60 protein-coding genes (2 of these 60 only partly in view) are annotated in these 56088 nt (G+C 69.9%); 35 read left to right on the forward strand and 25 right to left on the reverse strand.

Annotated elements, in window-relative coordinates; genetic code table 11:
- Positions 1-141, forward strand: partial view of an MOSC domain-containing protein gene (locus tag ABD235_RS01075; protein WP_344167847.1) — the 3' end only. Its footprint begins 519 nt before the window's first position; the window shows 141 of its 660 coding nt (coding positions 520-660); the start codon falls outside the window, past its left edge; its stop codon occupies positions 139-141.
- Between the two features lie 35 nt (positions 142-176).
- The gene (locus ABD235_RS01080; protein ID WP_344167850.1) at positions 177-1358 is read left to right on the forward strand and encodes an MFS transporter; all 1182 of its coding nucleotides are present in this window, start codon (positions 177-179) and stop codon (positions 1356-1358) included.
- A 66-nt stretch (positions 1359-1424) separates the two neighbouring features.
- Here the strand turns inward: ABD235_RS01080 and ABD235_RS01085 are convergent, their stop codons facing one another.
- Genes ABD235_RS01085 through kduI form a run of 3 tightly spaced genes read right to left on the reverse strand, consistent with a single transcriptional unit; the run spans position 1425 to position 3814 of the window.
- The gene (locus ABD235_RS01085) at positions 1425-2180 is read right to left on the reverse strand and encodes an IclR family transcriptional regulator (RefSeq protein ID WP_344167853.1); all 756 of its coding nucleotides are present in this window, start codon (positions 2178-2180) and stop codon (positions 1425-1427) included.
- A gap of 51 nt (positions 2181-2231) precedes the next feature.
- Positions 2232-2987 carry an SDR family oxidoreductase gene (locus ABD235_RS01090; RefSeq protein WP_344167856.1) on the reverse strand — a complete coding sequence of 252 codons (756 nt, stop codon included), beginning with the start codon at positions 2985-2987 and terminating at the stop codon, positions 2232-2234.
- Positions 2984-3814 (reverse strand): 5-dehydro-4-deoxy-D-glucuronate isomerase, encoded by an 831-nt coding sequence (kduI, locus tag ABD235_RS01095; RefSeq protein WP_344167859.1) that lies wholly within the window; start codon positions 3812-3814, stop codon positions 2984-2986. The genes ABD235_RS01090 and kduI overlap by 4 nt, the downstream gene beginning before the upstream one ends.
- 102 nt (positions 3815-3916) lie before the next feature.
- On the opposite strand from kduI, the gene ABD235_RS01100 reads away from it, so the two are divergent.
- The 3 genes from ABD235_RS01100 to ABD235_RS01110 all read left to right on the forward strand — a co-directional run bounded on the left by ABD235_RS01100 (position 3917) and on the right by ABD235_RS01110 (position 6804).
- Positions 3917-5437: a sodium:solute symporter family protein gene (locus tag ABD235_RS01100; RefSeq protein ID WP_344167862.1), complete on the forward strand. Its 1521-nt coding sequence runs from the start codon at positions 3917-3919 to the stop codon at positions 5435-5437.
- A gap of 50 nt (positions 5438-5487) precedes the next feature.
- The gene (locus ABD235_RS01105) at positions 5488-5673 is read left to right on the forward strand and encodes a tautomerase family protein (protein ID WP_344167865.1); all 186 of its coding nucleotides are present in this window, start codon (positions 5488-5490) and stop codon (positions 5671-5673) included.
- Positions 5674-5778: 105 nt separating this feature from the next.
- A complete protein-coding gene (locus tag ABD235_RS01110; protein WP_344167868.1) occupies positions 5779-6804 on the forward strand; it encodes an aspartate-semialdehyde dehydrogenase in 1026 nt (341 codons plus the stop codon).
- A 270-nt stretch (positions 6805-7074) separates the two neighbouring features.
- Here ABD235_RS01110 and ABD235_RS01115 read toward each other — a convergent pair whose 3' ends face one another.
- Entirely contained in the window at positions 7075-7335 is a 261-nt protein-coding gene (locus ABD235_RS01115) for a T6SS immunity protein Tdi1 domain-containing protein (protein WP_344167871.1), read from the reverse strand.
- Between the two features lie 195 nt (positions 7336-7530).
- Positions 7531-7740 carry a hypothetical protein gene (locus ABD235_RS01120; RefSeq protein WP_344167874.1) on the reverse strand — a complete coding sequence of 70 codons (210 nt, stop codon included), beginning with the start codon at positions 7738-7740 and terminating at the stop codon, positions 7531-7533.
- Between the two features lie 142 nt (positions 7741-7882).
- On the opposite strand from ABD235_RS01120, the gene ABD235_RS01125 reads away from it, so the two are divergent.
- Positions 7883-8140: a helix-turn-helix domain-containing protein gene (locus ABD235_RS01125; protein WP_344167877.1), complete on the forward strand. Its 258-nt coding sequence runs from the start codon at positions 7883-7885 to the stop codon at positions 8138-8140.
- 120 nt (positions 8141-8260) lie between these two features.
- Complete coding sequence (locus ABD235_RS01130; protein WP_344167880.1) at positions 8261-10096, forward strand: AMP-dependent synthetase/ligase; 1836 nt, start codon at positions 8261-8263, stop codon at positions 10094-10096.
- A gap of 176 nt (positions 10097-10272) precedes the next feature.
- Here the strand turns inward: ABD235_RS01130 and ABD235_RS01135 are convergent, their stop codons facing one another.
- Both ABD235_RS01135 and ABD235_RS01140 read right to left on the reverse strand, forming a co-directional pair.
- On the reverse strand, positions 10273-10632 hold the full coding sequence (locus tag ABD235_RS01135; RefSeq protein ID WP_344167883.1) for a hypothetical protein: 360 nt from the start codon (positions 10630-10632) through the stop codon (positions 10273-10275).
- Positions 10629-11105, reverse strand: coding sequence for a PHP domain-containing protein (locus ABD235_RS01140; RefSeq protein ID WP_344167886.1), 477 nt, complete (start codon positions 11103-11105; stop codon positions 10629-10631). Before ABD235_RS01140 ends, ABD235_RS01135 begins: the two co-directional genes overlap by 4 nt.
- A 77-nt stretch (positions 11106-11182) precedes the next feature.
- On the opposite strand from ABD235_RS01140, the gene ABD235_RS01145 reads away from it, so the two are divergent.
- The 7 genes from ABD235_RS01145 to ABD235_RS01175 all read left to right on the forward strand — a co-directional run bounded on the left by ABD235_RS01145 (position 11183) and on the right by ABD235_RS01175 (position 16657).
- Positions 11183-11974, forward strand: coding sequence for an ABC transporter ATP-binding protein (locus ABD235_RS01145; protein WP_344167889.1), 792 nt, complete (start codon positions 11183-11185; stop codon positions 11972-11974).
- 6 nt (positions 11975-11980) lie between these two features.
- The gene (locus tag ABD235_RS01150) at positions 11981-12739 is read left to right on the forward strand and encodes an ABC transporter permease (RefSeq protein ID WP_344167892.1); all 759 of its coding nucleotides are present in this window, start codon (positions 11981-11983) and stop codon (positions 12737-12739) included.
- 14 nt (positions 12740-12753) lie between these two features.
- The gene (locus ABD235_RS01155) at positions 12754-12897 is read left to right on the forward strand and encodes a MerR family transcriptional regulator (protein ID WP_344167895.1); all 144 of its coding nucleotides are present in this window, start codon (positions 12754-12756) and stop codon (positions 12895-12897) included.
- Positions 12867-13544 (forward strand): MerR family transcriptional regulator, encoded by a 678-nt coding sequence (locus ABD235_RS01160; protein ID WP_344167898.1) that lies wholly within the window; start codon positions 12867-12869, stop codon positions 13542-13544. Before ABD235_RS01155 ends, ABD235_RS01160 begins: the two co-directional genes overlap by 31 nt.
- 106 nt (positions 13545-13650) lie before the next feature.
- The gene (locus tag ABD235_RS01165) at positions 13651-15759 is read left to right on the forward strand and encodes a transglycosylase domain-containing protein (RefSeq protein WP_344167901.1); all 2109 of its coding nucleotides are present in this window, start codon (positions 13651-13653) and stop codon (positions 15757-15759) included.
- Between the two features lie 38 nt (positions 15760-15797).
- Entirely contained in the window at positions 15798-16178 is a 381-nt protein-coding gene (locus tag ABD235_RS01170; protein WP_344167904.1) for a hypothetical protein, read from the forward strand.
- A complete protein-coding gene (locus ABD235_RS01175) occupies positions 16175-16657 on the forward strand; it encodes a MarR family winged helix-turn-helix transcriptional regulator (RefSeq protein WP_344167907.1) in 483 nt (160 codons plus the stop codon). Before ABD235_RS01170 ends, ABD235_RS01175 begins: the two co-directional genes overlap by 4 nt.
- Here ABD235_RS01175 and ABD235_RS01180 read toward each other — a convergent pair.
- Positions 16616-18625 (reverse strand): MDR family MFS transporter, encoded by a 2010-nt coding sequence (locus ABD235_RS01180; RefSeq protein WP_344167910.1) that lies wholly within the window; start codon positions 18623-18625, stop codon positions 16616-16618. The genes ABD235_RS01175 and ABD235_RS01180 overlap by 42 nt on opposite strands.
- Before the next feature lie 83 nt (positions 18626-18708).
- On the opposite strand from ABD235_RS01180, the gene hemW reads away from it, so the two are divergent.
- Entirely contained in the window at positions 18709-19911 is a 1203-nt protein-coding gene (gene hemW, locus ABD235_RS01185) for a radical SAM family heme chaperone HemW (RefSeq protein ID WP_344167913.1), read from the forward strand.
- Positions 19912-20149: 238 nt separating this feature from the next.
- The gene (locus tag ABD235_RS01190) at positions 20150-21481 is read left to right on the forward strand and encodes an ABC transporter substrate-binding protein (RefSeq protein ID WP_344167915.1); all 1332 of its coding nucleotides are present in this window, start codon (positions 20150-20152) and stop codon (positions 21479-21481) included.
- A gap of 2 nt (positions 21482-21483) precedes the next feature.
- Here the strand turns inward: ABD235_RS01190 and ABD235_RS01195 are convergent, their stop codons facing one another.
- Positions 21484-22725 carry a SulP family inorganic anion transporter gene (locus tag ABD235_RS01195; RefSeq protein ID WP_344167918.1) on the reverse strand — a complete coding sequence of 414 codons (1242 nt, stop codon included), beginning with the start codon at positions 22723-22725 and terminating at the stop codon, positions 21484-21486.
- A 244-nt stretch (positions 22726-22969) separates the two neighbouring features.
- On the opposite strand from ABD235_RS01195, the gene ABD235_RS01200 reads away from it, so the two are divergent.
- Positions 22970-23989, forward strand: a complete 1020-nt coding sequence (locus ABD235_RS01200; RefSeq protein WP_344167920.1) for a LacI family DNA-binding transcriptional regulator — start codon at positions 22970-22972, stop codon at positions 23987-23989.
- On the opposite strand, the gene ABD235_RS01205 is transcribed toward ABD235_RS01200, so the two are convergent.
- Both ABD235_RS01205 and ABD235_RS01210 read right to left on the reverse strand, forming a co-directional pair.
- Complete coding sequence (locus ABD235_RS01205) at positions 23986-24819, reverse strand: hypothetical protein (RefSeq protein WP_344167923.1); 834 nt, start codon at positions 24817-24819, stop codon at positions 23986-23988. The genes ABD235_RS01200 and ABD235_RS01205 overlap by 4 nt on opposite strands.
- Positions 24812-25402, reverse strand: a complete 591-nt coding sequence (locus tag ABD235_RS01210; RefSeq protein WP_344167925.1) for a hypothetical protein — start codon at positions 25400-25402, stop codon at positions 24812-24814. The genes ABD235_RS01205 and ABD235_RS01210 overlap by 8 nt, the downstream gene beginning before the upstream one ends.
- Positions 25403-25545: 143 nt before the next feature.
- Here ABD235_RS01210 and ABD235_RS01215 point away from each other — a divergent pair, with 143 nt between their 5' ends.
- On the forward strand, positions 25546-28131 hold the full coding sequence (locus tag ABD235_RS01215) for a DUF3376 domain-containing protein (protein WP_344167928.1): 2586 nt from the start codon (positions 25546-25548) through the stop codon (positions 28129-28131).
- Here the strand turns inward: ABD235_RS01215 and ABD235_RS01220 are convergent.
- The 5 genes from ABD235_RS01220 to ABD235_RS01240 all read right to left on the reverse strand — a co-directional run bounded on the left by ABD235_RS01220 (position 28106) and on the right by ABD235_RS01240 (position 32255).
- Positions 28106-28930 carry a DUF3097 domain-containing protein gene (locus ABD235_RS01220; protein WP_344167931.1) on the reverse strand — a complete coding sequence of 275 codons (825 nt, stop codon included), beginning with the start codon at positions 28928-28930 and terminating at the stop codon, positions 28106-28108. The genes ABD235_RS01215 and ABD235_RS01220 overlap by 26 nt on opposite strands.
- A 224-nt stretch (positions 28931-29154) precedes the next feature.
- Positions 29155-29322: a hypothetical protein gene (locus ABD235_RS01225; protein ID WP_344167934.1), complete on the reverse strand. Its 168-nt coding sequence runs from the start codon at positions 29320-29322 to the stop codon at positions 29155-29157.
- A 71-nt stretch (positions 29323-29393) separates the two neighbouring features.
- Positions 29394-30917 carry an NCS1 family nucleobase:cation symporter-1 gene (locus ABD235_RS01230; protein WP_344167937.1) on the reverse strand — a complete coding sequence of 508 codons (1524 nt, stop codon included), beginning with the start codon at positions 30915-30917 and terminating at the stop codon, positions 29394-29396.
- A 79-nt stretch (positions 30918-30996) separates the two neighbouring features.
- Positions 30997-31881: an MBL fold metallo-hydrolase gene (locus ABD235_RS01235; RefSeq protein ID WP_344167940.1), complete on the reverse strand. Its 885-nt coding sequence runs from the start codon at positions 31879-31881 to the stop codon at positions 30997-30999.
- A gap of 26 nt (positions 31882-31907) precedes the next feature.
- Positions 31908-32255 (reverse strand): EF-Tu/IF-2/RF-3 family GTPase, encoded by a 348-nt coding sequence (locus tag ABD235_RS01240; RefSeq protein WP_344167943.1) that lies wholly within the window; start codon positions 32253-32255, stop codon positions 31908-31910.
- 132 nt (positions 32256-32387) lie between these two features.
- Here ABD235_RS01240 and ABD235_RS01245 point away from each other — a divergent pair, with 132 nt between their 5' ends.
- From ABD235_RS01245 to ABD235_RS01270, 6 genes are all read left to right on the forward strand, one after another.
- Positions 32388-33029, forward strand: coding sequence for a ThuA domain-containing protein (locus ABD235_RS01245; protein WP_344167946.1), 642 nt, complete (start codon positions 32388-32390; stop codon positions 33027-33029).
- A complete protein-coding gene (locus ABD235_RS01250) occupies positions 33014-34117 on the forward strand; it encodes a Gfo/Idh/MocA family protein (protein ID WP_344167949.1) in 1104 nt (367 codons plus the stop codon). Before ABD235_RS01245 ends, ABD235_RS01250 begins: the two co-directional genes overlap by 16 nt.
- A gap of 84 nt (positions 34118-34201) precedes the next feature.
- Positions 34202-35221, forward strand: a complete 1020-nt coding sequence (gene hrcA, locus ABD235_RS01255; protein WP_344167952.1) for a heat-inducible transcriptional repressor HrcA — start codon at positions 34202-34204, stop codon at positions 35219-35221.
- Between the two features lie 34 nt (positions 35222-35255).
- Positions 35256-36398 (forward strand): molecular chaperone DnaJ, encoded by a 1143-nt coding sequence (gene dnaJ, locus ABD235_RS01260; protein WP_344167955.1) that lies wholly within the window; start codon positions 35256-35258, stop codon positions 36396-36398.
- A 143-nt stretch (positions 36399-36541) separates the two neighbouring features.
- Complete coding sequence (locus ABD235_RS01265) at positions 36542-37222, forward strand: 16S rRNA (uracil(1498)-N(3))-methyltransferase (RefSeq protein WP_344173620.1); 681 nt, start codon at positions 36542-36544, stop codon at positions 37220-37222.
- 5 nt (positions 37223-37227) lie between these two features.
- Positions 37228-37875: an SAM-dependent methyltransferase gene (locus tag ABD235_RS01270; protein WP_344173622.1), complete on the forward strand. Its 648-nt coding sequence runs from the start codon at positions 37228-37230 to the stop codon at positions 37873-37875.
- Positions 37876-37878: 3 nt separating this feature from the next.
- On the opposite strand, the gene ABD235_RS01275 is transcribed toward ABD235_RS01270, so the two are convergent.
- Together ABD235_RS01275 and ABD235_RS01280 are read right to left on the reverse strand one after the other, a co-directional pair.
- Positions 37879-39000: a Gmad2 immunoglobulin-like domain-containing protein gene (locus tag ABD235_RS01275; protein ID WP_344167958.1), complete on the reverse strand. Its 1122-nt coding sequence runs from the start codon at positions 38998-39000 to the stop codon at positions 37879-37881.
- On the reverse strand, positions 38997-39506 hold the full coding sequence (locus ABD235_RS01280) for a SigE family RNA polymerase sigma factor (RefSeq protein ID WP_344167961.1): 510 nt from the start codon (positions 39504-39506) through the stop codon (positions 38997-38999). Before ABD235_RS01280 ends, ABD235_RS01275 begins: the two co-directional genes overlap by 4 nt.
- A 121-nt stretch (positions 39507-39627) precedes the next feature.
- Between ABD235_RS01280 and ABD235_RS01285 the strand changes: the two genes are divergently transcribed.
- The 7 genes from ABD235_RS01285 (at position 39628) to ABD235_RS01315 (ending at position 45292) form a co-directional block, all read left to right on the forward strand.
- The gene (locus ABD235_RS01285; protein ID WP_344167964.1) at positions 39628-40443 is read left to right on the forward strand and encodes a hypothetical protein; all 816 of its coding nucleotides are present in this window, start codon (positions 39628-39630) and stop codon (positions 40441-40443) included.
- A 189-nt stretch (positions 40444-40632) separates the two neighbouring features.
- Positions 40633-41559, forward strand: coding sequence for a PhoH family protein (locus tag ABD235_RS01290; protein ID WP_344173624.1), 927 nt, complete (start codon positions 40633-40635; stop codon positions 41557-41559).
- Positions 41556-42032 carry an rRNA maturation RNase YbeY gene (gene ybeY, locus ABD235_RS01295; RefSeq protein ID WP_344167967.1) on the forward strand — a complete coding sequence of 159 codons (477 nt, stop codon included), beginning with the start codon at positions 41556-41558 and terminating at the stop codon, positions 42030-42032. The genes ABD235_RS01290 and ybeY overlap by 4 nt, the downstream gene beginning before the upstream one ends.
- 4 nt (positions 42033-42036) lie before the next feature.
- Positions 42037-43344: a hemolysin family protein gene (locus ABD235_RS01300; protein ID WP_344167970.1), complete on the forward strand. Its 1308-nt coding sequence runs from the start codon at positions 42037-42039 to the stop codon at positions 43342-43344.
- 31 nt (positions 43345-43375) lie between these two features.
- A complete protein-coding gene (locus tag ABD235_RS01305) occupies positions 43376-43708 on the forward strand; it encodes a cytidine deaminase (RefSeq protein ID WP_344167973.1) in 333 nt (110 codons plus the stop codon).
- Positions 43692-44621 (forward strand): GTPase Era, encoded by a 930-nt coding sequence (era, locus tag ABD235_RS01310; RefSeq protein WP_344167976.1) that lies wholly within the window; start codon positions 43692-43694, stop codon positions 44619-44621. Before ABD235_RS01305 ends, era begins: the two co-directional genes overlap by 17 nt.
- On the forward strand, positions 44621-45292 hold the full coding sequence (locus tag ABD235_RS01315; protein ID WP_344167979.1) for a GNAT family N-acetyltransferase: 672 nt from the start codon (positions 44621-44623) through the stop codon (positions 45290-45292). Before era ends, ABD235_RS01315 begins: the two co-directional genes overlap by 1 nt.
- On the opposite strand, the gene ABD235_RS01320 is transcribed toward ABD235_RS01315, so the two are convergent.
- Complete coding sequence (locus tag ABD235_RS01320) at positions 45289-46278, reverse strand: GNAT family N-acetyltransferase (protein WP_344167982.1); 990 nt, start codon at positions 46276-46278, stop codon at positions 45289-45291. The genes ABD235_RS01315 and ABD235_RS01320 overlap by 4 nt on opposite strands.
- A 112-nt stretch (positions 46279-46390) precedes the next feature.
- On the opposite strand from ABD235_RS01320, the gene ABD235_RS01325 reads away from it, so the two are divergent.
- Together ABD235_RS01325 and katG are read left to right on the forward strand one after the other, a co-directional pair.
- Positions 46391-46843: a Fur family transcriptional regulator gene (locus ABD235_RS01325; protein ID WP_344167985.1), complete on the forward strand. Its 453-nt coding sequence runs from the start codon at positions 46391-46393 to the stop codon at positions 46841-46843.
- Between the two features lie 2 nt (positions 46844-46845).
- Complete coding sequence (gene katG, locus ABD235_RS01330; protein ID WP_344167988.1) at positions 46846-49047, forward strand: catalase/peroxidase HPI; 2202 nt, start codon at positions 46846-46848, stop codon at positions 49045-49047.
- Positions 49048-49101: 54 nt separating this feature from the next.
- On the opposite strand, the gene ABD235_RS01335 is transcribed toward katG, so the two are convergent.
- The 4 genes from ABD235_RS01335 to ABD235_RS01350 form a co-directional block, all read right to left on the reverse strand.
- The gene (locus ABD235_RS01335; RefSeq protein ID WP_344167991.1) at positions 49102-49527 is read right to left on the reverse strand and encodes a PPOX class F420-dependent oxidoreductase; all 426 of its coding nucleotides are present in this window, start codon (positions 49525-49527) and stop codon (positions 49102-49104) included.
- A 101-nt stretch (positions 49528-49628) separates the two neighbouring features.
- Positions 49629-49943, reverse strand: coding sequence for an antibiotic biosynthesis monooxygenase (locus ABD235_RS01340; protein ID WP_344167994.1), 315 nt, complete (start codon positions 49941-49943; stop codon positions 49629-49631).
- 66 nt (positions 49944-50009) lie between these two features.
- Positions 50010-50657 carry an alpha/beta fold hydrolase gene (locus ABD235_RS01345; RefSeq protein WP_344167997.1) on the reverse strand — a complete coding sequence of 216 codons (648 nt, stop codon included), beginning with the start codon at positions 50655-50657 and terminating at the stop codon, positions 50010-50012.
- Complete coding sequence (locus tag ABD235_RS01350) at positions 50654-51478, reverse strand: EamA family transporter (RefSeq protein WP_344168000.1); 825 nt, start codon at positions 51476-51478, stop codon at positions 50654-50656. The genes ABD235_RS01345 and ABD235_RS01350 overlap by 4 nt, the downstream gene beginning before the upstream one ends.
- Positions 51479-51787: 309 nt before the next feature.
- Between ABD235_RS01350 and leuA the strand changes: the two genes are divergently transcribed.
- Both leuA and ABD235_RS01360 read left to right on the forward strand, forming a co-directional pair.
- Complete coding sequence (gene leuA / locus ABD235_RS01355) at positions 51788-53461, forward strand: 2-isopropylmalate synthase (RefSeq protein ID WP_344173626.1); 1674 nt, start codon at positions 51788-51790, stop codon at positions 53459-53461.
- A gap of 150 nt (positions 53462-53611) precedes the next feature.
- On the forward strand, positions 53612-54622 hold the full coding sequence (locus tag ABD235_RS01360) for a GNAT family N-acetyltransferase (RefSeq protein WP_344168003.1): 1011 nt from the start codon (positions 53612-53614) through the stop codon (positions 54620-54622).
- Here ABD235_RS01360 and ABD235_RS01365 read toward each other — a convergent pair whose 3' ends face one another.
- Both ABD235_RS01365 and ABD235_RS01370 read right to left on the reverse strand, forming a co-directional pair.
- Entirely contained in the window at positions 54623-55318 is a 696-nt protein-coding gene (locus tag ABD235_RS01365) for an ATP-binding cassette domain-containing protein (RefSeq protein ID WP_344168005.1), read from the reverse strand. It abuts the gene before it with no gap.
- Positions 55315-56088: the 3' portion of an ABC transporter ATP-binding protein gene (locus tag ABD235_RS01370; protein WP_344168007.1), read on the reverse strand. It continues 66 nt past the right edge of the window; the window shows 774 of its 840 coding nt (coding positions 67-840); the start codon falls outside the window, past its right edge; its stop codon occupies positions 55315-55317. Before ABD235_RS01370 ends, ABD235_RS01365 begins: the two co-directional genes overlap by 4 nt.

Raw genomic sequence — 56088 nt, forward strand, 5'->3', positions numbered from 1 at the left:
ATGTTCGAGGCGCAGGACAGCGCCAAGATGCAAGGCATGCTGGACTCCGGTGTCGACCTGATGGACGAGCTGCGGGAAACGGCGCAGCGGGTCGCCAACCGCGCTTCCACTCCCGGCTCCACGCCGAGCGCGACCCAGTGAAGGGCGTGATCCCCGAGCCAGGGCCGCTCCGGCCCTTGGCTCTGGCGACCCTGCTCAGCCGGGTCGGCAACGGCCTGCTGATGACGGTCAGCGTGCTGTACTTCACCCGCATCGTCGGCCTCTCCATCGCCGAGGTCGGCCTCGGGCTCACGATCGCCGGCCTCTTCGGCCTGCTCTCCGCCGTACCGCTCGGGCACGTCGCCGACCGTCGTGGCCCGCGCGGACTGTTCGTCGTCCTCAGCAGCTCGGTCGCCGTGCTGTCGCTCGCCTACCTGCTGGTCGACACGTTCTGGCAGTTCCTCGTCGTCGCGGTCGCCGTCACCGTGCTCGACCGCGGCGCCGGTGCGGTCCGGGCCGCGCTGATCGCGGCGGTCACCCAGGGCTCGGCCGGCCGCGTCGCCGCCCGCGCCTACCTGCGCGCGATCACCAACATCGGCATCATGGCCGGGGCCGCCGTCGGCGCACTCGCTCTGCACTTCGACACCCGTACGGCGTACCAGCTGATGTTCGTCGTCGACTCGGTCCTGACCTGCGCGTCGGCGTTCATCATCCTCGGCATCCCACGCGTCGCGCCGCAGCCGAAGACCGCCGAGGGCCCGGTCTGGATCGCGCTGCGCGACCGCGGCTACCTCGCGGTCTCCGCGCTGAACGCCGCGATGTCGATCCACTACGCCGTCCTCGACGTCGCGATCCCGCTGTGGGTGGTCGAGCACACCGAGGCCCCGCGCTGGACGGTCGCGCTGCTGCTGATCATCAACACGATCGTCGTCGCGCTCTTCCAGGTCCGTTCCAGCCGCGGCATCCAGGACCCGACGTCAGCGGCCCGAGCGACCCGCACGGCGGGTTGGTTGCTGCTGGCATCGATGGTGCTGTTCGCCGCCGCCTCGGACGGTGGCGCGGTCGTCGCCGTCGGGCTGCTCGCGATCGGCGCGTTCGTCCAGGTGATCGGCGAGCTGCTGCAGTCGTCCGGCTCGTTCCTGCTCGGCTTCGACCTGGCCTCCGACCAGGCGCAGGGCCAGTACCAGGGCGTGTGGGGGACGAGCATGTCGATCAGCACGATGGTCGCGCCGACCGTGCTGGCGCTGCTGCCGCTGGGACTGGGCGTGCCCGGCTGGATCATCCTGGGTGTCTGGTTCGCCGTGATCGGCGTGCTGTTCGTCCCGGTCGTTCGCTGGGCTGTTGCGCGCAAGCAGACCGCCCAGGTGACCGCCGCCTGAGCTGGACCGCTCAGCGGGTAACTGCCTGAGCTGGACCGCTCAGCCGAACCGCCTGAGCGAGCAGACTCAGGTGGAAGGCTCCATGTAGCCCAGCGCCGCCGAGATCTTCCGGGCCGCCTCGATCGCGGCCGGGGCCATCAGCGCGACCTGCGCGATCGACTGCTCCAGCGACAGCGTCGAGATGCTCACCGCCGCGATCGCCGCGGCGGTGTGGTCGTGGATCACGGCCGCGACGCAGCGGATGCCCGGCTCGTTCTCCTCGTCGTCCAGCGCGAACCCGCGGGCCTTCACCTGCGCCAGGTCGGCCTTCAATCCGGCCGCCGTCGTGTGCGTCAGCGGCGTACGGGCCGGGAGCCCGGTCCGCGTGATCAGCGCGTTCAGCGCGTCGTCGTCCATCTCCGCGAGCAGCGCCTTGCCGATCCCGGTGCAGTGCAGCCAGAACGCCTTGCCCACCCGCGACGGCATCCGGTACGGCTTCGGGCCGTCCAGGCGCGCGACGTAGATCGCCTCGTCGCCGTTCAGCAGGCCGACGTGCACCGTGCAGCGGGTCTGCGCGACCAGGTCGGCGAGCACCGGCCGGGCGACCGTGGCCAGGTCGACGTTGGTCAGCGCGTGCCCGGCGAGCCGCAGCGCCTTCGGGCCCGGGTGGTACGAGCCGTCCTCGGACTGCGCGACGAACTCGTGCTCGACCAGCGACGCCATGATCCGGTGCACGGTCGACTTGGCCAGGCCGGTGGCCGTCACCACGTCGGTGAACCGGGAGTGCTCGAGGACGGCGTCGAGCACCATCAGCGTCTTGTCGATGGCCGAGGGTGAACTCATGTCGCTCATCCTGTCACCTCTGCTCTGCTCGACCCGGTACGCCGTACTGCATCATCGCGCCAGCCATCCCCCGTCGACGGCCAGCACATGCCCGTTCACGTAGTCCGACGCCGCCGACGCCAGGAACACCGCCGCCCCGACCAGGTCCTCCGGCCGGCCCCAGCGACCGGCCGGGATGCGCTCCCGGATGGCCGCCTCGCGCGACGGGTCGGCCCGGAGCTCCGTGGTGTTGTCGGTGTCGATGTAGCCCGGCGCGATCGCGTTCACCTGGACGCCGGCTGCTCCCCACTCGTTGGCCAGCGCCTTGGTCAGTCCCGCGACCGCGTGCTTGCTGGCGGTGTAGGCGGGCACGGTGACGCCGCCCTGGAAGCTGAGCAGCGAGGCGATCGTGACGATCTTGCCGGCGCCCCGGCCGACCATCGCGGCGCCGATCGGGCGGGTCACCGCCCAGGTCGAGTTCAGGTTCACGTCGATCACGTGCTGCCAGTCGGGCGTCGCGGTCTCGGCCGCGGGCGCCCGCCGGATCGTGCCCGCGTTGTTGACCAGGATGTCGATCCGGCGCTCACGGGCCAGGTCGGAAGCGACCTGCTCGACGGCGTCAGGATCGGCGAAGTCGGCCGTGACGACCGTCGCCTCACCGCCGCCGTTCAGCTTGATCGCCTCGAGGGTGTCCTCCAGCGCCGCGTCCCGTGCGAGCAGGATCAGATCGGCGCCGGCCGCGGCGTACCCGGCGGCGATCGCCGCGCCGATCCCGCGCCGGGCCCCGGTCACCAGGGCGGTCCGTCCCTCCAGGGAGAAGACGGTCACCGCAGCTCCGTCACGTCGACGCCGTCCATGTCGGTGAAGGCCTGGTTCTCGCCGGCCATCGCCCAGACGAAGCTGTACGACGAGGTGCCGACGCCCGAGTGGATCGACCAGCTCGGCGAGATGATCGCCTCGCGGTCGGCGACCAGCAGGTGCCGGGTCTCGTCGGGCTCGCCGAGCAGGTGCACGATCCGCTCGGTCTCCGGCAGGCCGAAGTACAGGTAGCACTCGGTCCGGCGGTCGTGGGTGTGCGCGGGCATCGTGTTCCAGGTGCTGCCGGGGTGCAGCGTGGTGACGCCGAGCACGATCTGGCAGCTCTGGACGCCTCCCGCGTGGATGTACTGGTCGATCGTGCGCCGGTTCGCGGTCCGCTGGTCGCCGAGCTCGAGCCGGTTGCCCTCGCCGGGCTGCACGAGCGTCGTCGGGTACGCCGTGTGCGCGGCCGCGCTGAACAGGTAGAACGCGGCGTCGGTGCCCTCGAACACGACCTCCTGGGCGCCGCGCCCGGCGTACAGGCAGGCGCCGGTGGTCAGCTCGAACTTGGTGCCGTCGACGGTCACCGTGCCGGGACCCCCGACGTTGACGATGCCGGCCTCACGGCGTTCGAGGAAGTACTCGCTGCGCAGCTCCGGCCAGGTGCCGAGGGTGAGCGGACCGGAGACCGGGCGGGCGCCGGCCAGCACGATCCGGTCGTGGTGGGTGAGCACCGCGGTGACCGTGTCCGGGGTGAACAGGTCGTCGACCAGGTAGTGCTCGCGAAGTCCCGCGGTGTCGAGACCGGGGATCTGGGCGGGGTGCGTGGCGTGCCGGACCTGGAGAGGCGAATTCATGGAACTAAGTTCTACTAGACAGAACCACAAGTCAAGAGTAGAAATGCTGACCAACAATTGGTTCCGCCCCGCGACACCGAGTTCCGCCCCTGGAGGTTTCGCATGACCACACTCGACTGGACGGTCCTGGCCGGCTACTTCGTGCTGATGGTGCTGATCGGGCTCTGGTCCCGCACCAAGATCAAGACCGTCGTCGACTACTTCACCACCGGCGGCCGGATCCCCTGGTGGTTGTCCGGCATCTCGCACCACATGTCCGGCTACAGCGCCGTCATGTTCGTCGCCTTCGCCGCGGTCGCCTACACGTACGGCATCACCGTGTACGTGTGGTGGGCGGTCTCGATCGGCGTCGGCGTCGGGATCGGCGCGTTCGTGTTCGCCGCGCGCTGGAACCGGCTGCGCGCCAAGCACGGGGTGGTGTCACCGCTGGAATACCTTGCCCAGCGCTACAACCTGCCCACCCAGCAGGTGCTCGCGTACTCCGGCGCGGCGCTGAAGGTGGTCGACATCGCGTCCAAGTGGGTCGCGATCGCCGTGCTGCTGAACGGTTTCACCGGCGTACCGATGCGGTGGGGGATCCTGCTGACCGGCGTCGTCACGATGCTCTACGCGACGCTCGGCGGGCTGTGGGCCGACGTGCTCACCGACTTCGGGCAGTTCGTCATCCAGGCCGCGGCCGGGATCGCGATGTTCGTCGGCGTCCTGCGGCACCTGGACGGCGTACCGACGCTGTGGAAGATGTGGGACCAGCTGCCCGAGGGGCACGGCGACGCGCTGAACGGGCCGTACACCCCGATCTTCTTGATCGCGTTCCTGTTCATCAAGACCTTCGAGTACAACGGCGGCATGTGGAACCTGGCGCAGCGCTACATGGCCGCGCCGTCCGGCTCGGAGGCCAAGCGGTCGGCGCTGCTGTCCTCGGTCCTGTGGCTGGTCTGGCCGCTCGTGCTGTTCATCCCGATGTGCGCCGCGCCGCTGCTGGTGCCGGACCTCGGCAAGCCCGAGCAGTCGTACGTCGAGCTCGCGCAGCTGCTGCTGCCGAGCGGCCTGATCGGCCTGGTCCTGGCCGGCTTCTTCTCGCACACGATGGCGATGGTCGCCTCCGACGCCAACGTGATCTCGTCGGTGATCACGCGCGACCTCGGCCCGGTGCTGGTGCCGAAGCTGCGGCAGCTGTCCGACGCGGGGATCCTGAAGTTCGCGCGGATCACCACGTTCACGTTCGTGACGGTGAGCATGCTGATCGCGATCCTGACCAACGGGCAGGGCGTCGTACTGAAGATCGTCGTGGACCTGGTGGCCGCGACCATGGGACCGATCTCGATCCCGCTGATGCTCGGGTTGCTGCCCTGGTTCCGGCGCTGCGGTTCGCGGGCCGCGATCGCGTCGTGGGCGGCGGGGTTGATCGTCTGGGCGGTGGTCAAGTGGGGCGTCGGGTCGACCGACACCACACTGGTCGTCGCGTTGCCGCTGGCAACTTCCCTGGTCGTGTACGTCGGCCTCGGGCTGCTGATGCCGGAACGCCGCGACTCCGTCGACACGCTGCTGGACTCGCTGAACAGCGACCCGGTCGAGACCGACGAGGTGCTCGCCAGGCGAGCAGCCGCCGCCGCGGCCGACTGACCCGTGGAACAATGTTCCGCTGAACAGAACATCTACTGAGGAGCTCCGAGATGCCCAACATCACCGTCGAACTGCTGTCCGGCCGCACCCTCGACCAGCGCCGGGAGTTCGTCGCCGCCGTCACCGACTCGGCGATCTCCATCCTCGGCGCGAAGCGCGAGGCGGTCCGGATCGTCTTCACCGAGATCGAGAAGTCCGACGTCGCCAACGGCGGCGTCCTGGTCTCGGACTCCTGAGCCGGCGGCCCGGCGCCCCCTCCCGCCCCAGGGGACCCGGGCCGTTCTTCTCCGCATGCTGAAATTCGCGTCCCACCTCGAACCCCGCCAACTATTCTCGTTCCCATGCGAGTAGGCGTTTTCGGAGCGACAGGTCAGGTCGGCGGCGTGATGCGGGAGCTGCTGGTCGAGCGGAACTTCCCCATCGACGAGATCCGGTACTTCGCGTCCGCGCGGTCCGCCGGCACGGAGCTCCCGTACGGCGACCGCAAGGTCACCGTCGAGGACTCCGCCACGGCGGACTTCTCCGGGCTCGACCTCGCGCTGTTCTCCAACGGCAAGACGGCCTCCAAGGAGCTCGCCCCGAAGGTCGCCGCGGCCGGCGCGGTCGTGGTCGACAACTCCTCGGGCTGGCGGATGGACCCGGACGTCCCGCTGGTCGTTGCCGAGGTCAACCCCGAGGACCTCGGCCACCTGCCGAAGGGCATCGTCGCCAACCCGAACTGCACCACCATGGCCGCGATGCCAGTGCTCGCGCCGCTGCACCGCGAGGCGGGGCTGACCCGGCTCGTCGTCTCGACGTACCAGGCAGTGTCGGGCTCCGGCGGCGCCGGCGTACGGGAGCTGGCCGATCAGACCGCGGGGCTCGTCGACGGCGCGGAGCGGTTGGCTCGTGGGACTGAAGGGGTGAGCTTGCCGCAGCCGAACGTGTACGCCGGTCCGATCGCGTTCAACGTGCTCCCGCTGGCCGGCTCGATCGTCGACGACGGTTCCGGTGAGACCGACGAGGAGCAGAAGCTCCGCAACGAGAGCCGCAAGATCTTGCACCTGCCCGACCTCCCGGTCGCCGGCACGTGCGTCCGCGTCCCGGTCTTCACCGGGCACTCGCTGAGCATCCACGTCGAATTCGCTGAGCCGATCACGCCCGAGCGCGCAACCGAACTGCTCGCAGGCGCGCCTGGCGTCGAGCTGGCCGACCTCCCGACCCCACTGGCCGCCGCCGGCCAGGACCCGTCGTACGTCGGCCGCATCCGCCAGGACCAGTCGGTCCCGGGCGGGCGAGGCCTGGTCCTGTTCGTCTCCAACGACAACCTCCGCAAGGGCGCGGCGCTCAACGCCGTACAGATCGCGGAACTGCTCCAGAAGCGCTGATCGTCGGCCGTCGCGAACCTGCACCACTCACCAACCTCGCGAGCCATCACCTGTGCACCCTCGCATCCGGCGAATGGGACGAATTGTCGTGTGGTTGCTGAGTGCTGCACGTCCGCCGTCGACGCGCGCCACCGTCCAAGCCGACGCTCCGCCGGCGAAGTGCGCTGGGATGCGGCGCCCGCAAGGTTCATCGGTGAGGTTGGACGGTGCTGCACGTCGGACCGGACGCCGCGCACGACCGTTCAACCGCAGCGCGCTGGTCGGTCGGACCTAGCGCTTGCGGCGGCCGAAGAGACCGCGGCGGGGTGACGGCTGTTCCACGTCGACCTCGATCGGCGTACCTTCTGGCAGGCCGGCGACCTGCTGGTGGATCTGGCCCGCCAGGTTCAGCGCGACCTCGAAGTCCATCACCTGCAGATTCCCGGGCTCCAGCGCACCACCCAGGATCGGCGGCTGGGTGAAGTCGAGGATCTGGTCCGGCCCAAGAACCACACCGGCCTGCAGCGCCGGCTCAGCCAACTCGATCAGCACACCGGCGTCTTGCCCGTGAGGTCCAGCCATCCCCAGGACTCGAGCCCACCGGCGTACTGGTCGGGGCTGAAGCTCTTGATGAAATCCATGCCTCACCGTAACGGCGCGGAGCCGACGGCAGCCCCGCCCCGGCCTACACCGGGAGCGGGGCTGTTTGCACCGGGCGATGCACGTGCAATGGACTGCCCGGCGCGTCTAGATGGGGACCTCGCGGCCCTCGTCGTCGGTGCGGAGGCGGGTCAGGCGCTCGACGAACTGACGGTCGTGGGTGAACAGGCGGTTCGTCGTACCCTCGAGCAGCGGGGAGTCCCACAGCACCTGGACCTCGCTGCCGAACACCGCGGCGATCGTGCCGCGCCCGTAGTCGCCGGAGCTCACCCGCTGTCCCTCGACGATCTCGACCATCCACCACTCCGTCGGATTTCCTGACCTGGCGCTGGAAAAGCTAACACAGTGCCCTGACGGGACTCACTACGCTCGATTACCTTGCGTGTCGCTCGAAAATAGGGTATGACGCCAGGCTTTCCGCTGATGCAGACTGCGGAAGGTGAAGCCCGAGGAGCTGGACGCCCTGATCGCGGGCAACGTGCGTGCGGCCCGTGCCCGGCTCCGGTTGCGGCAGGAGGACCTCGCCGACGAGATCGGCTGGTCCCGGCCCACGGTGTCCTCCCTCGAGGCCGGCACTCGCCGGATCACCGTCTCCGACGCGGTCGCGCTCTGCCGGGCGCTGAAGCTCACGCTGCCCGAGTTGCTGCGTGGTGCACCCGCTGAGGTCTTCGAAGCACTGGGCGTCACCCCCGCCTGACCGTCGAACCCCTGCGTTGCGGAAACGTGATGGAGCGCGGGCGGTCGCGTGGGCGAGCGGCATGGTCAGGCTGCGCCGCAGCTATTACTCTCCGGTTTACCTGACCCCTGGGAGGCCAGAATGAAGCCCGTTGCCGACGGTCCGCAGCTCGCGCTGCTCAGCTCCCGCAAGGAGCACCTCGCTCAGATGTTCTTCGACCGGGTGGCAGCCACGCCCAACCGGGAGGCGTTCCGGCACCCTGTCACCGACGGCTGGGCGTCCGTCACCTGGCAGCAGACCGACGAGCTCGTACGCCGGCGCGGCGCGGGCCTGATCGCCCTCGGCGTCGAACCCGAGCAGCGCGTCGCCGTCGCCGCGAACACCCGGCTCGAATGGGTGGAGTGCTACCTGGCCGCCGTCGTCGTCGCGGCCGCGACCACCACGATCTACCCGACCACGATGGCCGCGGACGTCGCGTACATCGTGGCCGACGCCGAGGTCCAGGTCGTCTTCGCCGAGGACGCCGGCCAGGTCGACAAGCTGCGTGAGCACAAGGCCGACATCCCGTCGGTGCACAAGGTCGTGCTGATCGACGGCGAACCCGACCCGCAGGACGGGGACTGGGTGATCAGCGTCGCCACCCTCGACGAGCTCGGCGCGCGGTACCTCGACGAGCACCCGGCGGCGATCGACGAGCGGGTCGCGCAGATCAAGCCCGAGCACCTGTGCACGCTCGTCTACACCTCCGGTACGACGGGCCGCCCGAAGGGCGTCCGGCTGCCGCACTCGGTGTGGACGTACGAGGGCGCTGCCGTGGAAGGGATCCGGGTGCTCAGTCCGGATGACCTGCAGTACCTGTGGCTGCCGCTGTCGCACGTCTTCGGGCAGGTTCTGCTCGCCGTACAGTTCCAGATCGGCTTCGCCACGGCGATCGACGGCCGGGTCGACAAGATCGTCGAGAACGCCGCGGTCGTCCAGCCGACGTTCATGGCCGCCGCGCCGCGCGTGTTCGAGAAGGCGCACGGGCGGATCGTGACGATGATGGAGGCCGACGGGGGAGCCAAGCTCAAGCTGTTCCACTGGGCCTTCGGCGTCGGGGCCGAGGTGTCGAAGCTGCGGCAGGCCGGCAAGGAGCCTGGCGGCGTACTGGCCGCGAAGTACGCGCTGGCCGACAAGCTGGTGCTGTCGAAGATCCGCGCGCGGTTCGGCGGGCGGATCCGGTTCTTCGTGTCCGGCTCGGCGGCGCTCGACAAGAAGCTCGCCGAGTGGTTCCACGCGGCCGGGCTGCTGATCCTCGAGGGCTACGGCCTGTCCGAGACCGCGGCCGGGTCGACGCTGAACCGCCCCGACAATTACCGCCTCGGCAGTGTCGGGCCGATCTTCCCGGCGGCCGAGTTCAAGATCGCCGAGGACGGCGAGATCCTGATCAAGGGTCCCGGCGTGATGAGCGGGTACCACAACCTGCCCGACCAGACCGCCGAGGTGATCGACGCCGACGGCTGGTTCCACACCGGCGACATCGGGCACTTCGAGGACGAGTTCCTGTTCATCACCGACCGCAAGAAGGACCTGTTCAAGACCTCCGGCGGCAAGTACGTCGCCCCGCAGGTGATCGAGGGCCGGTTCAAGATGATCTGCCCGTACGCCAGCCAGTTCCTCGTCCACGGCAGCCAGCGCAACTTCGTCAGCGCCCTGGTCACCCTCGACCCCGACGCCATCGTCGCCTGGGCCGAAGCCAACGGCCTGGCCGGCAAGTCGTACGCCGAGATCGCGAACTCCGACGCCGCCCACACGATGATCCAGGGCTACGTCGACGAGCTCAACGCCGGCCTGAACCGCTGGGAAACCATCAAGAAGTTCACCATCCTCGACCGGGACCTCACGGTCGAAGGCGGCGAGATGACCCCGAGCCTCAAGCTCAAGCGCAAGCACGTCGAAACCCAGTACGGCGACCTGCTGGACAAGATGTACAACTAGCCGGCACCTGGCGAGCGGAGGAGCAACCCCTACGCGGGGCCCTCCGCTCGCCGGCGCTCGGCTCCACTCGACGGCTCATGTCGCGCTCCGGCCGACGCCCACCACTGATCAAGCCGGGTGGGGTGCCCGTCGGCCGCTGGCGGGTGCGCTCGGAACGAGCCGTGCTCAGGGGTTGATCAGTGGCGGGCGTCGGACAGCTGGGCTCGCCAGGGGTCAGCTGGGGAGGCTCCCGGCGCGAAGCCGTGGGCTGAGGCGACGGCGGCTGCATCGGCCAGGCCCGTGGCCAGGGCCTCGGGGAGGTGGGCGTCGCTGCCGAAGGTCAGGAGTTGGCCGCCTTCTTCTCGCCACCAGCGGAGGATGAGGGGATCCAGGGGGAGGCGGGTGTTGAATTCCAGCGCTCGGTCGGTTGCCGCCAGGGCCGACAGGGCGGAGCGGAGTTCTTCCTCGAAGTCGTGGGGGTTGAACGCGCCGGGCCAGGAGCGGACGGGGTAGTCGATGTGGCCCAGGACGTTGAAGGCAGCAGAGCCGGCGATCATGCGGGGAGTTCGGCCAGGTAGGCGCGGAAGACCTCGGCGGGTGGGTGGTGAGGGAAGAGTTCCCAGGGCTCGGCCATGGTTTCCCCGTCGGGGAGACAGTGGAGGGAGCCGATGACTCGGTCGAAGGTGCCCGCTGACAAGAGCGCGGCGACCTCGGCGGGGTGCAGGTGGGGCTGGCCGATTTCCAGGCCGGTGAGGATCTGGAGCTCCGGATACGCGAAGCGGCAGCGGTCGATGGAGTCGAGGTAACCGGCGACGTCGAGCGGCGGCGCGTGGAGGATGCCGTCGGTGACGAGGTGCGGGAAGTTCGACACCAGGAAGCCGGCCCGGAACGGCGTGAAGTCGACGTGCTCGGTGAAGGCCACGACCGGCAGGCCCAGCGCGACGGCACGCGCGCAGGTGGCATCCATCGCGCCGTGGTCGGCGTCCCAGGAGAACTCGGTGTGTACGTGACCATCGGCCGGTAGCTGCATCGGCCCAGTGTCCGGCTTGACCCTGACGCTGCGTCAACCCTCCACCCTGTGGGCAAGACGATCAGGGAGGACCAAGGATGACGGCGATTCGCGTGCAGGGGCTGGAGAAGTCGTACGGCGGCGTGGACGTGCTGCGTGGTGTGGACTTCGAGGTCACCAGAGGCAGCGTGTTCGCGTTGCTCGGATCGAACGGGGCGGGCAAGACGACCGTCGTACGGATCCTGGCGACGCTGCTGAAGGCCGATGCCGGTACGGCGGAGGTCAACGGCTTCGACGTCGCCACGCAGGCGAGCGACGTCCGGGAGTCGATCAGTCTCACCGGGCAGTTCGCGGCCGTGGACGACATTCTCAGCGGGCGCGAGAACCTCGTCCTGGTCGCGAGGCTGCGGCACCTCGGCGATCCGGGCGGCGTCGCCGACGAGCTGCTGCGGCGGTTCTCGCTGAGCGAGGCCGGCGCGCGCAGGGTGTCGACGTACTCGGGCGGAATGCGTCGCCGGCTCGACATCGCGATGAGCCTGATCGGGGATCCGCCGGTGATCTTCCTGGACGAGCCGACCACCGGGCTCGATCCCGAGGCGCGCGCCGAGGTCTGGCAGACCGTCCGCGGGCTGGCCGGGGACGGCACCACGGTGCTGCTCACCACGCAGTACCTGGAGGAGGCCGAACAGCTCGCCGACCGGATCGCGATCCTGCACGAGGGCCGGATCATCGTGAACGGCACCCTCGCCGAGCTCAAGCAGCTCCTGCCGCCCGCCGAGATCGAGTACGTCGAGAAGCAGCCGTCGCTCGAGGACGTCTTCTTCGCCGTCGTCGCGAACCCGACCGCCCACCCCGTCGCGAACCACCAAGCCCCCAAGCCCAGGAGCTGACCGCCCATGCCCACCCACTTCCTCACCGACACCGCGGCCCTCACCGGCCGCACCCTGCGCCACGTCACGCGCAGCCTGGACACCGTCCTGTCGACCGCGGTGATGCCGATCGCGATGATGCTGATGTTCGTCTACGTGCTCGGCGGCGCGATCGACACCGGCCGGGCCCAGTACGTCGACTACCTGCTGCCGGGCATCCTGCTGATCACGATCGGATCCGGGATCTCCTACACCGCGTTCCGGCTGTTCATGGACCTGAAGAGCGGGATCCTCGAACGGTTCCAGTCGATGCCGATCGCCCGCTCGGGCCTGCTGTGGGCGCACGTCCTGACCTCGCTGGTGGCCAACCTGTTCTCGCTGGTGATCGTCGTCGCCGTCGCGCTCCTGATGGGCTTCCGGTCGAGCGCCGGTGTCCTGCAGTGGCTCGGCGTCGCCGGAATCCTCGTCCTGTTCACGCTCGCGCTGACCTGGATCGCCGTGATCGCCGGCCTGTCCGCGTCGTCGGTCGACGGGGTCGGCGTGTTCTCGTACCCACTGATCTTCCTGCCGTTCGTCAGCTCGGCCTTCGTGCCGACCGCGACCATGCCGGGCCCGGTGCGCTGGTTCGCAGAGAACCAGCCGGTGACTTCGATCGTCGACACGATCCGGTCCCTGCTGGCCGACCAGTCGGCCGGCGAAAGCTGGAGCGCGCTGGCGTGGTGCGCCGGCATCCTGGTGATCGCGTACGCCGGGGCGATGGCCGCCTACCGCCGCAAGATCGCCTGAGGCAGGCTGATCCCATGCTCACCATCAGCCGGCTGGCGGCGTACGCGGGGGTGACGGTCCGGGCGGTGCGTCACTACCACCAGATCGGGCTGCTGCCCGAGCCGGAGCGGGACCACTCGGGTTACCGGTGCTCGGCGTCTCCGCGGTCGTGCGGCTGATCCAGATCCACACCTTGGCCCGCGCCGGGGTGCCGCTGGCCCGGGTGCAGGAGCTCCTGGAGGCGAGCTCTGAGGAGTTCGCCGACGGCGTCCAGGAGATCGACCGGGAGCTGCGGTCCGAGATCCGGCGGCTGCAGGACAACCGCCGGCGCATCGCCCGGCTCGCCGCCGGAGAGCATCTGGCGCTCCCGCAGAGCGTCGTGGACTACCTCGACCGGCTCCGCGGCCTGGGCGTCGACGAGCGGTACGTCGTGATGGAGCGGGACGCGTGGATCCTGGTCGCCGCCCAGGCCCCGGACCTGGTCGACGCCGTCATCGCCCGCAAGCACGAGGAACTGCGCGACCCCGACATGCTGCGGCTCTACAGCCTGTTGAGCGACGTGTCCGGCTGGCGGCTCGACGATCCACGGATCGTCGAGATCGCCGACCTCGTGGAACGGCGGCTCGTCCGCGCGGTCGAGGCGGGGGAGGCGGGCGGTGACACCGCCGACGACCCGTTCGTCGACCTGCTGGACGCGAGCATGGTCGAGTCCTCACCGATCGCCGAACGGATCGTGGCGATCCTGGAGGAGCGGGGCTGGAAGGGCTGGACCCGGATCGAGCGGGTGCCGGCCGGGCGGGCCGCTCAGCTTGCCGAGGGCAACTGAATTCGAACCTCACAGGTTGCTTACAAAAATGCGGGGACCCGCGGATCGGCCTTACCGTAGAAGGGTGGACGCAACCGGCAGGGGCGGTCGCAACTTCGTTCGGTCGTTGAACAAGTTCATCGGCGTGAGCGTGCTGTCGGGTGCGCTCGCGGCCGGGCTGGTGATTCCGTTGACCGGGCTCGTCGACTTCGGGACGCGGAAGATGTCGGAGACGGTCGAGGCCTTGCCGCAGGAGCTGGAGACCGAGCCGTTGCAGGTCCGGAGCCGGATCTTCGCCGCGGACGGGAGCCTGATCGCGACGCTGTTCGAGCAGAACCGGGTCCCGGTGCCGCTCAACCAGGTCAGCTCGGTGATGCGCCAGGCGATCGTGGCGATCGAGGACTCGCGGTTCTACAGCCACGGCGCGCTGGACGCCAAGGGCACGCTGCGAGCGTTGGTCCGCAATCAGACCGAGGGCTCGGTGCAGCAGGGCGGCTCGAGCATCACCCAGCAGTACGTGAAGCTGAGCCTGATCGCGAAGGCGAAGACCGCCGAGGAGCGCGCGGACGCGACCGCGGTCACGTACCAGCGCAAGCTGACCGAGCTGCGGTACGCGATCGCGCTGGAGAAGGAGGTCTCCAAGGACCAGATCCTGGAGCGATACCTGAACCTGGCGAACTTCGGCGACGGCGCGTACGGCGTACAGGCGGCCGCCCAGCACTACTTCAGGACGTCGGCCGCCAAGCTGACCCTGCCGCAGGCCGCGCTGCTGGCCGGCCTGGTGAAGAACCCGACCGGCTACGACCCGACGAACGACCTGAAGCGGGCGCGCGACCGTCGCGACGTCGTGCTGCGCCGGATGCACGAGCTCGGCCTGATCACGGACCAGCAGCTGAACAGCACGCTCAAGACCCCGGTGGTCGACCTGGCCAAGATCCAGAAGGTGCCGAACGGCTGCGCCGGGTCGCGCTACCCGTTCTACTGCGAGTACGTCGTGTCGAAGCTGCTGCAGAACCCGGCGCTCGGCCCGAACCCGAAGGCGCGGGACCGCTACCTGAAGACCGGCGGGCTGTCGGTGGTGACGTCGCTGGATCCCAGGATCCAGGCGGCCGCGCAGGCGTCGATCAACGAGCACACCAAGCCGCGGGACACCGCGGTCGCCGCGATCACCGTGGTCGAGCCCGGGACGGGCGTGGTGAAGGCGATGGCGCAGAGCAAGCCGTACGGCAACGGGAAGTACCAGACGGCGTACAACTACAACGTCGAGAAGTCGTATCCCGGCGGGTACGGCGGGTTCCAGAACGGGTCGACGATGAAGGCGTTCACGATCGCCGCGGCGATCTCGAAGGGCCTCCCGCTGAACTACCGGATCAACTCGCCGCAGCAGATCGACCTGAGTGGCAAGCGGTTCCAGACCTGCACGGGGTTCACCAGGGATCCGGACTACAAGCCGCAGAACTCGACCAAGAGCGGCGACCTGACCATGATCGAGGCGGCCAGGTACTCGACGAACACGTACTTCCTCCAGCTGTCGCAGCGGACCGGGCTCTGTGCGCCGGCGACCATCGCGGCGAAGCTGGGCATGTACAACGCCCAGAGCCTCGGCCCGCTCGACCAGGTCGTCTCCTTCACCCTCGGCGTCGGCTACACGACGCCGCTGATGCTGTCGAACGCGTACGCGACGTTCGCAGCGCGCGGCAAGTACTGCACGCCCGTGCTGATCACCGCGATCAAGGACGACGCCGGCAAGCCGATCAGTACGCCGGGCCCGTCCTGCCGGCAAGCGCTCCCGCCGCAGGTCGCCGACGGCGTGAACCGCGTCCTCAGCGCCGTGATGGAGCCGGGCGGCACCGGCGGCCGGCTCAACTTCGGCAACTGGGACCTGGCTGGCAAGACCGGCACCATCCAGGACAACCGCGCGGTCTGGTACGCCGGTTACGCCCCGAACCTCGCCGCCGCCTCGGTCGTCGCCGACGCGAACCTCCCGTACACGAACCTCATGTACGGCCACACCCTCGACGGCCGCGACATCCGCGACCCCACCGGCTCCGGCACCGCCGGGCCGCTGTGGAAGACCACCATGGAGAAGGCGCTGCCCGGCCTGCCCCTGCGCCGCTTCACACCCCCGCCCGCCAAGATGGTCGGCACCGACCCGAAGAAGCCCGGCGACGAGCAGAAGAAACCGACCGACGACGACAACCGAGGCCGAGGCCGAGGCAACGAGCGAACCCGCTGACCTTGCCTCAATCTATGCGAATCGCATACATTCTCCGGATGCAGCACCACCTCGAAACCGCGATCAACCGCTGGCACGACGCGGTGAACACCGGCGACGCCGCCGCAACCGCCCAAGCGGTCACCGATCCGGTCGTCGTCCTCGGCCCCAAAGGCGCCGGACCGATCAGCCCGGAGGAGTTCGCCGACTGGGTCACGCGCTCCGGCATCAAGCTCACCGCGCGCTCCTGGCATCCGGTCAGCGAGCGGCTGATGGTCGTCGAGCAGGACGCGAGCTGGCCCGGGAACGAGAAGCCGACGCGCGTCGCGACGGTCTTTCGGGTGACCGGCGACCAGGTCTCGGCCTCGCTCAGGCTGCCGGATCTTCCCAAGGCGTTGGACCTGGCGTTCGTCTGCCGCGAGATGGCGGCCACCGAGTGACCGCACAGCCGGAACCAGGCCCAGGGCAGGTGCTCTTCGAGTTCGTGCGGCACTGGTCGCGCCGTACGGCGGGCGAGGCGGCCGAGCAGGGTCGCCTGGTGGTAGTCGTCGAAGCCGTGCACTCGCTCGCCGCGCGGACATCGCCGACCATCAACGCGGTGGCGCACGAGATCGGGATCGATCAGAGCGGCGCGTCCCGGCTGGTCAAGGACGCTGTCGCCGCGGGATACCTGGAGCTGACGTCCTCGCCGAAGGACGCGCGCCGCCGTGAGGTCGCGGTGACAGTCGCCGGTCGCCGGATCCTGCGCGATGCTCACCGCTGGCAGGAGTCCGTCTTCCAGCAGTTGACCGACCACTGGAGCGCCAAGCAGCGCGACGACTTCCTCCGCGCGATGCTCGACCTGGTCGACCGCTCGCACGTCCTCGGCGAAGGAGGGTCAGGCGTCGACCAGAGCCGCGTGCTTGCCGGTGGTGAGTGAGTGGCCCCGGTCGAGCATCTGCTCGGCGATGCGGTCGATGGCGATCGAGAAGTCCTCGGTGGTCTCCCAGTCCTCCAGCCGGGCCAGGAGCCAGCGGCGGTAGGCGCCGACGAAACGCTGGAACATCTCCAGCCCGTACGGCGTGAACCGGTAGTGGCCGAGCACCTCCGACAGATAGCCGTCGGCGACCAGCTGCACGGCGAGGGGCTCGAAGACGCCGGGTGGGACCTTCAGGTCGCCGGTGATCTCGGCGAGCGTGGCCGAGCCGTGTTCGGCGCCGCCGCGGAAGACCCGCATGATCATCCACGCCTGCGCGACGTTCAGCGGGATGCCGGACTCGGCCAGCACCTCGGGAGCGGGGCTGCGCTTGTGGTGCTGGACGATCAGCGCGACCAGCTTCTGCAGCTCCTGCTCGGAGTCGAACGACGACGGCGCCGCGAAGCTCTCGCCGACGCCGGAGTTGCCGCCGGCGCTCATCCGGGCGGTGTCGCGCAACGGCACCTGCTTCAGCAGCAGCGCGACGACGAACCCGAGCACAGCAACCGGTACGGCGGTCAGGAACACGACGTGCAGCGCCTCGGCGTACGCGGCCGTGACCGGCTCCCGAGCGCCAGGAGGCAAAGACCGAACGCCCTCGACCGTCGCCGCCAGTCGCGGATCGACACCTTCAGGGACAGCCCCGGCCAACTTCGACGGCAGCTCGGACGCGTAGATCGAGCCGAAGACGGCGACCCCGAACGAGCTGCCCATCGTCCGCAGGAAGCTCACCCCGGACGTCGCCACCCCGAGATCCTTGTAGTCGACCGTGCTCTGCACGACAACCGTCGGCACCGGCATGCACAGCCCGACGCCGAGCCCGAGCACGACCATGAAACCGGCCGTCGTCCAGTACGGCGTGCTGTTGGTCATCAGCGACAGCAGGTACAGCCCGCCCGCGATCAGCACCGTCCCGATGATCGGGAACGGCCGGTACCGCCCGGTCTTGCTGATCACCTGGCCGACACCGACCGACGCGAGCAGCAGTCCCATCACCAGCGGCAGCATCTGCAGCCCGGAGTCGGTCGCCGAGGCGCCGTGCACGTACTGCAGGTACGTCGGCAGGAAGGTCACCCCGCCCAGCATCGCGAACCCGATGATGAAACTCAGCACCGAGCACACCGTGAACACGCCCGACCGGAACAACCGCATCGGCAGCAACGGCTCGGCCGCGCGTTGCTCGACCAGCACGAACAGCCCGAGCGCGATCAGCGACCCGACGGCCATCAGCAGGATCACCGGTGACGTCCAGTCGTACTCGTTGCCGCCCCAGGTCGTCACCAGCGTCAGCCCGGTCGCGGCCAGCCCGATCAGCAGGATGCCGAGGTAGTCGATCTTCGGCCCGACCGGAGCCTTCACCGAGGGAAGGGTGAACGAGGCAACGACCAGCACGACGATGCCGAGCGGGATGTTGACGTAGAACGCCCAGCGCCAGCTGAGCTGGTCGACGAACAGCCCGCCCAGCAGCGGCCCGGCGACGGTCGAGACGCCGAACACCGAGCCGATGAAGCCCTGGTACTTGCCGCGCTCGCTGAGCGGTACGACGTCAGCGATCACCGCGGTCGACGTCACCAGCAGACCGCCGGCGCCGAGCCCCTGGATCGCCCGGGAGCCGACCAGCCAGAGCATCGAGTCGGCCATGCCGCACAGGGCCGAGCCGGCCAGGAACAGCACCACGCTGATCAGGAACATCCGCTTGCGCCCGTACAGGTCGCCGAACTTGCCGACCAGCGCGGTCATGATCGTCTCGGCCAGCAGGTACGCCGTGACCACCCAGGACAGGTGGTTCGCGTCGCCCAGGTCGCTGGTGATGGTCGGCAGCGCGGTCGCCACGATCGTCTGGTCGAGGGCCGCGAGCAGCATGCCGAGCATGATCGCGACGACGACCGCGTTCCGGGTGCCGCGTCCGACCGGCTGGGGCTCGGTGTCCATGAGCTGAATGTAGCCACTGCGCCACACACAGCGACCACAGAACCGCCGCAAACGAGTTCCAATGAAGTCCGTAGCATGGAGGCGTGCCATCGACACTGCCTGAGGGAGAGGTCGCGCCCCGGGACGGGTCGCTGCCGGACGCCGCCGTCGCCGAGTCCGCCACCAGGCCGTTCGGGTTCTACCTGCACGTCCCGTTCTGCGCCTCGCGCTGCGGCTACTGCGACTTCAACACCTACACCGCCAAGGAGCTCGGTGGCGGTGCCTCGCAGGCGTCGTACGCCGAGACCGCGGTGCAGGAGGTCCGGCTCGCGCGCCGGGTGCTGCCGCACGACAAGCCCGTCGACACGGTCTTCTTCGGCGGCGGTACGCCGACCCTGCTGCCGGCCAAGGATCTCGGCGCGATGCTGAAGGCCGTCCGGGACGAGTTCGGGCTGGCGCCCGACGCCGAGGTGACCACCGAGGCCAACCCCGAGTCCGTCGACCAGCGCTACCTGGAGGAACTGCTCGAGGCCGGGTTCACCCGGGTCAGCTTCGGCATGCAGAGCGCGTCCTCGCACGTGCTGAAGATCCTCGACCGCCAGCACACGCCGGGCCGTGCCCTGGACGCCGTGAAAGAGGCGGCCGCCGCGGGGTTCCGGCACGTCAACCTCGACCTCATCTACGGTACGCCGGGCGAGACCTTCGACGACTGGCGCGCCTCGCTGGAGTCGGCGCTGTCCGCGGAGCCGGACCACGTCAGCGCGTACGCCCTGATCGTGGAGGACGGCACCCAGCTCGCCCGCCGGGTCCGCCGCGGCGAGCTGCCGATGCCGGACGACGACGACCTGGCCGACAAGTACGTGCTCGCCGACGACCTGCTCACCGCGGCCGGACTCAACTGGTACGAGGTGTCGAACTGGGCCAAGGCCGACGACGCGCGCTGCCGGCACAATGAGCTCTACTGGCGCGGCGACACCTGGTGGGGGATCGGCCCGGGCGCGCACAGCCACGTCGGCGGGGTCCGTTGGTGGAACGTCAAGCACCCGAGCGCGTACGCCGAACGGATCGCGGCCGGCGAGAGCCCGGCGTACGCGCGGGAGCTCCTCGACGAGGAGACCCGCCGGGTCGAACGAGTACTGCTCGAGATCCGGCTCCGGGCCGGTCTTCCGGTCGGCGTACTGGACGCCGACGGGCGCGCCGCGCTGCCGGGTCTGGACGGATTGGTCGAGGTCGACGACGATCGTCTGGTGCTCACGCGCCGTGGTCGGCTGCTGGCCGACGCGGTGGTCCGGGACCTCCTGCCCTGAGGTCGTTTCCTGACCGCAAAAGTCAGGACATGTCATCAAACTCCCAGGTAACCGAGCACACGGTCATCGGCGTGGTGCTGACGGTGATCAAATCGTCAAGTATGTACTGACCAAGGTGCATCGGTATCTCAGCGTGACGGTGTGGTCCTTGACACACCCCGTGGGAACGCTCGAAACTCAGGTCACTTTCCGAAAGGGGAGCGCTCTCAACCCGTCCGAATCACAGGGAGCAACTCACATGCGGCCCAAGGCCCGCCTCCGCCCCCGCAGTACTGCCGCCGTGCTCGCCTGCAGCCTCATTCTGCTGGTCGGCGCCTGCGGTGGAAACGACGACCAGCCCGGTGCCGCGACCCGCGACAGTGCCGACGGCCCGCGGGTCGAGCTGACCATCGCGACGTTCAACGAGTTCGGCTACAGCGACCTGTACCGCGAGTACGAGGCCGCGCACCCGAACATCAAGATCACCGAGCGCCGCGCCCAGACCGTCGACGAGCACATCAAGAACCTGGAGACCAACCTGGCCTCGGGCTCGGGGATGGCCGACATCGAGGCGATGGAAGTCAGCTGGATCTACAAGTACCTGGCCAAGGCGGACAAGTTCGTCGACCTGCGCGACTACGGCGCCGGCGACCTGTCGAAGCGCTGGCTGGACTGGAAGGTCGCCGGTGCCACCGCTCCGGGCGGCAAGATCATCGGCTACGGCACCGACATCGGGCCCGAGGCGATCTGTTACCGGCGCGACCTGTTCGCCCGGGCCGGGCTGCCGACCGACCGCGCCGAGGTGGCCAAGCTGTTCCCCGACTGGGCGTCGTACTTCTCCTACGGGCGCCGGTACAAGGCGAAGATGCCGGACTCGGCCTGGTACGACTCGGCGGCGCTGACCTGGGACGCGATGCGCAACCAGCTGATCGAGGCCTACTACTCCAACCAGGACCGCTACCTCGGCGAGGACAACGAGCTGCTCCGCAAGACGTGGAACCAGATCGTCGCGGGCAGCGAGGACGGGCTGTCGGCCCAGCTGCCGACCTGGAGCGACGCGTGGACCAAGGCCTTCCGGACCGACGCGTTCGCGACGATGGCCTGCCCAGGGTGGTTGCTCGGGGTGATCCAGGACAACGCGGGAACGTTCGGCAAGGGCAAGTGGGACGTCGCGGACGTGTTCCCCGGTGGCGGTGGGAACTGGGGCGGTTCGTACCTGACCGTGCCGACCCAGTCGGCGCAGCCGGCCGAGGCCGCGAAGCTGGCCGCCTGGCTGACCGCGCCGGAGCAGCAGGTCAAGGTGTTCAAGAAGGTCGGGTCGTTCCCGTCGACGGTCGACGCCTACGAGTCCGAGCAGGTGAAGTCGCAGGTCAACGCGTACTTCAACAACGCGCCGGTCGGGCAGATCTTCATCAACCGGGCCAACAACGTGATCCTCAAGCAGCACAAGGGTCCGCGCGACGGGGAGATCAACCAGGTCTTCTCCAAGGCGCTGGAGCGCGTCGACCAGGGCAAGCAGAACCCGTCCGCGGCGTGGAAGCAGGCCCTGCGCGACGCCGAGAAGGCCGCCAACACCCGCGTCGGCAACTGAGGTCAGGGCAGCGGAGCGGCGGTCACCTCGTCCGCGCCCGTCCTCCGCGGCCGGACCCATTTGTTGCTTGAGGCAAACACCAGGACGCCGGCCAGGACGCCGATCGCCAGGTTGTGAGTGGCGACGACGACGACCACCGTCACCAGCATCGCCGCCGTCTCCCGGTACGGCGTCCGGCGCAGCGTCCGTGGCCGGATGCTGTGCCAGTCGAACGTGCCGACCGACACCATCACCATCACCGCGACCAGCGCGGCCATCGGGATCAGCCCGACCAGGTCGCCGAGACCGACCAGCAGCACCAGCAGGAACGCGCCCGCGAGGAACGTCGAGATCCGGGTCCGGGCGCCGCCGCCCTTCACGTTGATCATCGTCTGCCCGATCATCGCGCAGCCGCCCATCCCGCCGAACAGCCCGGTGATCACGTTCGCGACGCCCTGACCCCATGCCTCGCGGGTCTTCACCGACCCGGTGCCGGTGACGTCGTCGACCAGCTTCGCGGTCATCAGCGACTCCAGCAGCCCGACCAGCGCCATCCCGAGCGCGTACGGCGCGACGATCCGCAGCGTCTCCAGCGAGAACGGCACGTCCGGCCAGAACAGCGACGGCAGGCTGTCGGGCAGCTCGCCCTCGTCGCCGACCGTCGGTACGCCGGAGTGCGCGACCAGCACGATCGCGGTCACCACCAGGATCGCCACCAGCGGCGCAGGCACCGCCGTCGTCAGCCGCGGCAGGAACACCATCACGACGATGCCGATCGCGACCAGCGGGTAGACCAGCCACGGTACGCCGACCAGGTGCGGCAGTTGGGCCAGGAAGATCAGGATCGCCAGCGAGTTCACGAACCCGACCATCACCGTCCGCGGGATGAACCGCATCAGCCGCGCGACGCCGAGCAGCCCGAGCACCACCTGCAGCACGCCGGCCAGCAGCACCGTCGCGATCAGGTAGTCGAAACCGTGGTCGCGCATCACCGGAGCGATCACCAGCGCGACCGCTCCGGTTGCCGCCGAGATCATCGCCGGCCGGCCGCCGAGGAACGCGATCGAGATCGCCATCGTCACCGACGCGAAGAGCCCGACCCGCGGGTCGACACCGGCGATGATCGAGAAGCTGATCGCCTCCGGGATCAGTGCCAGGGCGACGACCAAGCCGGACAGCGCCTCGGTCTTCAGCAGCCGGGGCGAGCGCAGAGCGCCCAGTACGGACGTGACGGGCAGGGCTGACTCGGACGTCAGCGAAGTCATCGGGGTCTCCTGGAGCGCGGGCGCCGCCGCTCGCCCGGGGACGGCGCGCGGCGTTGCGCGCGGTCGGTGGGCCGAGGGGGAAGCCGGATCGGTGGCGGGCGGATCGCCGCCGTACCGAAGGGCGACTCTACCCGAGGCGGAAATCGATGCCCGAGCCGGGAAACGGCCGGGGCGCGGATATACCCGGCCCGGTGGCCCGAAAGGCATTACCGTGTGAAGGTCAGATCGCGTCAAGGAGGTCCCAGTGGCATTCGATCCTCAGGCCGGTGGGACTCCGACGTTGGAGCAGGTCGCCGCCCTGGCCGGCGTGTCCCGCGCCACCGTGTCCCGGGTCGTCAACGGTTCGCCGAAGGTGCTGCCCGACACGGTCGCCGCCGTCGAGCGGGCGATCGGCCAGCTGGGCTACGTCCCGAACCGGGCGGCCCGCGCGCTGGTCACCCGGCGTACGGACTCGGTCGCGCTGGTGATGCCCGAGCCCGACAGCCGGGTGTTCTCCGACCCGTTCTTCGCCGGCATCCTGCGCGGCGTGAGCCGGACCCTGGCGCCGACCTCCTCGCAGCTGGTGCTGCTGATCGAGCCGTCCGAGGGTGACGACCAGCGCCTGCTGCGGTACCTGCGCGGCGGGCACGTCGACGGCGCGATCATCGTCAGCCACCACGGCCGCGACAACGTGCTGCAGGAGCTGGCCCAGCTGCCGCTGCCGATCGTGTTCAGCGCGCGCCCGCTCGGCGTCGAGGTGCCGGTCGCCAGCGTCGACGTCGACAACGTGGCCGGAGCGCGTACGGCGGTCGAGTACCTGCTCTCCAAGGGCCGCAAGAAGATCGGCATCATCGCCGGCCCGCTCGACATGACCGCGGGCCTGGACCGCCTGACCGGGTACCAGCAGGTCGCCGCCGAGGCGGGCTTCGCCGAGGCCGTGGTGATCGGTGACTTCACCGCCGAAGGCGGCGAGCAGGCGACGGTCCAGCTGCTCGACGAGCACCCGGAACTGGACGGCATCTTCGTGGCCAACGACCTGATGGCGACCGCGACGCTGCGGGTGCTGTCGCAGCGCGGGCGCCGCGTGCCCGACGACGTCTCGGTGGTCGGCTTCGACGACTCGGTGGTCGCGACGACGACCACGCCTCAGCTCACCACGGTTCGCCAGCCGGTCGAGAAGCTGGGTTCGCGCCTGGCCGAGCTCCTGCTCGCCAAGATCGGCGGCGCCGACCTGACCAGCCCGGAGATCTACGGCACCGAACTCGTGGTCCGCGGCTCGGCCTAGGGCGGATCGTTCTGGAACTGGAACTGCACGCGGATGGACGAGTCCAGCGACACGACCAGCGTCGTGTTCGACGCGTTCCACTGGTTCGGGACGAGGAACAGACGGTTGTCGCCGACAACGAGCAGCCGCAGGCCGCGGTAGCGGTAGTTGAAGGTCTGGCCGGTGCTCGGTCGCAGCGCCGTCTCCTCCAGGCCCGGCGAGCGAAGCTGCAGGCGTTCCTTGGTGTCGAGGATGACGGACGGGAACTGGCCGAGGTTCTCCGCGTCCGACTTGGCCAGCCCGCGGCCGGAGTACTGCGCGGTGGTCGCGGTCGCCCAGAACGCGCAGGTCGTGGTGACGACGCCGAGCAGCACGATCAGTACGACGGGCGGACGGCGCTTCGCGAGCCGGGCGGCGACGTACGAGAGGTAGCCGAGCGCGGCCGCGGCGAGGCCGATCACCACGGGGACGACGAGCGCGTAGTACGCGACGTGGCCGATCAGCGGGTAGAGGAACAGACCGACGACGCCCAGCATGAGCAGTACGGCGGCGGCCGCGGCTGTACGTCGTACGGCGAGCTCGGTGGGGTGGACCGCGTTGTGCAGCAGCAGTCCCGCGACGGCGACCAGGGTGAGGACGAGCAGGGGGACCAGCAGCGGCTGCGGGCTGCGCATCACGTAGTCCTGCGTGCTGAGGCCGATCGTGTCGACGTCGATGCCGAAGTACTCGTACTGCGAGCGCGCGGAGACGTAGCCGAAGTAGAACAGCAGCGCGCTGATCAGCGTGACCGGCGCGACGATGCCGGCGGCGAAGCTCACCCAGCGCTCGAGCTGGGCGCGCTCCTCAGCCATCCGTGGCTTCGACGGAGATCGTCAGCCCACCCGCTTGCAGGTACTCGTTCTTGACCTTGGTGCAGACGTCCGCCGACTCGCACGTCACGTCGGCGTAGACGTTCAGCACCGTCTGGCCCCGGCCGACCCTGGCCAGCGCGAGGTAGCAACTGTCCGCGCCACCCCCGAACCGGGTCCCCTCGACGCAGGGCGGTCCGTCGGGACAGGTGCCGTCACCGAACTTCACGACCGAGGTGTCGGTGAGCTCGTACTTCACCGCGAGGATCTCCACGCCGGCGGGCAGTTCACCCGATCCCCACGCGGGCGAGAAGCACGCCTTGCCCTCGTCGTCGAACTCGACCTGACCACCGACCGGCAGCTTCGCGTTCTTGATCGCGGGCTTGTTCTGCTCGGTCTGCGGCTTCTCGGGCTCGGTCGGTTCGACCGACGGCTCGTCGGTGCTCTCGGTCTCCACCGGGGCCGACGTCGTGGTCGTGGTCGTGTCGCCGGCGGGGTCTTCACCGCCGGCTTCGTCCTTGCTCGCCGAACACCCCGCCAGGCAGACGACGAGCAGGATCATCGATGCCTTCCCCCACTGGGACATCAGCACCACCCCCCACTGCCCAGAGTGATCCGGGTAGGGCGGGTCGGCAACAGTTCGGGCCCGGATTGTTCACTCTCCGCTGCCGAACTCTGTATCTGTAGTTCCCCGCGTGGTATTCCTGCTAGTGGACGAGGGGGGAGACCATGTCCGACCACGAGATCCGGATCGCGCTGGTGCTCAACGGAGGCGTCAGCCTGGCGGTCTGGATGGGCGGCGTCACGCACGAGCTCGACCTGATCCGCCGGGCCTCGGCGGGTGGCGACGCGCCGCCGTCGCAGCCGTACGACGAACTGCTGGCGCAACGCTGGCGCGACCTGTGCCGGCGCGGCGGCGAGCAGCGCAAGGTCGTCGTCGACGTGATCGCCGGCACCAGCGCCGGCGGCCTGAACGGGTCGTTGCTCGCGACAGCGGTCTCGCACGGGTCGACGCTCGATCCCGGCGACGACCAGGGGCCGTGGCTGCGGCAGAAGTGGGTCGGCCTGGGATCGCTCGAGGTCGGCAAGCTCGTCCCCGCGGTCGGCAAGCCGTCGACCTCGGTGCTCGACGGCGACTACTTCCTGACCGAGCTCAAGGAGTTGCTCCGGGGCGTCGCCGGCGGCGGGCAGTCCGCGGCGGCCGAGCCGGTGACCTTGTTCGTGACGGCCTCCGGGCTCGGGGTGCAGCAGTTCGAGGCGAAGGACGCGGCGGGGCAGCGGTTCGTCGTACCGGACCATCGGTACCTGTTCTGCTTCACCAGCGAGCAGCGGGCCCTGTACGACGGCGCGACGCGGTCGTTCTCGGTGGATCCGGTGAACGGGCTGCAGAACACCAAGCTGCTGGCCCGCGCCGCGCGGGCGTCGGCGTCGTTCCCGGTCGCCTTCGGGCCGGTGCTGGAGACGCCGAACATGGCGACCGCCCCGCCGCGGATGCAGCCCGGCGCGCACACCGGGTCCGGCGCCTGGCTGGTGGACGGCGGGGTGCTCGACAACGCGCCGTTCGGGCCGGTGCTCGACGTCGTCGCCCGGCGGCCGGTGACCGGGAAGGCGACCCGGTACGTCCTGTACGTCGTACCGTCGGCCGGGATCGGGCTGGCCGAGACACGGTTGCCTGAGGCAACCGAACCGGGCTGGCAGGTGGCCGCGCTGTCCGCGGTCCAGTTCCCGCGGGAGGTGGACTTCCGGTCCGACGTCGAGCAGCTCGAACGGTTGCTGCTCGAGGCGGACGCGTCCTGGTCCGACACCCAGCGGTTGTACGACCGGTGCGTGCACCACCCGGAGAGCCGGGACGCGTTGCACCAGGCGGCGACGCTGCTGCAGCCGACGTACTCGCGAGGGCGGGCGGCCGGTGGGGTGTGGGAGGCCGTGACCGTGGCCTCGCCGGACCGGTCGACGGTGCTCGACGCGACGTCGGCGTTGTCGGAGCCGGAGATCGACGAGATCCTCGGGACCGACCATCCGTGGGTGCCTGATCCGGACGGATCGACGGCCTTGCTGCGCGAGGGCGCGGACGGGAACCCCTGCTGGCCTTGGGGAACGGGCGCGGCCGAGCGCGTCGTACGGCTGGTCCTGCGGTCGCTGCGGACCCAGATCGACAGCGCGGCACCGGCTGATCGCGACGTCCTGGAGAAGTGGCTCAAGGCATCGAGTGACGCGTTGCTGAAGGTGCAGGCCGTGCGGGACGCGTTGGCGACCGAGCTCGCGGCGGCGGATCTCGACCTGCAGCCGGCCGGGGGAGCCGAGGCGGTCGCGGTCGGGCTGACCGACATCTTCGAGACGCTGCAGATCCAGCGCGCGCTCGGCGACGAGTTCGCGACGCTGGTCGCGGTGGTCGGGCCGGTGATGGTGGAGACCGCGCTGGAGGTCGAGATCGTGTCGCGCTGCACGTCGTCGCGGACGCCGCAGCAGCGCAGTGCGCCGTTCCAGTTCCTGCGGCTCGGGCCGGACATCCCGCTGACGCTGCTCGACGAGCTGCCCGAGGGATCGATCGCGAACGACCTGAAGGACAGGATCCTGTACGGGACGCAGGTCGGCCACTTCGGCGCGTTCGGCGCGGCCGAGTGGCGGCGGTGGGACTGGCTGATGGGCCGGCTGCACTGCGTCGCGCACCTCGGCGCGATGCTCGGTGCCGAGCCGGACTGGATCCGCGAGACGCAACGGCAGGTGCTGGCGTCGGAGGAGTGGACGGTCGACGAGCTGGCGCTGCAGGTGCGGAAGCTGGCCGAGGACTTCCCGGTCACCGCCGGGCTCGGCGCGTTGACGACGATGCGCGACGAGCTGAACGGGTCGAAGGCCGGCCGGGCGACCACGCGCGGGCTGGCCGATCGGCTGGTCGACGTGTCGGGTGGGCTGGATCCGCGAGTGGGCGAGTGGATGAAGGCGTCGGCAGCGCGGAAGAACGAGCCGCGGTCGTGGCTGCTGCGGACCGTGCGGTGGTTCACCAGGCCGGCCCGGGAGACGTTGTGGGGTCGGCTGGTCCGGTCGCCGGACCTTGGTTCGGTACGGCGACCGCTGGTGTTCGAGCCGTGGCTGCCGGTGGCGGCGGCTGGCGTCGCCGTACTGCTGCTGGTTGTTGCTGGGGTGGTGAGTGCTGGCGGCGTACGGATCGTCGCCGCGCTACTGGCCGGGGTGGTGCTCGCGCTGGCGGCGGTGCTGTTCGTGGTGTCCTTCTACGTCCGCCGGGCGCGGCAGCAGATCCGGCGGTGGATCGAGAAGCGTCTTCCCGAGATCAGTCCATCGTCACGAAATCGATGAGCTCCTCGACCCGGCCGAGCAGCGCGGGGTCGAGGTCGGCGAAGCTCTTCACCTTGGACAGGATGTGCTTCCAGGCGGCGGCGACGTCGGCCTGGTCGGTGGCGGGCCATCCGAAGGTCTTCAGCACGCCCTTCTTCCAGTCCTCGCCGTACGGGATCTTCGGCCACTCCGCGATCCCGACCGACGACGGCTTGACCGCTTCCCAGATGTCGATGAACGGGTGCCCGACGACGAGCACGTGCCGGTTGTTCACCTGCGCGGCGATCTTCGACTCCTTCGAGCCCTCGACCAGGTGGTCGACCAGGACGCCGAGCCGCCGGCCCGGGCCGGGCTGGTACCGGTTGACGATCGCGGGCAGGTCGTCGATGCCTTCCAGGTACTCGACGACGACGCCTTCGATCCGCAGGTCGTCACCCCAGACCCGCTCGACCAGCTCGGCGTCGTGCCGCCCTTCGACGTAGATCCGGCTGGCCCGCGCCACCCGCGCCCGGACGCCCTCGACGGCGACGGACCCCGACGCGGTCTTGGTCTTCTTCACCGGCCCGGCCTTCTTCGGCGCGACCAGACTCACCGGCTTCCCGTCCACCCAGAACCCGGGCCCCATCGGGTAGGTCCGGATCTTCCCGTGCCGGTCCTCCAGGTCGACCACGCCGTGCTCCCACCGCACCACCGCCCCCACGAACCCCGACGACGGCTCCTCGACCACCATCCCCTTCTCGAGCGCCACCTCCACGGTCCGCCCGTTCTTCGGCTTCCGCCAGTCCCCGGCCAGCACGTCGTTCCCATACCTGTCAGCCACCCCCAAACCGTATGCCCAGAACGGTCTTCAGCCCGTCAACCACACACCCGAGGTCGCAGGATCCCGGCGGCAGACGCGCGTCCCTCAGCGGTTCCCCCATCGCCTGCCGCCGGGCTGGGGCGCAGGCGGCGAGGTGAGAGACCTGGTAGGCGTGGACGGCGGTGTCGCGGGTGACCAGGGTGAGGTGCTCGCACTGGGCAAACACCTCCGATGTGGTGGTTCGGTCAGGTGATGCCGAAGTCGCGGGCGATGTCGGCGTTGGTCTCCGGGGAGTCCCAGTCGTCGGCGTACAGCGCCCGCTGGTTCAGCGAGCCGCGCCCGTGCTGTGCGACTGGACGCGGGAGCTCGGTCTGCGTCTCGTGCGGGGTGAACTGCGTCGTCGGCTCGGTCACGGTGCCCACCTCATCCGGTCGGTTCAGATGACCAAGAGTGACCGATGCTCCGTGGGTTCAGCAAAGGGGTTCTAGACCGTCGGGGTTGTGTGGGTGGCTTGGGTGGTGCGGTGGGGGAGGGCGATGGTGAGGCCCAGGTAGACGAGCAGGCCGGCGAGCAGGCCGACGACCCAGGAGTAGTCGTAGAGGGGTTTGAGGAGGGGGATCAGGCCATCGACGGGGAACGGGCCGCCGTACGCGCCGCCGACGGCTAGGACGGACCCGATGACGGTTGCTAAGACGGCTCGCCAGTTCCAGCCGGCCCGGTACCAGTAGCGGCGGTGGGGGAGGTAGAGGTCGGCAAGGAAGAGGTTGGTGCGGTCGATCAGCCAGTAGCCGGCGATCAGGACGCCGGCGACCGACGCGAGCAGGCCGCCGTAGAAGCCGAGCCAGGCGTAGATGTAGATGTTCGGATCGGTGAGCAGGCGCCAAGGCTGGATGAGGACGCCGAGGACACCGGTGAGCAGGCCCGCCGTACGGAAGGTGAGCCAGCGCGGCAGCGCGTTCGCGAAGTCGTACGACGGGCTGACGACGTTCGCGGCGACGTTGCAGGACATCGTGGCCAGGATCGCCATCACCAGGCCGACGGTGACCACGACCGGGTTCTCGAACCGGCGGGTCAGCTCGACCGGGTCCCAGATCGCCGAGCCGTAGACGATCACGGTGCCCGAGGTGGTGACGATCGAGACCAGCGCGATGAACGACATCGTGGTCGGCAGGCCGATGATCTGCCCGATCACCTGCTGGCGCTGCCCGGCGCCGAACCGCGTGAAGTCCGGCATGTTCAGCGACAGTGTGGCCCAGAACGCGATCATGCCCATCAGCGACGGCGCGAAGATCGTCCAGAAGTCGGCGTCCCAGCCGAGCTTCGACGGCTGCGACAGGATCGGGCCGGGCCCGCCGGCCTTGACCAGGATCGCGATCATCAGCGCCAGGAACGCGACCGTGACCAGCGGCGCGGCCCAGTTCTCGAACCGCCGCAGCCCCTCGATCCCGCGCCAGATCAGCCACATCTGCAGCAGCCAGAAGAACGCGAAGCTCAGCCACAGCGTCCACGGATGCCCACCGACGGACGAGGCGTTCTGCCACCCCGACCCGGCCAGCTCACCGACGATCACGTGGATCGCCTGCCCGCCGATCCAGGTCTGGATGCCGAACCACCCGCACGCGACGAAGGCCCGCAGCAGCGCCGGGAAGTTCGCGCCGCGGACGCCGTAGAAGGCCCGCGCGAACACCGGGAACGGGATCCCGTACTTGGTCCCCGCGTGGCTGTTCAGCAGCAGCGGCACCAGCACGATCAGGTTGCCCAGCGTGATGGTGAGGAAGGCCTGCAGCCAGTTCATCCCGAGCGCGACCAGCCCGGACGCGAGCAGGTAGCTGGGGATGTTGTGCGCCATCCCCATCCACAGCGCCGCGTAGTTGTACGTCGTCCAGCGCCGCTCGGCGATGCGGGTCGGCGCGAGCTCCTCGTTGCCGTACCGGCTCTGCGTGACCACGGTCGGGTCGTCGAGCTCGACCCTTCCGTCCGGGTGATCGAGCTGATCCGTGTTGACCATCGGTCCCACCTCATCCCGTCGGGGCGCCTCGCACACAACGTGCGGGATGAGGTGTCAGTGTGTCAACGGATAACCACGATTAGTGCTCAGGCCCGAGCAACGGAAGCGTCGGGCGGCGCGGCGCACCCAGTACGGCGTACCCACGGCGTACGGCGTGCTGGAGGTGCTCGACCGGCCAGGGCCAGTCCTCGGTGTGCTTCAGCGCGTCGTCGAGCGACGTGCCGGCGTGGTGCAGCCCGGAGATCGTGTTCGCGACCGTGCCGAGGTGCCCGGCCTGGTCACGCACGAACTCCGCGTCGACGACCGCGCCGTGTCCTGGGACGACCTTCGACTCGGCAGTGAGCAGCCCGATCACCCGGTCGAGCGTCTCCGGCCACTCCAGCGGGTACGAGTCGTCGTCGTACGACGGCGGTGCGGACTCCTCGACCAGGTCGCCGACGAAGTACACGTCGGCCTCCGGTACGACGACCACGACGTCCCCGTCGGTGTGCGCGTTGCCCAGGTGCAGCAGCTCGACCCGCCGGCCGCCGAGGTCGATCACCTTGGCCACGGAGAAGGTGTTGTCGACGGCAACCAGTTCGGTCGCGGCGACCTCGGCCAGCACCTCGGCGGGGATCTCCGGGTACGCCGGGTCGGTGCCCGGGTGGTCGCGGTAGTGCTCCTGCAGCGCCGGGCCGCGCTCGGCCAAGGCGGTCGCCGCGTTCTCGTGCGCGTAGGTTGCCGCCTCGGTGAAGACGGCGTTCCCGAAGGTGTGGTCGAAGTGCGCGTGCGTGTTGACGACCCACTTCACCGGCAGGTCGGTCAGCTCGCGGATCTCGGCCAGCACCTGCTCGGCCTGCGCGGTCGACGCGCGCGGATCGATCACCAGCGCGCCGTCGTCACCGACCACCAGCCCGACGTTCAGGTCCCACTCGCGATACCGGCGGACCCAGCATCGATCACCCAGCTCGGTCCACTCACTCATGGCCCGACCTTATCCGGCGGCCTCGGCTACGAAGTCAGCACGTCACCCTGCTGCACGTCGGACTTCTCGACGCCCCGCAGCAGCAGCCCGACGTTGTCGCCCGCGACCGCCCGATCGGTGGTCCGCCGGAACATCTCCACTCCGGCCACCACGGTGCGCAGCACCTCGACACCGCCGCGCTGGACGCCGACCTCGTCGTTCTCCCGGACCACCCCGGCCAGCACCCGCCCGGTGACGACCGTGCCGCGGCCGGTGATCGAGAACACGTCCTCGACGCGCAGCTGGAACGGCACGTCGTCCTGCACCCGCGGCGCCGCCACCGGCGGCACGGCGTCCTGCGGCCGCTCGTCGTTCTTCCAGAACTTCCATCCCATGACGCCGACCCTAGAGCAGGCCATTTCCGGCAAACGATATCCACCGGCTGGGAAGGGGGTTGAAGGGGCCGGTGCGGGCGCTTAGGGTCGCCTAGGCACTGGAAAGATCCCATCTCTGAAGGGCAGGGCGGCGTGACGACACGACGGGCACTGGTGGTCCGGGGCGGCTGGGAAGGGCATCTCCCGGTCGAGGCGACCGAGCTGTTCATCCCCTTCCTGCGGGACAACGACTTCGAGGTCACCGTCTCCGACAGCACCTCGAGCTACCTCGATCTGGACGGCACCGACCTGGTGCTGCAGTGCATCAGCATGGGCGAGATCACCGCGGAGGAGACCAAGGGCCTGGAGGCCGCGGTCCGCGCCGGCACCGGCCTGGCCGGCTGGCACGGCGGCATCGTCGACTCCTTCCGCGGCAACGTCGACTACAGCTTCATGACCGGCGGCCAGTTCATCTCGCACCCGGGCGGCTTCGTCGACCACCGGATCGAGGTGGTCGCCGATCACCCGATCGTCGAGGGCATCGAGCACTTCGACCTGCACACCGAGCAGTACTACGTGCACGCCGACCCGAGCAACACCGTCCTGGCGACCACGACCTTCCGGGCCCACCCGGACTACCCGTGGATCGAGGGCGCGACGATGCCCGCGGTCTGGACCCGCACCTGGGGCGACGGCAAGGTCTTCGTCTGTACGCCGGGCCACAGCCTCGCCGACCTGGACACCCCCGAGGTCCGCACGATCATCGAGCGGGGGCTGCTGTGGGCGAGCAAGTGACCCGCGTCGGCATCGTCGGCACCGGCGTCATCAGCGGCACCTACCTGGACCACCTGGCCAAGCTGCCGGGCGTCGAGGTGGCCGCGGTGGCCGACCTGGACGTGTCGCGCGCGCAGACCGTCGCCGACGCGCACCCCGGCGTCCGGGCGTTGTCATCGGACGAATTGATGGCCGACCCCGACGTCGACATCGTGCTCAACCTGACCATCCCGGCCGCGCACGCGCCGGTGCACCGGGCGGCCCTCGAAGCCGGCAAGCACACGTACGGCGAGAAGCCGCTGGCCGTCGACCGCGCCGAGGCCAAGCCGCTGCTCGAGCTCGCCGAGGCCAAGGGCCTGCGGATCGGCTGCGCGCCGGACACCGTGCTCGGCACCGGGACGCAGACCGCGCGCGCCGTGATCGACCGCGGCGACATCGGCGTACCGACGGCGGCCAGTGCGTCGTTCGTCACGCCCGGGCACGAGCTGTGGCACCCGGCGCCGGAGTTCTACTACCAGCCCGGCGGCGGCCCGCTGCTCGACATGGGCCCGTACTACGTGACCAGCCTGATCACGCTGCTCGGCCCGGTCCGCCGGGTGACCGGGCGCGCGGGGCGCTCGCAGGACGAGCGCAAGGTGCACACCGGGCCGCGGGCCGGGCAGGTCTTCCCGGTCGACGTCCCGACGCACGTGACCGGCATCCTCGAGCACGAGTCCGGGGCGCTGACGACGGTGCTGATGTCGTTCGACGTGTGGGCCGCGCGCCTGCCGCGGATCGAGATCTACGGCACCGACGGCAGCCTGTCGGTGCCCGACCCGAACGCGTTCGACGGCACGGTCGAGATCGCGACTGCGGCGCAGCGCGAGTGGACCGAGGTACCGGTGGCCGGCGGGTACGCCGGGGCGGGGCGCGGTGTCGGGGTTGCTGACATGGCGCGCGCGATCCGGACCGGTGGTGCGCATCGTGCGGACGGTGCCCTGGCCTTCCACGTGCTCGACGTCCTGGAGTCGCTGCTCGAAGCGGCCGCCAAGGATCAGCCGGTGGACGTCGCCAGCACGGTCGAGCGGCCGGCCGCAGTACCGTTGGGAGCCTCGCCCGAAACTGCCTGAGGCGCAAACCTCTACTACGGGTCGGTAGACTGGCACTCGAACTGTCTGAGTGCCAGGACCGGATGCTGAGAGAGGGTGGTGCGCGTGCTGGACGAGCGCAAACTGGACGTGCTCCGGGCCATCGTCGAGGACTACGTGGCGACCCACGAGCCGGTCGGGTCCAAGACGCTGGTCGACCGGCACAACCTCGGCGTCTCGCCGGCGACCGTGCGCAACGACATGGCCGCGCTGGAGGAGGAGGGGTACATCACCCAGCCGCACACCAGCGCCGGCCGGATCCCGACCGACGCCGGGTACCGGCTGTTCGTGGACAAGCTGAGCACGGTCAAGACGCTGTCCGCGGCCGAGAAGAAGGCGATCTCGTCGTTCCTCACCGGCGCGGTGGACCTGGACGACGTCGTACGGCGGACCGTCCGGCTGCTGGCGCAGATCACCCGCCAGGTCGCGATCGTGCAGTACCCGACGCTGATCCGCTCCAGCGTGCGGCACGTCGAGGTCGTGACGATGACCCCGCGGCGGCTGCTGCTGGTGCTGATCACCAGCACCGGGCGGGTCGAGCAGCGGATCGTCGAGGCGCAGGCCGACGTCGACGAGCAGCTGGTCGCCGACCTGCGCTCCCGGCTGAACACGGTGCTCACCGGCCAGCGGCTGACCGACGCGACCACCGCGCTGACCGGCGTGGCCGAGACCTTCCCGCCGGCCGACCGGCCGTTCGTGACGGCGATCGTGACGACGCTGCTGGAGGCCTTCACCGACGAGGGCGAGCAGCGGATCGCGGTCGGCGGCGCGGCCAACCTGACCCGGTACGGCGACGACTTCGAGCGCAACGTGAAACCCGTGCTGGAAGCGCTCGAGGAGCACGTGATCCTGCTCAAGCTGCTCGGCGAGGCGACCCACCCGCAGACCCTCACGGTCCGGATCGGGCACGAGAACCCGTACGAGGGGCTGGCCACCACCTCGGTGGTCGCCACCGGCTACGGCCCCAAGTCGGAGGCGCTGGCCACCCTCGGCATCGTCGGCCCGACCCACATGGACTACCCCAGCACGATGGGCGCCGTCCGCGCCGTCGCGCGCTACGTCAGCCAGATCCTGGCCGACTCATGACCAATCAGCGATTTCCCTACCTCTGGTCTGGAGTATGAGCACCGATTACTACGCCGTTCTCGGCGTCAGCCGTGACGCGTCCCAGGACGAGATCAAGAAGGCCTACCGCAAGCTGGCCCGTCAGTACCACCCGGACGTGAACGACTCCGAGGACGCGCACGCCAAGTTCCAGGAGATCGGCCGCGCCTTCCAGGTGCTCAGCGACCCGCAGAAGAAGCAGGTCCACGACCTCGGCGGCGACCCGTTCGCGAGCGCCGGACCGGGTGGGGCGGGCGCGGGCTTCGGCCAGGCGTTCACCTTCACCGACATCATGGACGCCTTCTTCGGCCAGACCGGCGGCGCGACGCGCGGTCCGCGACCACGCACCCGGCGCGGCCAGGACGCGCTGATCCCGCTGCGGATCGACCTGAGCGAGGCCGCGTTCGGTACGACGCGGGAGCTGAAGGTCGACACCGCCGTTGTCTGTCCGACCTGTTCGGGGTCGGGTGCGGCGGCCGGGTCCGAGCCGGTCACCTGCGAGGTGTGCCACGGCCGGGGCGAGGTCACGCACACGCAGCGCTCGTTCCTCGGTGAGGTCCGGACGATGCGCCCGTGCCCGAACTGCCGCGGCTTCGGGACGACCATCCCGAGCCCGTGCGTCGAGTGCTCCGGCGACGGCCGCGTGCGCTCGCGTCGTACGGTCACGGTGAAGATCCCGGGCGGTGTCGACAGCGGCACCCGCGTGCAGCTGTCCGGCCAGGGCGAGGTCGGCCCCGGCGGCGGTCCGGCCGGCGACCTGTACGTCGAGATCGAGGTCGAGCCGCACGACATCTTCAGCCGCAACGGCGACGACCTGCACTGCACGGTCACGCTGCCGATGACCGCTGCCGCGCTGGGCACGACGATCGACCTGCCGACGCTGGAGGGCGAGACGACACCGCTGGAGATCCGGCCCGGCACGCAGTCCGGCACCGCGATGACGCTGACCGCCCGCGGCGTCCCGCGCCTGCGCCACGCCGGCCGCGGCGACCTGATCGTCCAGATCATCGTCGAGACCCCGACGAAGCTCGACGAGCACCAGGCCCAGATCCTCAAGGACCTGGCCGAGGCCCGCGGCGAGGAGCGCCCGCAGGGCCAGGTCCAAGCCACCCACAAGGGCGTCTTCGGCCGCCTCCGCGACGCCTTCGGCGCCCACTGAACCCCCGGCCAACCATGGGCCTCCCGGTATTCCACCTGGCCGACCTCGGCGAGGCGCCCGCTCCCGGCGTAGCCGGTGAGCCCGGGGGCGTCGGCTCCTCCTCCCCCCACTCCTCCTCCGCCGCAGGCGGAGGAGGAGCTGAGCTGGTGCTCGGCGGCGCCGAGGGTCGGCATGCGGCGGTGGTGCGCCGGATCGGTCCTGGGGAGCGGGTTCGGTTGACGGACGGTGTGGGGAACTTCGCCGAAGGTGCTGTGGTGGCCTCCTCGAAGTCCGGCATCACCGTCGCCGTCGACCAGCGGGGGAGTGTGCCGAAACCGGCTCCTCGGCTGGTCGTCGTCCAAGCCCTGCCCAAGGGGGAGCGGGCTGAGCTGGCGGTGGAGATGCTGACCGAGGTCGGGGTCGATCTGATCGTGCCGTGGAACGCGGATCGCAGTCAGTTCCGGGCGAACCCGGAGCGGGTGGAGAAGACGCTGACCAAGTGGCGTTCCTGGGCGTTCGAGGCGAGCAAGCAGTCGCGGCGGAGCTGGTTCTGCGAGGTGGCTCCGGTGGCGTCGACGGCGGAGGTCGCACGCCTGGTCCACGACGCGGGGCTGGCCGCCGTACTGCACGAAGAAGCGAAGACCCCGCTCGCGACGCTGAACCCACCGACCACCGGCGACGTGGTGATCGTGGTGGGTCCTGAGGGTGGCATCACCGACGCCGAGCTGGAAGCCTTCGCAGCAGAGCCGGTACTGCTCGGCGACACGGTCCTGCGGACGTCCACCGCAGGCGTCGCCGCAGCATCCGTCCTGCTGGCCAGATCTCGTTGGAGGACCGCGGTTTGAGCTCGATGGACTGGCTGGAGTGGCACTCGTCGTACGAGGACGAGGAGTCGCCGCTGAGCCGCCGGCTCGCGTCGGTGCAGCGCGCGATCCGCGAACGCCTCGACGCCGACCCCGACGCCGAGCTCCAGGTGGTCAGCGCCTGCGCCGGCCAGGGCCGTGACCTGATCGAGGTCCTCGCCACCCACCCGGCCCGAGGCCGCGTCACCGCGCGGCTCGTCGAGCTCGACCACCGCAACGCCGGCCTGGCGCGGACGGCGGCCACCGTCAACGGCCTGACCGGCATCGAGGTCGTCGAGGCCGACGCCGGCCGGACCGACGCGTACGCCGGCGCCGTACCGGCCGATCTCGTGCTGTTCTGCGGCGTCTTCGGCAACATCATCGACGCCGACGTGGAGACCACCGTCAAGGCGCTCCCGCAGTTCTGCGCCCCCGGCGCGACCGTCGTCTGGACCCGCACCCGCGAGGAGCCCGACCTCTGCCCGGCCATCCGTGAGTGGTTCGGAAGCGCCGGCTTCGAGGAGGTCTCGTACGACGCGCCGGACGACGTGCTCTGGTCGGTCGGCGTCCACCGCCTGACCGGCAACCCGCAGGAGCTCGAGCCGGGCCGGCAGCTCTTCAGCTTCGTACGAGCCCCCGACACCCAGTCGATCTGAGCCCTACTTCACCAGCAGCGTCTTCGTGTCGGTCGAGGTCAGCCGACCGTCCGCCGCCGACACCTCGAAGACCTCCAGCGTGTAGCGCCCGGCCGGCAGCTTCGCCACGACGAACGAGTACGGCGTGAGCTTGAACGCCTCCCCGGTCGTCGCCACTCCCTCCTGGAGCACCCGCCGGCTGTCGTCGGAGGTGATCCGCCAGTTCAGCTGCGCCTCGTTGACCGCGGCGATCCCGGCCACCTTGAACGGCGTCTTCAGCACCGCGCCGTTGGCCGGCGAGGTGATCCAGATGAACGCCTGGACGTCGAGCGACTGCGCCCGCCCGAGCGGCTGCTTGATGGCGACCCCGAACAGTTCCTGCACCGGCCTGCCGCGCAGCGTGACCTCGACCGGCACCGTCGTACCGCTGGCGCCCTGGACCGTGTAGACGAGCTGCTGCAGCGCCATCTGCGCGACGTCCGGATCGAGCCGCGTCTTCGGCAGCGACTTGAAGTCCACTCTGATCGACGAGCCGGACATCCGGACCTCGGAGACCTGCGCGCCGATCCACGGCGAGCTGTAGTCGGGATCGTCGGACTTGCCGGACGCCATCAGCTGCACCGCCGAGTACGTCGCCCGGCCCTTGAACGGCACGAAGGTCCGGTACAGCCGGACACCCGGACCTGTCGCGGCGCCGACCGTCTCGCCCAGCCAGTAGACCGGGATCGCGCCCGAGCTCTCCGGCTCCAGCTTGCCGGCCTCGGTCGGCTTCGCCTTGGGCGTCTCGTCGGTCGGCAGGGACACCGACGCCGACGTCGACGGCAGCGTGGCCGACGGCCGAGCGGTCGCGCTCTGCGGCGCCCCGGTCGCGGTGGCCGTCGTACTGGGCGCTCCCGCGACCTCGCTGTCGCCCGCCTGCCGGTTGTCGTCGTTCAGTACGGCGAACGCCCCGATCGCCGCGGCGGTGCCGACCACGGCGGCGCCGGCGGTGACGACCCAGGGACGGCGGTTGACCGGCGTCCGGGTGTTCCGCACCCGGGCCTGGATCTCGTGCAGCCCGTCGGCCGGCTCGATCCGGTCGGCCTCGTGGTGCAAGGCGCGCCGCATCAGCTCGTCGAACTCGTCGTTCGGCTGGTGGTCGTTCATGTGCTCTGCTCCAAGACCTGGCGCAGCGACTTGGTCGCCCGCGCGGCATGGCTCTTCACCGATCCGCGGCTGATCCCCATCGTGTCGGCGATCTCCGCCTCCGACAGGTCACCGTAGTACCGCAGCACCATGACGGTGCGCTGCTTCTCCGGCAGGGTGCGCATCGCTTCGATCACGCGGTCGGTCTCCGCCGTCCGCAGCACCGCCTGCTCCGCGCTCGGCTCGTCGGGCAGCGAGCGCGGCATGTGCTTGTCGACGACCACCAGGTGCCGCTGCCGCGAGCGGCACCGGTTCACCACGGCGGTCCGCAGGTACGCCAGCGCCTTGTGCGGATCGCGCAACCGGTGCCAGCGGGCGTGCATCGCCACGAAGGCGTCCTGCACGATCTCCTCCGCCGCTCCCCGGTCACGCAGCAGCAGGGCGCCGAGGCGGACCAACGACGTGTAGTGCGCCGTGTAGACAGCCGTCAGCGCCTCGTCGGCATTCCACGAGGAGTCCTGAGCCACGCACTCGTCATACACCACGGCCGGTTGTGCCACATGACGACGACGCGACGGAGGTGTCCCAGGTTGACAACCACGGGAAAGTTCGGCCTCATCGTGTGACCTACGACGCATCAGGAGCCCGATGAGACAGCACGGCGATCACAGCTGGTGCGGGCATCGTGAACTCACCGTGACCGCCGTCGATCGCCTGTACGCCGAGCTCGCCGGCGCGGACGGCCTGATCCGCGGCGTCCCGCGCCACCAGTACGCCGAGGCGCTCGACCGGGCCCAGGCCTACCAGGACCGAGCCCTCGCCGGCGGCCTGATCCGCAACGTCGCCAACACCGGGCGCACCGTCCCGTACGCCGGTCCCGGCCCGACGCTGCACTCGGCGTACCTCAATCCTGATGTCCAGCGCGAGCACTTCCTGGCCGATCCGTTCCGGAGCGGCCAGGAGAACCTGCGGATCAACGCGGAGTACGTCGTCGGCCAGTTGCGTCGGGCCCGCGCCGGTCGCGACGGCCTCCGGCAGCTCGGGGCGGCGGTGCACGCGGTGCAGGACAGCTACAGCGGAGGACACGCCTGGCGAGATGACGCGGTCTACGACGGCGACCCGACTGCCGCCGTGCGGGCGCTGCACGTGTTCACGCCGTCCCACCTGCTCGGCCGGGACGACGGCCGCAACACGCACTTCGGCGCGTTCGACCAGCCGCCGGCCGGGTCCGGTACGGCGCGCGCCGCGGTCGAGGCGACGTACCGGATCCTGCGCGCCCACGAGCTGGGCCGGCGCGATCCGGAGCGGGCCGAGCTCCTCGTCGGCGACCTCGTCGAGCCGCTGCTCAGGGCCCACGCGGACGGCGTACAGGTGTGTCTGGTGCCCGACGAACCGTGGCGTGCCGAGCGGGACCGGCGGCTCGAACGGGACAAAACACCAGGTCAGACCCCAGACGGCGGATGATCCGCGGTTTTATCGAGTGAGTGTGTCGGAGCGTACGGCTAGCATGGATCAGGTCATCGTCACCAGCATCAGGAGGAAAGGCTGTCCAGGCCACGCAGTATCGAGCCGTCGCACCAGGGTGCGACGCGCGCCGGCGGTAACGAACCGCCCAAGGCGTCCCACAAGATCGTCGTGCCGAACAGCATCGACATGGTGGCGCTGCTCGGAGCCCGGGACGAGTTCCTCCGGATCATCGAGAAGGAGTTCGCGGCCGACATCATGGTCCGCGGCAACGAGATCACGATGAACGGCGAGCCGGCCGAGCTCGCGCTGGCCGAGCGGCTGGTCGACGAGCTGATCGCGGTGGTGCGGACCGGTCACGGGCTGACCGCCGACTCCGTCGAGCGCAGCATCGCGATGATCAAGGCCGAGACCGTCGAGAGCCCCGCCGACGTCCTGACCCAGAACATCCTGTCCAGCCGCGGCCGGACGATCCGTCCCAAGACGCTGAACCAGAAGCGCTACGTCGACGCGATCGACAAGAACACGATCGTGTTCGGCATCGGCCCGGCCGGTACCGGCAAGACCTACCTGGCGGTCGCCAAGGCGGTCCAGGCGCTGCAGGCCAAGGAGGTCAACCGGATCATCCTGACCCGGCCGGCCGTCGAGGCCGGCGAGCGGCTCGGCTTCCTGCCCGGCACGCTGTCGGAGAAGATCGACCCGTACCTGCGCCCGCTGTACGACGCGCTGCACGACATGCTCGACCCCGAGTCGATCCCGCGGCTGATGACGGCCGGCACGATCGAGATCGCGCCGCTGGCCTACATGCGTGGCCGGACGCTGAACGACGCCTACATCATCCTGGACGAGGCGCAGAACACCTCGCCCGAGCAGATGAAGATGTTCCTCACCCGGCTCGGGTTCGGCTCCAAGATGGTGGTCACCGGTGACGTCACCCAGGTCGACCTGCCGACCGGGACGAACTCCGGGCTGCGGGTCGTGCAGGACATCCTGGAAGGCGTGCAGGACCTGACGTTCTGCCGGCTCACGTCGCACGACGTGGTCCGGCACAAGCTGGTCGGCCGGATCGTGTCGGCCTACGAAAACTACGAAGGCAGCGCTGAACCGAACCGATGAACGTCGAGGTCAACAACGAGTCCGGTGTGGAGATCGACGCCCACGGACTGATGCGGCTGAGCCGCTTCGTGATGTCGAGCCTGCGCCTGCACCCCGAGTGCGAGCTGTCGATCAAGCTGGTCGACGAGGACACGATGGCGCGGTACCACGTCGAGTTCCTGGACCTGCCCGGCCCGACCGACGTGATGTCGTGGCCGATGGACGAGCTGCGCCCGGGCAGTGACTCCGACGACTCCGAGCCGCCGCTCGGGCACCTGGGCGACATCGCCCTGTGCCCGACGGTGGCCGCGGCGCAGGGCGCCAAGGCCGGCCACGGGACGTGGGCCGAGCTCGAGCTGCTGACGGTGCACGGCATCCTGCACCTGCTCGGGTACGACCACGCCGAACCGGCCGAGAAGGCGGAGATGTGGGAAGTCCAGGGCCGCCTGCTCGAAGCGTGGCGCGCCCCGGGCAACCGGCTCGGCGAGGAGTGACGCGGTGAGCTACCACGACGGCGTCCTGCTGGTGGTGGCCGCGGTGCTCGTGCTGCTCGCGGGCGTGTTCGCCGGCGCGGAGGCGGCCATCTCGGCGTACTCGAAGGTGCGCGCCAACGAGCAGGTCGAGCTGGGCAACACCCGCGCGGTCCGGTTGAGCGAGCTGCTCAACGACGCCCCGCGCTACCTGAACACCCTGCTCCTGGTCCGGCTGGCCTGCGAGATCACCGCGATCGTGCTGGTCACCCAGGCGCTGTCGAACATCTTCACCGTCACCTGGGAGCACATCCTGATCACCGCGGTGGTGATGGTGGTGGTCTCGTACGTGATCATCGGCGTCGCCCCGCGCACGCTCGGCCGGCAGCACTCGGACCGGTTCGCGATGCTCTCGGCCGGCCCGATCATGGCGCTGACCACGGTGCTCGGCCCGATCCCGAAGCTGCTGATCCTGATCGGCAACGCGCTCACCCCCGGCAAGGGGTTCGCGGCCGGCCCGTTCGCGACCGAGTCCGAGCTGCGGGCGCTGGTCGACCTGGCCGAGAAGTCCGCGGTGATCGAGTCCAACGAGCGCCAGATGATCCACTCGGTCTTCGAGCTCGGCGACACGATCGTGCGCGAGGTGATGGTGCCGCGCACCGACATGGTCTACATCGAGCGGCACAAGAAGCTGCGCCAGCTCACCTCGCTGGCGCTGCGCTCGGGCTACTCGCGGATCCCGGTGGTCGGTGACTCCCTGGACGACATCCTCGGTGTCGTCTACCTCAAGGACGTGATGCGCCGCGTCTACGACAACGCCCAGTCGGAGTCGACCGAGCGGGTCGAGTCGGTGATGCGGCCGTGCATGTACGTGCCGGACAGCAAGCCGGTCGACCAGCTGCTGCGCGAGATGCAGGCCGCCCGGATGCACGTCGCGATGGTCGTCGACGAGTACGGCGGCACCGCCGGGCTGGTCACCATCGAGGACATCCTGGAGGAGATCGTCGGCGAGATCACCGACGAGTACGACGAGGCGCCGGAGGCGGTGCAGGCGCTGTCCGACGGCGCCTACCGGCTGTCCAGCCGGTACCCGATCGACGAGCTCGGCGAGCTGTTCGGCGTACCGCTGGACGACGACGACGTCGACACCGTCGGCGGCCTGATGGCCAAGCTGCTCGGCAAGGTGCCGATCCCCGGCGCGCAGGTCGAGATCGAGGGGCTTTCCCTCACCGCGGAGCGGCCGTCCGGCCGCCGCAACCAGATCGGTACCGTGCTGGTCCGGCGGACCGAAGAGGTCGCCGAGCAGCAGCAGGACAGCAGTCACCAGACTGCCTGACACATGGAGCCCTACCTGATGGAGCACTGCGTTGCCTGACCTCTCCGACGAGGACGCGAAGCTGGTCACCCTGGCCCGGGCCGCTCGCGCCCGCACCCGGGCGGCCGAGGGTGCCGCCGTGCGCGACACCGACGGCCGGACGTACGCTGCCTGTACCGTCCAGCTCGACACGGTGCTGCTGTCCGCGCTCCAACTGGCCACCGCGATGGCGGTGTCGTCCGGGGTCAAGGGGCTGGAGGCGGCCGCGGTGGTGACCGACGGGGACTCCGTCGACGTCGAGGTGGTCCGGTACTTCGGTGGCGCCGCGCTGCCGGTAGTCGTTGCTGATGGCAACGGAGAGGTTCGGGATGTCGTCCACACCTGAGGAGTTCCGCTCCGGTTTCGCCTGTTTCGTCGGGCGTCCGAACGCGGGCAAGTCGACGCTGACCAACGCACTGGTCGGCCAGAAGATCGTGATCACCTCGTCCAAGCCGCAGACCACCCGGCACGCCGTCCGGGGGATCGTGCACCGCGACGACGCGCAGCTGATCCTGGTCGACACCCCCGGCCTGCACAAGCCGCGCACGCTGCTCGGCGAGCGGCTGAACGACGTCGTGAAGACGACCTGGGCCGAGGTCGACGTGATCGCGGTCTGCCTGCCGGCCAGCGACCGGATCGGGCCGGGCGACCGGTTCCTGGTCGCGGAGGCCGCGAAGGTCGCCAAGACGCCGAAGGTCGCGCTGGCCACCAAGGCCGACCTGGTCGGGCCGGACCGGATGGCCGAGCACCTGAACGAGATCGCCAAGCTGGGCGAGACGCACGGCATCGAGTGGGCCGCGATCGTGCCGGTCTCGGCGGTCGACGGGTTCCAGGTCGACGTCGTCGCCGACGAGCTGGTCAAGCTGCTGCCGCACGGCATGCCGCTGTACCCCGACGGTGACGTGACCGACGAGCCGGAGGAGATCCTGGTCGGCGAGCTGATCCGGGAGGCCGCGCTGGAGGGCGTCCGGGACGAGCTGCCGCACTCGATCGCGGTCACCATCGACGAGATGATGCTGCGCGAGGGCCGTCCCGAGGACAAGCCGCTCCTGGACATCTACGCGAACCTGTACCTGGAGCGCGACAGCCAGAAGGGCATCGTGATCGGCCACAAGGGCGCGCGCCTGCGTGAGGTCGGCGCCAACGCCCGTCGCCAGATCGAGGCTCTGCTCGGTACGCCGGTCTACCTGGACCTGCACGTGAAGATCGCCAAGAACTGGCAGACCGACGCGAAGCACCTGAAAAAGCTCGGGTTCTGATGGATGTTCTGCTCAACCCCGCGTACGCGGCCCTCACCGGTCCGCACGCGGGGTTCGCTCAGGTGCGCGGCGAGGTCCGGGTCTATCCGTTGGACGTAGCGCCTTTCCTCGGGCTGCCGGACGAGCCGAGTGAGCAGGACTGGGCCGACGCGGCCGCGCTGATCGGGCCCGGTCGCGTGGTCGCCATCAAGCACCCCGACCTCGTGGTGCCCGGCAGCTTCAAGGTGGATCTGACGATCGACCTGGTGCAGTTCGTCGCCCCGGCCGGGCTGGGTGCCGAGGACGCCGAGCTGGTCGCGCTCGGCCCCGACGACGTACCGGAGATGCTGAGCCTGGTCGCGCTGACCGACCCCGGCCCGTTCCGGGCGCGCACGATCGAGCTCGGCAGCTATCTCGGCCTACGGCAGGACGGCGTACTGATCGCGATGGCCGGCGAGCGCTACCAGATCCCTGGCTACACCGAGATCAGCGCCGTCTGCACCCACCCCGACCACCGCGGCCGCGGACTGGCCACCCGCCTGATCCGCGCTGTCGCAGCCGGCATCGAGCAGCGCGGCGACCGGCCGTTCCTCCACACCGGCACCGCGAACCTGCCCGCGATCCGCGTCTACGAGCACCTGGGCTTCACCCTCAGCAACCGCACCAAGGTCACGGTGCTGCAGATCGTCTAAAGCGACTTCTGGTAGGCGATCGACCGCGCGACGATCTGGTACCCGAGCTGCTCGTTGATGCCGATCATGTGGGCGTTGGACTCCGCGTTCCAGGTGTCGAGCTGGCGCAGCGCAGGCTCCACGTCGCGCATCCACAGCAGCATGCCGGTCTTCACCAGCGCGCCGAGCCGATGCCCGCGATGGTCGCGGGAGACGGCGGTGTCGGCCTGCTCGGCGATGTGCGGGCGCTCGCGCTCCACGGTGATCGTCGAGTGCCCGGCCAGTGCGCCGGTCGCCTTCTCACGCGCGATCACCCGGTACAGCGTCCGGTCGTGCGCCAGCTGGGCGTCCTCGTAGGCCCGCAGCCGCTCCGGGCTGTACTCGTCGTCCTCGATGTCCAGGTCGTCCTTGGGAGCGTCGTTGATCGACTCGGTGACCGCGACCATCCCGTCGAGCAGGTCCTCGGGCAGCTTCCCGGTCACCCGCACCAGCTCGTACGCCGAAGCAGCGCGCACCGCGTCGTCGTACAGGCGCTGGACGAGGTCCCAGTCCAGGACGGTCAGGTCCTGGCGCCGGTTCACCTCGATCGCCTTCTGCTCGAAGCCCTGGCGGCGGGCGAACACGTCCGCCTTCGGCAGGTCCCACGCGCTCAGCCCGGCCGACGTCCGGCCGAGCTCCTCGGCCAGGCCCTCGCCGTACGCGATCAGCTCGCCGCCGATCCCGCGACCGCGGCGGTCCGGGTGCACCTCGACCTCGAACCAGGCCAGGTTCGTGTTGTCGTACGTCGGCAGCTCGACGCTCAGCACGCCGACCAGTTGGCCGTCCTCGTCGCGCGCCAGGTACGCCTGCCCGGGATCGCCGTCCCAGCCGTACCTCAGGTGCGCCGCGAACCCGCGCGGGGTCGGCAGCAACGCGGCCGGGCAGTCGAGCTTGTGCGTGGCCTGGAACAGCGCCACGGCGTCCGCGCACCCGACCTCGTCGTCGGGGGAGAGCCTCGTGATGTCCACCAGGTCACTGTGGCGCGGACGCGCGGGTACCGCGAGTGGTTTTCCGGTGGTGACTTTCTTGCGGCATCACCCATTCTTGACTCGTTCCAGAAAGCGCGAGAGACTGCGGGCGATGGCTGCCGACCGTGACTTCCACCACCTGCTGCGGGACTCCGCCCTGCGGGTCACCAAGCCACGGCTGGCGGTCCTGACCGCCGTGCACAGCCACCCGCACGCCGACACCGACGCGATCATCCGGGCCACCCGCGAGGAGCTCCCGGACGTGTCGCACCAGGCCGTGTACGACGTACTGCGCGCGCTGACCGACGCGGGTCTGCTCCGGCGGATCCAGCCGGCCGGATCGGTCGCCCGCTACGAGGCCCGGGTCGGCGACAACCACCACCACGTGGTCTGCCGTTCCTGCGGCGCCATCGAAGACGTGGACTGCGCCACCGGCGCGGCTCCGTGCCTGCACCCGTCCGACCACCACGGCTTCGCTGTCGACGAGGCCGAGGTCGTGTACTGGGGACTGTGCCCGGACTGCTCCGCGGCCAGTTCTGAACCAGCCACCACATCGAGAGGTTGAGCATGACCGAGACGCCTGACGTGGGTCACCACGGCAGTGAGAGCGAGAACCCCGCCATCGACTCCCCGACGCCCACGGTGCCCAACCCGCGGACGAACCGGGACTGGTGGCCGAACCAGCTGGACCTCTCGGTCCTGCGCCGGCACGCGCCGCAGGCCAGCCCGCTGGACGCCGACTTCGACTACGCCGAGGAGTTCAAGACCCTCGACGTGGACGCGCTGAAGCGCGACATCGTCGAGGTGATGCGGACCTCCCAGGACTGGTGGCCGTCGGACTTCGGCCACTACGGCCCGCTGTTCATCCGGATGAGCTGGCACAGCGCCGGCACCTACCGGATCGAGGACGGCCGCGGTGGCGCCGGCGACGGCGCGCAGCGCTTCGCCCCGCTGAACAGCTGGCCCGACAACGCCAACCTGGACAAGGCCCGCCGCCTGCTGTGGCCGGTCAAGCAGAAGTACGGCCGCAAGATCTCCTGGGCCGACCTGCTGGTGCTGGCCGGCAACGTCGCGCTGGAGGACATGGGCTTCGAGACCTTCGGGTTCGGCTTCGGCCGCGAGGACGTCTGGGAGCCGGAGGAGATCTTCTGGGGTCCCGAGGACACCTGGCTCGGCGACGAGCGGTACAGCGGTGAACGCCAGCTGCAGAGCAAGCTCGGCGCGGTCCAGATGGGCCTGATCTACGTCAACCCCGAGGGCCCGAACGGCGTCCCGGACCCGGTGGCCGCGGCCCGCGACATCCGCGAGACCTTCGGCCGGATGGCGATGAACGACGAGGAGACCATCGCGCTGATCGCCGGCGGTCACTCGTTCGGCAAGACCCACGGCGCCGGGCCGGCCGAGCACGTCGGCCCCGAGCCGGAGGGCGCGCCGATCGAGGCGCAGGGCCTGGGCTGGAAGAGCACGTACGGCACCGGCAAGGGCCAGGACGCGATCACCAGCGGGCTGGAGGTCACCTGGACCAGCACGCCGACCCGCTGGGGTCACGACTTCTTCAAGAACCTGTACGCGTACGAGTGGGAGCTCACCAAGAGCCCGGCCGGTGCGCACCAGTGGGTCGCGAAGGACGCCGAGGCGACCGTGCCGGACGCGTTCGACGAGTCCCGCAAGCACCGCCCGACGATGCTGACCACGGACCTCGCGCTGCGTTTCGACCCGGAGTACGACAAGATCTCGCGCCGGTTCCTGGAGCACCCGGAGGAGTTCCAGCTCGCCTTCGCCAAGGCCTGGTACAAGCTGCTGCACCGTGACATGGGCCCGGTCTCGCGCTTCCTCGGCCCGTGGGTCGCGGAGCCGCAGCTGTGGCAGGACCCGGTGCCGGCCGTCGACCACGAGCTGGTCGACGACGCGGACGTCGCGGCGCTGAAGGACAAGCTGCTGAACTCGGGGCTGTCGATCGGCCAGCTGGTCCGGACGGCGTGGGCCTCGGCGGCCACGTTCCGTGGCACCGACAAGCGTGGTGGCGCGAACGGCGCGCGGATCCGGCTGGAGCCGCAGCGCAACTGGGAGATCAACGAGCCGGCCGAGCTGGCCAAGGTGCTGGACATCCTCGAGGGTGTGCGGCAGGAGTTCAACAGCGCCGGTGGCCGGCAGATCTCGCTGGCCGACCTGATCGTGCTCGGTGGCTCGGCCGCGGTCGAGCAGGCGGCGCGCAACGCCGGCCACGACGTCACCGTGCCGTTCCACCCGGGCCGGACCGACGCCTCGCAGGAGGACACCGACGTCGAGTCCTTCGCGGTGCTCGAGCCGCGGGCCGACGGCTTCCGCAACTACCTGCAGGCCGGGGAGAAGCTGACGCCTGAGCTGCTGCTGCTCGACCGGGCGTACAACCTGACGCTGACCGCTCCGGAGCTGACCGTCCTGGTCGGCGGCCTGCGGGCCCTGGGCAACAACGTCGGCGGTACGGCGCACGGTGTCCTGACCGACAAGGCCGAGACGCTGAGCAACGACTTCTTCGTGAACCTGCTCGCGCCGGGCACGGAGTGGAAGGCCTCGGCCACCGAGGAGAACGTGTTCGAGATCCGCGCGCTCGGCTCCGACGAGGTCAAGTGGACCGCGACCGCGGTCGACCTGGTCTTCGGCGCCAACTCGCAGCTGCGGTCGCTGGCCGAGGTGTACGCGGCCGGTGACGCCGGCGCCAAGTTCGTCAAGGACTTCGTCGCCGCGTGGACCAAGGTGATGGAGCTCGACCGCTTCGACCTGAAGTGAGCTAGTGCTTGTGCCGGGCCGGTCCACCTTGGTGGGCCGGCCCGGTTGTCGTTGTCAGGAAGGCTTCGGCATCCCGTACGCGTGGTCGACCGTCATCGTGAGCAGCAGCCGCCGGTCCGCCACCATCGCGCGCCGGTAGTCGTCCCAGTCCGGGTGCTCGCCGGAGGCGGTCCGGTAGTAGTCGACCAGCGCCTCGACGGTCTCGTCGTGCGGGTCCTGCGCGACCGCGGTGAGCTCGGCCTTGCCTTCCAGTACGACGTACGACCGCCCGTTCGGCCCGTCGACGTACAGGCTGGCCCGCGGGTCGCGGCGCAAGTTTTTGGTCTTCGCCCGGCCGTCGGTCAGCGAGACCCGGATCCGGTTGAGCTCCGCGTCGTACACGTAGGTGACGTTCGACAGCTGCGGCCGGCCGTCCCGCTTGAGGGTGACCAACGCGCCGAGCCCATGCGTACCGAGCCGCGCGGCGAGGGATTCAGTCATGTGCTCCAGCCTAGGAGCTCAACCCAACTTGAAGACAAGCCCCGGTGGCCTCGGGCGCCAGCCGGCAGCGAGGTTGGGGTCGAGGGCAGGCCGCGCCATCATCACAGCACCGCCTTGCCGCCGACGGGCGTGTAGTCCGTACCGGTGGAGTCGCTCAGCAGCTCCTGCACCTGCGCGACGATCGCCTGGGCCGCCGGTCCGGCGAAGACTCGGTGGTGGTCCTCCTCGGTGGTCCAGCCCTCGGTGACGTGCACGACGTCGGTGTCGGCAGCCGAACGGCTGACCAGGTAGACGACGCAATACTCGGTGGAGGCCGGATTGCCCGGCTCCAGCGCGGACAGCAGGACGTCGACGAGCTGGTTGCCCATTGCCGGCTTGGCGGTCATGGTGGCTTGGAATCCGTAGGTGACGTTCATGGCTCAATTCCACAGCCCGGCGCGTGAATGAGGTAGACAGAAGCTCTCGGCCTCTTGCACGATCCTCTACGGTTCGAGGAAATCGCGCACTGCTCCCATCCATCGCTCAGGCGCCTTGCTGTGGATCCGGTGGCCGACCGGGACCTCGGTGATGCTTGCTGCGGGCAAGGACTTGGCGACCAGGTCGAAGCGGGACTGGTCCAGGTGGCTGCCGGAGCCGCCGGCGAGCAGGAGAGTGGGGGCCGTGATCTTGGGCAGGTCGGTCCACCACTCGGGCCGGGGTGCCTGGAGCTCGGCGAGGACCTGGCGGAACATGACCGGGTCGTAGGACCGTCGACTCAGGCGCGCCAGCACGCGCATCACCGGACCGGCGGCGGTTCGGGCGGGCGAGCTGTCCTGAGCGTCGCGCGGCGGGACGGGCATCTCCTCGAGGATCAGGCGCTCGACCCGGTCGGGGTACTGCTGGGCGACCAGGCTTGCGATGAAGGCGCCGAGGGAATGCCCGACCAGCGTGAAGCGGTCGACGCCTTCGAGGTCACGCACGACCTGGTCCCGAAAGGCCGCCAGGGGATAGGCGTCACGTCGTACGGCGTTCTCATGGCCGAGCAGCGTCGGGCAGACCACCTGATAGCCGAGCGCTTCCAGGCCTGGGCGGACGGTGTCCCAGGTGCCGGGGCCGCTGATGGCGGCGTGCAGGCAGACGAGAGTTTTCACGACGATGCTCCTAGCAGCACGCCGCCGACGATGGCGGCTAGTCCCGTAGTGGTCAAGGGTGTCAGTCGTTCGCGGAGGACGAGCAGTCCGAGCAGCGTGCCGACGACGACGTTGAGCGTGCGCCCGATCGCGACGGTCTCGATCGAGGTCAGCGTCATCGCCACGAGCACGAGCCCGTAACTGGCGGGCGTGAGCACAGCAACCGGTACGGCGCTCCGCCAGTACTGCAAGGCCTTGCGTGGCCGGACGACCGCGGTCAGCAGGATGACCTGGGCAAGGTTGCTGACCGCCAGATAGGACAGCAGGTCGACGTCGAGCGTGGTGATCGCGAACCCGTCCCACAAGGTGTAGGCGCAACTGCACGCTGCGACGACCAGGCCCAGTCCGACGCCGCGCCCGAGCCGTCGCCCGTTGGCTCGCGGACCCGCGGCCGATCCCCGGTCCATCACCAGGACGCCGCAGGCGACCAGCGCACCGCCGAGCCAGGTCACCGGCGGAGGCGCGCCCGTCCACGGGATCACCGCGAGCGTCACCAGCACAGGCGTCGTACAGCGGCTGACCGGATAGACGATCGAGAACCCGCCGGCGCCGTACGCCCGCTGCAGGGTCACCGCGTACGCCGTGTGCAGCGCCATGCTTACCAGCGCCGCCCACCAGGCCGGCCCGAGCCCGCGCCACGCGATCAGCCCGAGCGACACCGGCGCCGTCAGAACAGCGCACAGCCAGACGAATCCCGGGCCCTGCAGTGGCGACCGCTTCAGCAGCAGGTTCCAGGTCGCGTGGCAGCCGGCGGCGACGGTGAGCAGGGCGAGGGCGATCACGTAGACAGTGTCTACACGAAGGCGATAGACGGTGTCTACTCACCGGTCGATCAGGCGGCGATCACGCTGCGTGTCTCGCCGATCGAGACCCCCGGTTCGACGGCCGGGCGCAGCTGTGCCTAGACTCGCTGGCATCATGCGGCACCAGATTCTCCTCCTTCGCTGCCGCGGCGAGGCCTGACCAGGCCGGTTCCCTCGCCGCGGAGTTCTGTCGTGCGCCGGTCGTCTGCGACCCCGTAGTACAGCCTTCTCGAGGAGAACCCCGTGGCACCGAAGAACCAGCCTCAGCCCGTCCAGCAGCCGTCCGGGATGCCGGTAGCGCGCTACCGCGCCTTCCCGCCGATCGCCCTGCCGGACCGCACCTGGCCGGCGAAGTCCGTCGACCGGACCCCGCGCTGGCTGTCCACCGACCTGCGCGACGGCAACCAGGCGCTGGTCGAGCCGATGTCGCCGGCCCGCAAGCGCCGGATGTTCGACCTGCTGGTGAAGATGGGCTACAAGGAGATCGAGGTCGGTTTCCCCAGCGCCAGCCAGTACGACTTCGACTTCGTCCGCTCGCTGATCGAGGGCGACGCGATCCCCGACGACGTGACGATCTCGGTGCTGACCCAGGCCCGCGAGGAGCTGATCGAGCGGACCGTGCAGTCGCTGCAGGGCTCGCCGAAGGCGACCATCCACCTGTACAACGCGACCGCGCCGCTGTTCCGCCGGGTCGTCTTCAACGTCGACAAGGCCGAGTGCCGCACCATCGCCGTCCGCGGCACCGAGACGGTGATGAAGTACGCCGACGAGATGCTGGGCGACTGCGAGTTCGGCTACCAGTACAGCCCGGAGATCTTCACCGGCACCGAGCTGGAGTTCGCGCTGGAGGTCTGCGAGGCGGTCAGCGACGTCTGGCAGCCGGCCGAGGGCCGCGAGATCATCCTGAACCTGCCGGCCACCGTCGAGATGTCCACGCCGAACGTGTACGCCGACCAGATCGAGTGGTTCGGCCGGAACCTCACCCGGCGCGAGCACAGCACGATCAGCCTGCACCCGCACAACGACCGCGGTACGGCGGTCGCCGCGACCGAGCTGGCGCTGATGGCCGGCGCGGACCGTGTCGAGGGCTGCCTGTTCGGCCACGGCGAGCGGACCGGCAACGTCGACCTGGTGACGTTGGGGATGAACCTGTTCAGCCAGGGCATCGACCCGCAGATCGACTTCTCCGACATCGACGAGATCCGCCGTACGGTCGAGTACTGCACGCAGATGCGCGTCCCCGAGCGGCAGCCGTACGCCGGTGACCTGGTCTACACCGCCTTCTCCGGCTCGCACCAGGACGCGATCAAGAAGGGCCTAGAGGCGCTGGACAAGCAGGCCGCGGCCGAGGGCCGGCCGGTCGGCGAGATCACCTGGGAAGCGCCGTACCTGCCGATCGACCCGAAGGACGTCGGCCGCTCGTACGAGGCCGTGATCCGGGTCAACTCGCAGTCCGGCAAGGGCGGCGTCGCGTACATCATGAAGTCCGAGCACCGCCTCGACCTGCCGCGCCGGCTGCAGATCGAGTTCAGCCGCGTGATCCAGCAGCACACCGACGCCGAGGGCGGCGAGGTCGGCCCCCAGGTGATGTGGGACATCTTCTCCAACGAGTACCTGGCGCCCGGCAAGCTGTCGCTGCTGACCGTCACGTCGAAGTCCGGCGGCGAGGGCAACGAGACGGTCGCCGTGCAGGTCTACTCCAACGGCGTCCCGCACGAGCTGACCGGCGAGGGCAACGGCCCGGTCTCGGCCTTCGTCGACGCCATCAAGCCGCTGAAGTACGACGTCCGCGTGCTGGACTACCACGAGCACGCCCTCTCGGCCGGCGGCGACGCCCTGGCGGCGGCGTACGTCGAGTGCGAGGTCGGCGACGAGGTCTTCTGGGGTGTGGGCCGCGACGCCAACATCCTCACCGCGTCCCTGAAGGCCGTCGTCTCCGCCATCAACCGCGCCACCCGGTAAGCACCGAGGGGCGGCGCCCGCCGGCCGGGCTCTCGCCCCGGAGTGCGGCTCGGGACCGCCCCTCCTCTTTCCCCGCCCCCATGCCCGCAGGGCACGGGGGCGGGGGAGAAATAGGTGGTGTTGTAGGGGTCGAGCTGGTTGGCTCGGCGGATGATCTCCGTGCGCGAGGTGGACCCGTTCGACGAGCCGACGTTCGGAAGCTGGTACGACGCCTTCCACGCGGCTGCCGTCGACCAACGCCCGGCCGCCGTCGTCGCCAACCGCGAGGCACTGACCTTCTCGCTGCAGAACCCGGGCCCGGCCAAGCGCCGCATCCCGGTAGGCGCGTTCGACGGCGACCGCCTGGTCGGCGCGATGCTGTTCGAGTACCCGCTGATCGGCGACCCCGACACCGTCGAGGTCGAGATCGACGTCCCACCGGCCGAACGCCGCCGCGGCGCCGGCACGATGTTGTGGCGCTGGGCAACAGCCCGCGCGGCGGAGCTCGGCCGCACCATCTTCCAGGCCGAGCTCGGCGTCCCCGCAACCAGCGACCCCTGGCCGGGCAGCGCCTTCGCCGCCGGCCTCGGCTTCACCATCGGCAACATCGAGGACCACTTCGTCGTACCGCTCCCGTACGACGCCGACCGCCTGGCGCAACTCACCAAAGACGCAGGCGACCTCACCGGCTACCGCCTCACCTCCTGGGCCGGCCCATGCCCCGAGGAGCACCTCCAGGCGTACGCCGACCTGCGCACCGCGATGGACCTCGACGTCCCCTCCGGCGAGATGACCCGCCACCCCGAACCGTGGACCGTCGAGCGCCTACGCCCCAACGAGGAGCGCATGGCCAAGAACTACCTCGCCCTCGTCACGATGGCCCACACCACCGACGGCACCCCAGCCGGCTACACCCTCATCTACCTGATGCCCGGCGACCCCGACAACGCCCTGCAGGACGACACCCTGGTCCTCCGCGACCACCGCGGCCACAACCTCGGCACCCACCTCAAACTCGCCAACCTCACCCAGCTCGCCGACCACCGCACCACCCAGACCCTCCTGCACACCTGGACCGCCCAGTCCAACACCCCGATGCAAAAGGTCAACACCCGCTTCGGCTTCACCTTCGCCGAAGAACTCCACGAACTCGAACGCCATGCCCCAGGTGCGACGGAGTGACTACAGGCGGCGTTGCCAGCTGAGGTGGCCCTCGTCCATGGTGGCGTGGCCGTCGGCGCTGGCTGCTACGTTCGGGTCGTGGGTGGCGATGATGACCGCGGCGCCGCGTTCGGCCTCCTGGCGGAGCAGGTCCAGGACGCGCTCGCGGTTGGTGCTGTCGAGCTCGCTCGTGGACTCGTCGGCCAGTACGACGCGGCCCTGCTGGGCCAGCCCGCGGGCGACCGCGACGCGCTGCTGCTCGCCGCCGGACAGCTCCTCGACGAGGTGGTCGCCGCTCTCCTCCAGGCCCACCGCGGTGAGCGCCTCGGCGATCACGTGGTCGACATCTTTCTTGCCCTCGGCAAGCAATGGCAGCGCCAGGTTCTCCCGTGCGGTGAGCACCCGCGCCAGTCCGTTGCCCTGAGGGATCAGTACGACGCCCTGCTTGGACGCCCCCGGCCGGTCCACCACCGGTACGCCGTCCAGCTCGACCGTGCCCGACTGCGGCGCGACGGCGCCGGCCAGTGCCCACAGCAACGAACTCTTGCCCGCGCCGGACGGCCCGCTGACCGCCAGCACGAAGCCCGGCGGCACCCGGAACGACACGTCCGCGACGGCCACCAGTTCGCCGTACACGACTGTGAGCCCGGTGGCGGTGATGCCCTGCTCGCTGCTCATTGGGAGCCCGGTGGCGGTGATGCCCTGCTCGCTGCTCATTGGGACCCCTCCTGCTCGACCGGGCTGAGCCGGACCTCGCCGTCCTCGGTGGTGGTGACCCGGAGCAGAGTCCCCGGCGGCAGCAGGTCGGCCACGTGCGGCGGCAGCGGCAGCGATCCGTCGCTGGCGACCACAGCGAACTCCTCACCGGACCGCCCCTCGGACGCGATCCGCCCGTCCCGGATGGTGATCGTCCGCGGCAGCGCCGCAGCGACATCCGGGTCGTGGGTGATCAGCAGAACCGTCATGCCGGTCGTCCGGTTGATGGTGGAGATCGCCGCGAGCACCTCGTCGCGCGCCTGATGATCGAGCTGGCTGGTCGGCTCGTCGGCCAGCAGCAGCCCCGGGAAGGTGGCGATGCCGACCGCGACAGCGGTGAGCTGGATCTGCCCCGGCGTGAGCGTCCCGAGCGGCGCCTTCGCCTGCCGCGCCAGGCCGACCAGCTCGAGTACCTCCTCCGGCGACGGCAGTTCCCGGTCGCGCGGCGCGGCGCCCTGTGCGTACCGGATGTTGTCGATCGGCGTCAGGTACGGGATCAGGTTCCGCCCAGCCCCCTGGAGCACGATGCCGACATCGGCCGCGCGCATCCGGTCCAGCTCGGCCTCGGTCATCGTGGCGACGTTGTGGTCGCCGATGTGCAGCCGGCCGGCGCTCGGCGTGAGCAGGCCACCGCACAGCTGCAGGAGCGTCGACTTGCCCGCACCGGACGGTCCGAGCAGGCCGACCAGCTCACCCGGCCGGACGTTGATCCCGATGCCGGACAGCGCGGC

The organism is Kribbella lupini (assembly GCF_039529595.1).
GTDB classification, from domain to species: domain Bacteria; phylum Actinomycetota; class Actinomycetes; order Propionibacteriales; family Kribbellaceae; genus Kribbella; species Kribbella lupini.

Coding starts and splice junctions, on each gene's coding strand:
- ABD235_RS01180 (WP_344167910.1), bottom strand. CDS start 18,625: ATGGACACCGAGCCCCAGCCGGTCGGACGCGGCACCCGGAACGCGGTC.
- ABD235_RS01150 (WP_344167892.1), top strand. CDS start 11,981: ATGCCCACCCACTTCCTCACCGACACCGCGGCCCTCACCGGCCGCACC.
- ABD235_RS01240 (WP_344167943.1), bottom strand. CDS start 32,255: ATGGGATGGAAGTTCTGGAAGAACGACGAGCGGCCGCAGGACGCCGTG.
- ABD235_RS01235 (WP_344167940.1), bottom strand. CDS start 31,881: ATGAGTGAGTGGACCGAGCTGGGTGATCGATGCTGGGTCCGCCGGTAT.
- era (WP_344167976.1), top strand. CDS start 43,692: ATGTCGTCCACACCTGAGGAGTTCCGCTCCGGTTTCGCCTGTTTCGTC.
- ABD235_RS01315 (WP_344167979.1), top strand. CDS start 44,621: ATGGATGTTCTGCTCAACCCCGCGTACGCGGCCCTCACCGGTCCGCAC.
- leuA (WP_344173626.1), top strand. CDS start 51,788: ATGCCGGTAGCGCGCTACCGCGCCTTCCCGCCGATCGCCCTGCCGGAC.
- ABD235_RS01140 (WP_344167886.1), bottom strand. CDS start 11,105: ATGCAGCTACCGGCCGATGGTCACGTACACACCGAGTTCTCCTGGGAC.
- kduI (WP_344167859.1), bottom strand. CDS start 3,814: ATGAATTCGCCTCTCCAGGTCCGGCACGCCACGCACCCCGCCCAGATC.
- ABD235_RS01130 (WP_344167880.1), top strand. CDS start 8,261: ATGAAGCCCGTTGCCGACGGTCCGCAGCTCGCGCTGCTCAGCTCCCGC.
- ABD235_RS01275 (WP_344167958.1), bottom strand. CDS start 39,000: ATGAACGACCACCAGCCGAACGACGAGTTCGACGAGCTGATGCGGCGC.
- ABD235_RS01290 (WP_344173624.1), top strand. CDS start 40,633: ATGGTGGCGCTGCTCGGAGCCCGGGACGAGTTCCTCCGGATCATCGAG.
- ABD235_RS01100 (WP_344167862.1), top strand. CDS start 3,917: ATGACCACACTCGACTGGACGGTCCTGGCCGGCTACTTCGTGCTGATG.
- ABD235_RS01335 (WP_344167991.1), bottom strand. CDS start 49,527: ATGACTGAATCCCTCGCCGCGCGGCTCGGTACGCATGGGCTCGGCGCG.
- ABD235_RS01270 (WP_344173622.1), top strand. CDS start 37,228: ATGGACTGGCTGGAGTGGCACTCGTCGTACGAGGACGAGGAGTCGCCG.
- ABD235_RS01195 (WP_344167918.1), bottom strand. CDS start 22,725: ATGACTTCGCTGACGTCCGAGTCAGCCCTGCCCGTCACGTCCGTACTG.
- ABD235_RS01210 (WP_344167925.1), bottom strand. CDS start 25,402: ATGTCCCAGTGGGGGAAGGCATCGATGATCCTGCTCGTCGTCTGCCTG.
- ABD235_RS01285 (WP_344167964.1), top strand. CDS start 39,628: ATGAGACAGCACGGCGATCACAGCTGGTGCGGGCATCGTGAACTCACC.
- ABD235_RS01105 (WP_344167865.1), top strand. CDS start 5,488: ATGCCCAACATCACCGTCGAACTGCTGTCCGGCCGCACCCTCGACCAG.
- ABD235_RS01205 (WP_344167923.1), bottom strand. CDS start 24,819: ATGGCTGAGGAGCGCGCCCAGCTCGAGCGCTGGGTGAGCTTCGCCGCC.
- ABD235_RS01190 (WP_344167915.1), top strand. CDS start 20,150: ATGCGGCCCAAGGCCCGCCTCCGCCCCCGCAGTACTGCCGCCGTGCTC.
- ABD235_RS01340 (WP_344167994.1), bottom strand. CDS start 49,943: ATGAACGTCACCTACGGATTCCAAGCCACCATGACCGCCAAGCCGGCA.
- ABD235_RS01135 (WP_344167883.1), bottom strand. CDS start 10,632: ATGATCGCCGGCTCTGCTGCCTTCAACGTCCTGGGCCACATCGACTAC.
- ABD235_RS01360 (WP_344168003.1), top strand. CDS start 53,612: ATGATCTCCGTGCGCGAGGTGGACCCGTTCGACGAGCCGACGTTCGGA.
- ABD235_RS01230 (WP_344167937.1), bottom strand. CDS start 30,917: ATGGTCAACACGGATCAGCTCGATCACCCGGACGGAAGGGTCGAGCTC.
- ABD235_RS01120 (WP_344167874.1), bottom strand. CDS start 7,740: ATGGTCGAGATCGTCGAGGGACAGCGGGTGAGCTCCGGCGACTACGGG.
- ABD235_RS01365 (WP_344168005.1), bottom strand. CDS start 55,318: ATGAGCAGCGAGCAGGGCATCACCGCCACCGGGCTCCCAATGAGCAGC.
- ABD235_RS01215 (WP_344167928.1), top strand. CDS start 25,546: ATGTCCGACCACGAGATCCGGATCGCGCTGGTGCTCAACGGAGGCGTC.
- ABD235_RS01085 (WP_344167853.1), bottom strand. CDS start 2,180: ATGAGTTCACCCTCGGCCATCGACAAGACGCTGATGGTGCTCGACGCC.
- katG (WP_344167988.1), top strand. CDS start 46,846: ATGACCGAGACGCCTGACGTGGGTCACCACGGCAGTGAGAGCGAGAAC.
- ABD235_RS01325 (WP_344167985.1), top strand. CDS start 46,391: ATGGCTGCCGACCGTGACTTCCACCACCTGCTGCGGGACTCCGCCCTG.
- ABD235_RS01155 (WP_344167895.1), top strand. CDS start 12,754: ATGCTCACCATCAGCCGGCTGGCGGCGTACGCGGGGGTGACGGTCCGG.
- ABD235_RS01110 (WP_344167868.1), top strand. CDS start 5,779: ATGCGAGTAGGCGTTTTCGGAGCGACAGGTCAGGTCGGCGGCGTGATG.
- ABD235_RS01145 (WP_344167889.1), top strand. CDS start 11,183: ATGACGGCGATTCGCGTGCAGGGGCTGGAGAAGTCGTACGGCGGCGTG.
- dnaJ (WP_344167955.1), top strand. CDS start 35,256: ATGAGCACCGATTACTACGCCGTTCTCGGCGTCAGCCGTGACGCGTCC.
- ybeY (WP_344167967.1), top strand. CDS start 41,556: ATGAACGTCGAGGTCAACAACGAGTCCGGTGTGGAGATCGACGCCCAC.
- ABD235_RS01170 (WP_344167904.1), top strand. CDS start 15,798: ATGCAGCACCACCTCGAAACCGCGATCAACCGCTGGCACGACGCGGTG.